Here is a 53,414-nt window from a genome sequence, read left to right as displayed (position 1 = left end):
GAAGGCGTACGCACGTATCTCGGCATGTATCAGTACGCGCGCAACCTCGAGCTCCTCTACGAGACCCCTGCCGAGCTTCCCATCGACGTGGCCCCTCCAAAGCACAACCTGCAGGCGATGCTGCGACGCGTCGCTCGCAGTGGCAGGACCGTGCTCACCGAGGAGGAGTCGAAGCGCTTCATCACCACTTACGGCTTCCCGGTCATCGCGCAGGTCCTCACCGACAACCTCGAAGAGGCACTTGCGGCGGCGAAGAAGATCGGCTATCCGGTGGTGCTCAAGATCGTCTCGCACGACATCACCCACAAGAGCGCCGCCGGCGGTGTGGAGGTGGGCGTCTGCTCTCCCGCCGATCTCGAGTCGGCGTACTCGCGAATGATGAAGCGGGTCAAGAAGCGTGCACCCAAAGCCGTCATCGAGGGCGTAGCGGTGCAGCAGATGGTCCGCGAGGTCGACTACGAGTTGATCCTCGGGATGAAGCGGGATCAGCAGTTCGGCTCGGTGCTCGTGTTCGGCGCCGGAGGGGTTGGCGCCGAAGGACTCGCCGACTTCGCCGTGGGCCTGCCACCGCTCAACCAGACGCTCGCACGCCGCATGATGGAGGAGACCCGCATCTTCAAGACGCTCGTGTCGCCTCGCAAGGGCGTTGTGGCGCCACGCGTTGAAGAACTCGAAGAGCTGCTGACGATGCTCTCGAACATAGTCGTCGACTTCCCCGAGATATCCGAGATCGACATCAATCCGATTGTCATCGCGGGGGGCAAGGCGCAGGCGGTCGACGCACGCATCGTCGTCGATCAGTGTGTGCTCGATGGCAAACCCAAGTTCCCGCACCTCGTCATCACGCCGTATCCCACACGCTACGTCACGCCGTGGAGACTTTCGGACGGCACAGATGTCATCTTGCGGCCGATACGGCCCGAGGACGAGCCGATGGAAGCGGAACTGCTCGCCACCACGTCCGAGGAGACGCTGCGGGGCCGCTTCCTCGGCAACCTCGTCAACGTATCCCACGAGATGCTCGTGCGGTTCACCAACATCGATTACGACCGTGAGATGGCGATCGTTGCCGAGTACACCAAGGGCAAGAAGAAGCGGATCATCGGAGTGGCTCGGCTGATGGGCGAGGCGGATCGTGGCCGCGGTGAGTTCGCGGTGCTCGTGCACGATGAGTTCCAGGGTCGCGGGCTCGGGTTCAAGCTGACCGACGTCATCATCGGCATCGCTCAGGAGAAGGGTCTGCGAGAGATCAGCGGATTCATCGACTCGAACAACCGCCGCATGCTGCGCGTCGTATCCGAGCTCGGGTTCGTCGAGGAAGGCACACTCGACTGCGTGACCTCTGTCAGGCTCACGCTCGAGTAGACCCGCTCACCCACGCGGTCTCACTCGGGCTACCATGGAGTCACGCAGTGTCGTCCCTCCCGAGCGAGGATCCGGTATGCACTCCGATGAGGTCTACATGGCGTTGGCGCTCGCGCAGGCACGCGCGGCCGGCGAGATCGGCGAGGTGCCGATCGGCGCTGTCGTCGTCTGTGACGGCGCTGTCGTCGCTAGTGGCATGAATCGCCGTGAGGTCGACCACGACCCCGCAGGCCACGCTGAGTTCCTCGCGATTCGCGATGCCGCCTCAAAGCTCGGCCGCTGGCGCCTCTCGGACTGCACCGTCTACGTGACGCTCGAGCCGTGCCCGATGTGCGCGGGGCTCATGCATCAGGCCCGCATCGCGCGCTGCGTGTACGCGGCGCCCGACCCCAAGGCCGGTGCGCTCGGCACTCTGTACGACCTGTCGAGCGACGAGCGCCTCAACCATCGCTTCGAGGTGAGCACGGGAGTTCTCGCCGATGAGTCCGCAGAGCTTCTGCGCGACTTCTTCCGGCGACTGAGGGAGGAGCGGCAGTGATGTCCTTCGTCGAGCGTTTCGCCGGCGCGCGTGGGCGCCGCTCGGCTGCTGCGCGGTTTGCGATGCTGGCACGTGCCGGGTTACTCGCAGCCGTCCTCGCTGTCGCGGCCGTCTCGCCGACCGCGGCCCTCGCCAAGGACTTCTCGATCGGGTCGATCTCCATCGAGTCGACCGTCGCGCCCAACGGCGACCTGGCCGTCGTCGAGCATCGTGAGGTCACGTTCGATGGCCAGTTCAGCTGGGTCGAGTGGGACCTGCGCGAGACCGGTTCACAGGGCATCGAGGTCGTGGGCGTGACGGCGATCCGCAACGGCATCGAGCAGGATCTCGAGCTCGTCGACGGCACGGCGTTCGGAACCGGCACGTACTCGGTTGTCGACGACGGTGGCGGCGTGACGGCGCACGTGGCGTTCTCAGCGCTCGACGAGACCATCGAGTACCGCATCGAGTACGTGGCCCGCGGCGCGGCGAAGCGCTACGCCGACACCGGCGAGCTGTACTGGCAGTTCGTGGGCGACCGGACGTCGCTTTCCGCCGGGCCGGTGAACGTGACGATCGCGCCCCCCGCAGCCGTGAGCAAAGAGCAGGTCCGAGCCTGGGCGCACGGACCGCTGACGGGCACCGTCGACATCGCAGCCGATGGTGCGGTCACGCTTGCAGTGCCCGAGCTGCCGGCGAACACGTTCGTCGAGGCACGCGTGCTGTATCCCGCCGAGGCGCTTGCGGCCGCAGCGGTCATCGACGAACCGCGCCTGCAGGCGGTGCTCAACGAGGAAGCGAAGTGGGCCAACGACGCCAACTACACGCGAATCAAGGCGCGCGTTCAGGTGTGGCTGGCGATCGGCATCCCCGCGCTTCTGTCGCTCGGCGGCGTGATCTTCGCGCTGTGGGCGTTCCTCGCGCATGGCAAGGAGTACCGCTCGTCGTTCGCCGGCGAGTACCTCCGAGAGGATCCGCGCCCGGATCTCTCGCCCGGTGTCATCGGCTCGCTGTGGCGGTTCGGTACGCCAAACGCCTCGGATGTGGCTGCCACACTCATGGACCTCGCCGATAAGAAGGTCGTCTCGCTGAAGCAGATCGTGGTTCAGACCGATGGATTCCTCGGAATGGGGGCCAAGGAGGAGCCGAGCTTCGAGCTGGGACTCAATCCAACGCCACCCGACGGCGTCGTCCAGCCCACCGACAAGCTCCTGCTCGACCTGCTCTTCGAGACCATCGGAGCGGGCGGGATCGTCACGCTCGACGAGATCAAGAGCTACGCGAAGGACAACCCCAAGTCCTACACCGATGACCTCAAGGCCTGGTATGACGCGTGTGAAGCGCAAGCCGATACGCTCGGGATGTTCGAGGGGAACAGCTGGTCGTGGCGCGTGGGCATCGCGTTTCTTGCCGGCACCGTGGGCGTGGTCGGGTTCTTCGCAACTGTGATCGGCGAGAGTGTCGTGCCGGTCTGCGTGGCGGTTCCCGGGACCGCGATCATCGCACTCATCGCAACCAAGATGACGCGACGCAGCCGCGCGGGTAACGACCTCTACGCGCAGTACAAGGCGGTCGAGAAGTACCTCAAGGACTTCGGTCGGCTCGACGAAGTACCGCCCGCGTCCATCGTGTTGTGGAACCGCTTCCTCGTGCTCGCCGTGACGTTCGGCATCGCAACTCAGGTGATAGAGCAGATGCGGGTCAAGATGCCCACGCTCGTCTCCGATCCCGCGTTCCAGACAACCTACTGGTGGGTGTATGCGGGCAGCGGCTACGGCTCGCCGGTCTCATCGCTTGCGGGCGGGTTCGCCAGTGCGTCGAGCATCGCCAGCAGCGAGATGTCGTCGTCGAGCGGCGGCGGCGGCGGGTTCTCGGGTGGCGGCGGAGGCGGAGGCGGAGGCGGCGGGTTCTCGGCAGGCTAGGAGCCGCTCGAAGTCAGCGTCTTCTCGGCCGCGGTCAAGGTGCGCTTGCCGGCGGCAGCCGACTCCATGTCGGCCCACGGATCGACGCCGGCGGCGATGCGCTCGAGGACGCGTGCGGTGGTGATCGCGCGGATGTCGAGGTCGTCGGTGAGCTCGGCCCATGCCAACGGCGCCGAGCACGACGGACCCGACAGGTTGCGAGTCGAGTACGGCGCGACCGCGCTCGCACCTTCGGCGTTGCGAAGGTAGTCGAGGAAGATGCGGCCGTCGCGTGCGCTCTTGGCCATCTTGCCCACGAGCAGATCCGGGTTCGCGACGACGAGCCTGTCGACGATGGCTTTGGCGAGCGCCCGTATACGCACGAACTCCCACACCGGCTCGATGGGGATCGTGACGTGCAGCCCCTAGCTGCCGGTCGACTTCACGTAGACCGCGAAACCGAGCGCGTCACACTGCGTGCGAACGATGCGTGCGGCTTCGCAGATCTGCGGCCAGGTCACGCCGGGACCGGGGTCGAGGTCGAAGACGATGCGGTCGGGGCGCGTCAGCCCATCGACGTGGGAGAGCCAGGTGTGGATCTCGAGCGCACCCATCTGCGCGAGCGCGACGAGCCCCTCTGCCGTGTCGACGACGAGCAGCTCGTCGGGATTGGGGTGGCCGGTGAGCGTGTGCGATACGGTGCGGATGCTGGGTGACAGGCCTGCGTCCGGATGCCGCTGGTAGAAGCAGGCGCGCCCATGGCCGACGGGACAGCGCACGAGCGTCAGCGGCCTGCCGGCGATGTGCGGCAGCATCGTCGGCGCGGCAGCGGCGTAGTACTCGGCGAGCGCGAGCTTCGAGAAGTCGGAGTCGGGGAAGAGCGGCTTATCCGGGTTGGTCAGCTTCACGCCGAGCAGCTCGGTCGGCTTGCCGTAGCTCTCGCGCTTCGAGCGGGGTGCGGGCTTTGCGGCGTCGGAGCCGGGAACGGTTGCACCTGCGGTCGCTCCGGCAGCGATGGGTGCGACGTCGTCCGCGTCGGCGCTGGGCTGCTCGCGAACCACCTCGGCGGCGGGCTTGTCCTCGCGTACGCCGAGAAACACCGGCTGGCGCAAGACGCCCTCACTCGTCCACTCGCGAAACGCCGCCTCGATGACGAGCGTCGGCTCGACCCAGTGCACGACGTGGCCCGACACGCGAGGCACCGCCGAGAACGGCGAGTCTTCGCGCCCGAGCCCGCCGAGCCGCTCGGTGAGCGCCGCCAGCGTGGCATCGTCGAATCCGCTGCCGACGCGTCCTGCGTACACCAGCTCGCCGCCCTCGTACGCACCGACCAGCAGGGAGCCCAGCGCGCCGCGCGATCCCTGCCCCTCGGTGTAGCCGCCCACGACGAGTTCCTGAGTGTGGCGGCACTTCACCTTCTGCCAATCGCGGCCGCGTCCGGCAACGTAGCGGCTGTCGGCCCGCTTGCAGACGACACCCTCGAGTCCCGCCGAGCACGCGTGGGCGTACAGCTCGCGCGCGCTGCTGTCGATATGGTCGGCGTAGCGCAGTCGCGAGGTCGGGCCCTCATCGGCGAGCAGCGTCCGCAGCAGCTCCTTGCGCTGAGCGAGCGGCATGTCACGCAGGTCGTGCCCGTTGAGGACCAGCAGGTCGAAGGCGGCGAAGGCGATCTTCTCGGGATGTGCGCCGAGTGCGCGCTGCAGCAGTTCGAAGCGCGAGACGCCGTCCTTGTCGAAGACCACGGCCTCGCCGTCGAGCACCGCCGAGACGGCCGGCAGACCCTCGACCGCGCGACACAGCGGCGCGAAGCGGTCCGACCAGTCGGCGTGGTTGCGCGTGAACGCCCGCCCGCGCCCATTCTCCAGCGCGAGCACGAGCCGGTACCCGTCGTACTTCGCCTCCGCGATCCACCCGTCGCCCTCAGGCGCCGTCTCGACCAGCGTCGCAAGTTCGACGTCGATAGGGAGGGGCAGCGCATCGAGGGGTTTGGGGGGTCGCGAGGGGTTTGGCTTGGATGGGTTGGCTGCTGCGCGGGGACGCCGGGCCCGACTCGGCGGAATGCTCGCAGGCTCATCAGCTTCGGGAGCGCGAGCGGCCGACGCCGGGACCCGTTCCGGCGTGTCCGACCCCGCAGCCGCGCCCTCACCATGCGCGACCTCGTCGATCGACCGCCCGCTGATCGCACTGTCGGGCATCTCGGCGACGACGTCGAACTCCTCGTGCGGGCGGACGAACTCATCCTTCTCCTTGATGAGCAGCCAGTTCTCGCGCTTCTCGCCCGGCCGCGGACGCATGCGCACGAGCACCCATCGGCCGGTCAGCTTCTCACCCGCGAGTTCGAACTTCAGGTCGCCCTTCTCCAGCGCGGCATGCGGCTCGTGCACCGGCGTCCATGTGCCGTGATCCCACACGATCACGGTGCCGCCGCCGTACTCGCCGACAGGGATGGTGCCTTCGAAGCCACCGTACTCGAGCGGATGATCCTCGACGTGAACCGCGAGCCGCTTCTCGTGCGAGTCGTACGACGGTCCTTTGGGAATCGCCCACGACAGCAGCACACCGTCGAGCTCGAGGCGGAAGTCGTAGTGCAGCGCCCTCGCCGCGTGCTTCTGCACGACGAACTTCAGCGCGGGCGCGTCGGGAGCCGGCTCGGCGCCCGAGGGCTCGGGCGTGGCCGAGAAGTCGCGCTTGCGCCGATACTCCTCGAGCGGCACGGGGCAGCCGTCCTACTCGGCGACGGCGCGTGAGCCGCCACGCGCCACACGCGCGTCTTCGACGCTTCGCTTGAGCAGCTCCATGATGTCGACGACCTCACCCATGGGCTCGGGTTCGGGCTCGTCAACCGTCACGGTCTCGCCCTCGGACTTGCGTCTGATGAGGTCGAGCAGGTCGTCGTGGTAGGTATCGTGGTAGGCTGCCGGATCCCAGTCGCTCTCGATCGTTGCGACCAGCTGACGCGCGAGTGCAAGCTCGGCATCGGTCACGCCGAGTTCGGCCAGATCGCTGCCGGGCAGGTCGAGCGCAGCACTCTCACGGAGCTCGTACGGATAGCGCAGGACCTCGAGCAGGATCGCATCGCCTTCAGGGATGAGCGCGCAGAGCCGTTGGCGCGAGCGGATCACGATCTGCGCCACGGCGATTCGCCCCGACGCCCGCAGCGCTTCGCGCAACAGCGCGTACGCCTTGTTGCCGGCCTGCTCGGGCGCGAGAAAGTACGGCGTGTCGAGGAACTCCGGCGCGACGTCACTCGCGCATACCGCGCCAAGCACGTCGATCGTGCGCGTGGCCTTCACGTTGGCCGAGGCGATCTCGGCGTCGGTGAGAGTCACCCGGCGGCCGTCCTCGAACTCGTAGCCCTTGACGATGACCTCCCAGGGAACCTCCTCGCCGGTAGCTTCGTTCACGCGCTTGTTGCGCACCGGCGAGAGGTCACGCGAGTCGATGAGGTGAAACGAGAGTTCGCGTGGCGCGACCGCCGAGAACAGCCCGACGGGAATCGTCACGAGCCCGAACGAGATGGTCCCTTTCCAGATGGCCCGAGGCATCGTCGATCAGCGCCCGAGACCGAGCCACGTGCCCGCGTAGTACCCCACCACCGCGACCACGCTGTTGAGCGTCGTTCCCCAGATCATGTCGATGACGGTGATGCCCACCGGCCAGTTGGCGATCGTCGATAGGTTGGTGAGGTCGTAGGTCGCGTACGCCACGAACCCGAAGAGAGCACCGCGCCACAGTGCGCCAAGTACCGCGCCCTCACGGATACCCGGGATGACGGCGAGTGCGATGAGGCCGACGAGATACACGAGGTAGAAGGCCGCTGCTACCCCCACGTCAGGCTTGGGCTTGAGAAGTGATCCGAGAGCAGGCTGGTAGAGGCGGGGTACCGCCGTGGAGAGCCATATGAAGTCCATCGCGAAGAACGCGACGGTACAGGCCAGATAGAGTCCTGCGAGCTTGCCGATCGACATGGGTCCTCCCAAGTGACTCCTGCGGACAGAACCTACCGGTGAAACGGGCTAGGCGTTGTCGATTGCGTCTTTCAGCGCTGCGGCGTCCGCGTCGACCATCTGCTTCGCGAACTTCTTGGCCTTCTTCATGAGGCGCTCGGCGCCCGCGTCGAATGTCGCATCCGCGATGAGGATCACGCCGGCCTGTCCCGGTTCGAGCGTATCGGCAAGGTCCTTGACGGCACCCCGGCCGATGTTCTTGACCACGTTGCCGATTCCGGCCCCGATTGCCGCACCGGCGGCTGCGGAAACCAGGATGGACGGCGGGAAGATCAGACCGAACACGGCGCCTGCGATGACGCCGGCCTTCGCTCCGGTACCGCGCTGCGTGGCGTCGGTGTTGAGGACCTTGACCTTGCCCTCCGCGGTCTTCTCGAAGACGGCCGACTCGTACGTGCCAATCCACTTCTCGTGGTGAGCTGCCTTGATCATCTCGAAGTCGCCCATCGCCTCCGTGGCGTCGCCGTAGAGCCCTGCATACACGATGAGTCCGTTCACGTCAGTCATGATTGTTCTCCTTAGAGTGTCGCGTGACGACGATGCGCCACGCTCAAGCGGCTAGTTGCCGGAATCGTTCGAGTAGTCCGGCTCGGGGATGAAGACGGACAGCAGGAAGCTCACGACGCTGATCACGATTCCGCCCCAAAACGCGGGCCAGAAGCCCTCGATCGACAGTCCCACGCCCGGAATCACGTTCGCCCAACTCGACGCGAGCATGAGTGTCCCCGCGTTGATCACGAGGATGAACAAGCCAAGCGTCGCGACGATCAGACCGCACGAGAGGAACTGCAGGATCGGACGGATGATCGCGTTAACGAAGCCGAGGAACACGGCGACGACCGCGAGCGTCAGCAAGGTGCTGCTTCCGGCCGCTACGTCGATACCCGGGACGAGCAACACGGCGGCCGCTACCGCGGCAGCCGTCACAACCCAGCGAGCCAAGAGCCTGATCCACATCGCCTATCGTCTCCTTGTGGTCGAATCGATCCTTCGTGAAGTGCATCCCCATTGCTGCAGCGGGCGAACCCACCATGTGTTCGTGTTGCCCACGTCGGGAATAGTACAGTGAACGACGGGTGACTGCCGCCCTGAAGACTGACGAGGATAGGGGAGCCATGAGCAGCGATCATGACAACCAGGAGACCATCAAGGTCGAGCCGGCCGTTGAGCCCGATGACATGGATGCGTTGCGTGCCGAGGTCGAGCGCCTGCGCGCCGAGAACGAGGCGCTGACGGCTCGCCCGGCCGCGAAGGACGGCTCGCACATGGGCCGTCGTATCGCGTCGGTTGTGTTTGTCCTGCTCGGCGTGTTGATGTTCGGCATGGCGGTCAGCGCCGTGTGGCTGAACCGGACCGTCATGGACGAGGATCGATGGGTCGCGACGGTCGCGCCGCTCGCGCAGGACGTCTCGATTCAGAACTACGTTGCTGCGAAGGCCTCTGAGACGATCATCAGCAGCGTCGATATCCAGGGCTACGTGGGCAAAGCGCTGCAACCGCTTCCGGAGCAGGCGCAGATCCTCGCGCTTCCGATCACGGGAGCCATCAACAACCTCATCACGGAGTCAGCCACCAAGGTCGTACGCTCCGAGCAGTTCTACACGCTATGGGTCCAGATGAACCGCTACGCGCACAAAGCGTTTATCGCGGCGATCAGCGACAAGTCGACCGGAATCATTCAGAAGTCCGGTGGAACCATCACGCTTGAGACCGCAGTTCTGGTTGATGCCGTGAAGACCGCGCTTGTTGCAAAGGGTCTCGGCTTCGTCAGCAACATCAACATCCCGCTGAAGAACCAGAGCATCGTGCTCGTGGACTCACCGGAGCTCGTGCAGCTCGGCATCTTGATTCGCTTCATGAACACGACCGCCCTGATCCTGCCGCTGCTCGCGCTTGGGCTGATGGCCGGTGGTGTCGCGATCGCCGTCGACAGACGCAAGGCTGTTCTGTGGGTCGGCATCGGGATCACCGCGGCGATGGTCATCCCGCTTGAAGCCATCTACTTCGCAGCCGTGCCGTTCGCCAAGACCGCGTACCAGCTCGGTGGCATGCCGCAAGCAGCAGCTCAGGCCGCCTACACGATCGTCTTCCGCAACCTGATCTCAGCACACCAGTTGTTCGCGTTTGTCGGTCTGGTGTTCGTCGCCGGCGCAATCCTGGCTGGCCCCAACCGCTTCGCGACGCAGTTGCGCAACGGGTTCCAGCACGGTCTGGCGAGCATTGGCCCGGACTGGGACTTCGGTCCCGTTGGCGAGTGGATCGATGTGCACGCGAGTGGCATGCGCGTCGCCGGAATCATCGGCGCGGTGGTCATTCTGCTCGTGTCACCGGCCCGCTCCATCGCGACGATCGTGTGGCTCGTGGTCGCGGTCATCGTATGGGTGGCGCTCATCGCGCTGTTCGGGCGGCCGCGTCCCACGGCTCGTACCGAAGAGCCTGCTGACGCCGAGTCGCCCTCGGCCGCATAGCGCGACTCGCTTCGCGTTGCCGCTGCCTGCCGAGGTCGCTATACTCGCGGTTGCACTTCTCGGCGGGCGCGCTCGTCGAGGGGTAACGTGGAGAGTTGTCCGAGTGGTTTAAGGAGCACGACTGGAAATCGTGTATGCGGCGTTAAACCGTATCCAGGGTTCGAATCCCTGACTCTCCGCCATCTGCGCTCACAGAAGCGGCCGGTAATCATCCGGTCGCTTCTTGCGTTCCGTGGCACGCGGCGGCTGATACACTCGATTCACCGCCGAGAGGAGCTCGCCGTCGTGAAGCCAGCCATCCGTGCCGCACGTGCGTGCGCTGCCGCGAGTCTTGTGTTCTGCGCGTTTGGTGCGTGGATGGCCTCTGCGTGCGGCGGGACCGCCTCGGCGTCGCCGATGCCCCGGGGGCCAGGCGTCGCGGTGGCATCCGAACTCGCCCCGGCGACGCAGCTCGCCACGCCCACGGTACCCGTATCCGTGACGGTCTCGCGCTCGTTTATCGTGACGGGCGCGGTCTCATCCGCCGAGGCCACAGGCGTGACGTTGACGTGCTACCGACGCGTGGGGGACGCATGGGTACCTGAGGAGCCCGTCTCGGCAACCGTTGCGACCGCAGACGCAGGCGCGTACTACTCGGCGCCGCTCGCTCTGCGGACCGCTGGCTCGTGGGTCGTCGTTGCGTCGGCCGCAGCTGTCCCCGAGCCGTCAGCCTCCCCGACGAGCAGCGTGATTCGCGTCTCCACTCGAGCCGATGCGATCGTATGGAATCGCGATGGTGTCCTCACGACACCCGAGCGTATGGCCTATCGGCTCGATGCTCGCCAGATGATCGTCTCCACCGGCGCGACGCTGAAGTCCAAGGCGGGCACGACGACCGTGTACGAGTACCGTGACGGCGACTGGGTCGCGCTCCTGTCGACTCCCAGCCGATTCGGGCGCAACGGGCTGTGCTCGGGCATCAAGCGCAGGCGTGGCAACGGCACGACGCCCACCGGTATCTGGCTGATGCCGGACTACGTGTTCGGGCAGTATCCCAAGAAGCTCGGCGGCACTCGTTTGAAGTACCGAAACATCACGAGCCGGTCGTGGTGGTCCTCGGAGCGAGGCGCCTACTACAACACCTGGGTCAGCCGAGCTCGGCGGGTCGACGGCGAGCACCTCATCGACTACAAGACCGCCTATGAGTACGCGCTGTCGACGGGCTACAACGCCAAGCCCAACGCTAGCGTGTACGGGCGTGGGGCGGGCATCTTCCTGCACGTCTGGAGCGGACCCACGACGTCGGGATGCGTGTCAGTCTCGCGTGCGACCATGCAGCGTGTGTTCAGAATGCTCGATCCCGAGAAGCGACGCGTCTACGCGATCGGGACACTCGGTACGAGCGTCACCAACATAGAGCGGTACTGACGTGACGCGCCCCAGGCACTCGGAGGTGTTCGTGTTCAGGGGTCCATCGACCACGCGTTCGCTTCGCATCGCGGTTCTTGGGGCGCTGCTCGCGCTCGCGCTACTTGGCAGTGGATGTTCCGAGCAGTTGTTCCGCCCGCGGGCCGCTGCGCCTACGGGCTTCGTATCAGCTACGGTTGACCGAGTGGTCGACGGTGACACCGCGGTGTTCGAGGTCAAGAACGTGGGTCTCGAGAAGGTGCGCTTCATCGGCGTCGATACGCCGGAGAGTACGACGCAGCACGAGCCTTTCGGCGAGGAGGCGGCGGCGTATACGCGTGGCGTCTTGTCGGAGGGACGCGAGGTCTATCTCGAGTTCGACCAGGGCCAGCGCGACCGCTACGGGCGCCTGCTCGCCTACGTCTGGCTGGAGGCACCGGCGGCCACGTCGGATGCGGAGACGCGAGCGAAGATGCTCAACGCCAAACTCGCGCTCGACGGCTATGCGCAACAGATGACGATCTCGCCCAATGTGAAGTACGCAGACCGATTCCGCACGTACGCCGCCGAGGCCCGCGAGGCGCGTCGGGGTCTGTGGGCCGAAAGCGCGCCCAAATAGCGGAGGATCCGAGCCCGGCTAGTCCTTGGGTGGGCGGTGCATGATGTCGACGATCGCGCGCAGCTTGCTGTCTTTGCCCTTGCGCTCGGCGGCAAGCTGCTCGCGCTTCTTGGGGTCGAGCATGTCGGCCACGCGGGCCGCGAGGTCCTTGGGCGTGAACGGCTTGGTCATGTAATCGGTGATCCCCGCTGATGTCGCCTTGAGCTGCTGCTCGAAGTCGCCGACGGCCGAGAGGTGGATGACCGGGATGTCGGCGGTCTCGGGGTTCTCGAGCAGTTGCTTGCGCGCCTCGCGCCCGTCCATGTGCGGCATCATGATGTCGAGCAGGATGAGATCGGGCTTGTGGATCTTGGCCTCGGTCAGGCATTCGCGCCCATCGTAGGCGGGGAAGACGGTGTAGCCACGCGCTTCAAGCGTCGTGGTGACCAGCTTCACGATCGAGGGTTCGTCGTCGACGACCAGGATCTTGGCAGACATGTTCGGTGCCCCTTCCTTAAGACTCGGACTGCGTGGTGAAGAACTCCTCGACTGTCGCGACGAGGTCTTTCGGGGTGAACGGCTTGCAGATGTAGTCGACGGCTCCGGCATCGAGGCCGGTCTGCTGCTCACTGGCTTGCGCCTTGGCCGTCAGCATGAAGATCGGGATGTTGGCGGTCGCCGGGTCGGCCTTGATGCGCCGGCATGCTTCATAGCCATCGAGCGCCGGCATCATCACGTCGAGGAGGATGAGGTCCGGCAGCTCGGCTGCGGCCACGCTGACGGCGGAGAGTCCGTCGGAGGCCTCAAGCACCTCGAACCCGTGCGACCGCAGCGAGAACGCGATGAGCTTCAAGATGTGCGGCTCGTCATCGACGGCGAGGATGCGTTTCACTGGTGCACCTCCGCGTTGCGGCCCACGAGCACGGCTTCGACCTCGCGGGCGAGCCCATCGAGGGTGATCGGCTTGTTGAGCAGGTGGGTCGCCAGATCGAGCAGACGAACGCGCTCCGGATCGATGCGATGCGCCGTCATGACCACCACGGGTACGTGGGCCCATTCAGGCGTCGTCTTCACGCGCTGGATGAGGTCGTAGCCGTCCATCTTGGGCATCTTGAGGTCCGTGACGATGATGTCGGGTATCCGCTGCTCCAGCGACGCGATCGCCTCGGTGCCGTCGTAGGCTGCGGCGACCGCGAAACCCTTGCGCCGCAGCGTCTCGGAGAGCAACTGCACGATCGAGTGATCGTCGTCGACGACGAGTGCCACAGGGGAGTCCACGGCGCCCACTATCTCGTCGATCATCGACAGCAGCCTGCTCTTGTCAATCGGCTTCTCGAGGTAGTTCGCGGCGCCCATACGGCAGCTCTTGCCCTCGTCACACACGATGGACAACACCACGACCGGGATGTTCGCGGTCTCGGGGGCTTCCTTGAGGCGGTGCAGCAGGTCGAACCCGTCACCCTCGTCCAAGATCACGTCGAGCGTGATCGCCTTGGGCTTGTAGCGCAGCGCCGCCACGAGTGCCTCATCGGCGGTGTGCGCCTTGATGACGTCGTAGCCGCGCCGCTCCAGATACGTGCCGATGAGGTCCGCGACTTCGGCGTCCCGATCCACCACGAGGATCGTGCCGGTGACCGGGCCGTCGGGGGCCTCAAGCAGCGGGATGCGCACCATCTCGACCGGGGCCACCGGCAAGGTGAACCAGAACGTCGAGCCCATACCCAGCTCGCTCTCGACGCCGATCTCCCCGCCGAGCAGCTCGATGATCGTCTTGCAGATCGACAACCCCAGGCCGGTGCCGCCGATCTCGCGCGTCATCGCCGAGTCGACGCGGAAGAACTTCGTGAACATGCGCGGGAGGTCTTCCTCGCTGATGCCCAGTCCGCGATCGGACACGCCGATCCACACGAACTCGCCCTTCTTGCGCACTCCCACGTTGACGTCACCGCCCGCAGGCGAGTACTTGAGCGCGTTGCTGATCAGGTTGATGAGCACCTGCCCGATCCGGTCACGGTCGGCTGCGACGGCCGGCAGGCCCTGCTCGATGTTGGTGTTGACCGTGCGCCCGGTCTGCGTCAAGACGCCGCGGAACGTGTCCACGGCACCCTCGACGGCGTCGGAGGCGCTCATCGGCTCGATTCGCAGATGTACACGGCCCGATTCGATGCGCGAGATGTCGAGCATCTCGTTGATGAGCTCGACGAGACGGTCGGAGTTCTCCTTTACGATCCCGAGGAAGTCGCGCTGGATCTCGTTGATCTCGCCGGCATCGCCATCGAGGATGAGGTCGACGTAGCCTTTGATGGAGGTGAGAGGCGTGCGCAGCTCGTGGCTCACGGTCGAGACGAACTCGTTCTTCATGTCCGCGATCTCGCGCTCGTGGGTGATGTCGTGCAGCGCAAGGGTTCGACCCACAAGCGCACCGTCGCCGTCGAACACCGAGTCGAGCCGGGCGGTGACGACCAGCGGCGTCGCACGGTCGTCGAGCTGCAGTTCGACGGCACGGCCCTCGGCGCTTTCGAGCTCGGCCGCGGCCTCCGTGCCGAGCATCGCTGCAAGCGGCTTGTCCGACCCGAGGATCTTGTTCTCTTCGACGTCGAGCATCGAGCAAGCCGCCGGGTTGATTCGTGCGATGTGACCGTCGGGATCGAATGCGAGCAGCCCCTCCTTCGCGAAGCAGAACAGCGCATCGTCGAGGTCGTGCGGGTCTATCGGCGAGTGATCGGTACTCATCGCGCGCTCCAGGCTCTTGGGCAGTGAGGACAGCGGCACACCGCGCCACGGTGCGGCGTACACCGTCCCTTTCGGCATCTCGGGCGCGTTCCCTGCCCGCGCGCGCGGCGTCGTTCCCCTTATCGCCTGCTACGATGCGTGTTCAGTGGCATCGTGCGTGGCGAGTCCGGGGAGGGCGGCCAGATGGCGAAGCGTCAACCGGGGCAGCCCGACCGGCCGATGAACCCGGACGCCGATGGCGCCCGAATCTTCGGTATCGGCTGTCTGGTGCTGTTCGCTTTGTTCCTGTTGCTCAGCGTATCCGTCTGGTGGTTCTGGATGCGCTAGCACGGTGGGGGGATTGGGACCAGCGTGATGCCGTGCATGCATGGTGAGTACATGAGAGGGCGGGGAGCTGCATGAGGGTCGTTCTCGTAGTACTGCTGGCCGCGAGCGTCGCCGTGGTGGCGGGATGTGGGTCAGGCGCTTCGACCATGCCGAGCCAGTCGCAAGACTCGACGCAGACGCAACCCAGCGAGCAGGCGCAGGTCGATTCACCGGTCGCCGAGAAGATCGCCGATCCGATCACCATCACGCCGAAGCCCAAGCCCGTCCCCCCGTCGGTTGCCGAAGGTGGCATCAGTAAGGTCGAAGCGCAGGCGCTCGGCGGCGAGATGCTCGTCGCCCACCGCAAGAAGACGATGGGCGATGCGTACGGCACGTCGAGCGAGGAGTATTCGCTGGTCAATCAGGTCGCCTTCCAGGGCGAGTGGCTACTCACCTACTCGCGCATGACCGTGAACAACGAGCCGAGCGAAGCCTACGCCGTCACCATTGCCATCGATGCGAAGAACGGAAAGCAGCTTCGCCTCACAGAGGCGCCGTAGCGCTCCCTCGCGGCGCGGGCCGCATGTACTAGCCGGCGACCTTGTGCCCGCCGATCCAGGTCTGCGCCACGATCGAAGCGCCGGGGCGGTAGGCGAGGTGCAGGTGGCTGGGAGCGTCGAGAATCGCGAAGTCGGCGCGGCTGCCGGGAGCGAGCCGACCGATGTCGTCTCGGCGAAGCGCCGCCGCACCTCCAGAGGTTGCGGCGAGCAGCGCTTCGTCCGGCGTCATGTGCATCTCACGCACGGCGAGCGCGATCACGAACGGCATCGACGTCACGTAGCTGCTACCCGGGTTGCAGTCGGTCGCAAGCGCCACGGTGACGCCCGCATCGAGTAGGCGCCGAGCATCCGGGTAGGGGGAACGCGTGCTGAACTCGGCACCGGGGAGCAGCGTCGCGACCACGCCTGCATCGCGCATCGCGATCACGTCATCGTCGGTGAGGTAGGTGCAGTGATCCACGCTGGCCGCCGAGAACTCCGCAGCGATCTGTGCGCCGGGACCGTGCACGAGCTGGTTGCCGTGTAGTCGTGGGAGCAGGCCGGCCGCGACTCCTGCACGCACGACCCCGCGGGTCTCCTCGGCGCCAAAAGCGCCCTCGTCGCAGAAGACGTCGATCCAGCGCGCGAGTGGCGCGCACGCAGCGAGCATCTCGCCGCAGACGAGCGAGACGTAGCCCGCGCGGTCATCGGCGAACTCGGGTGGCACGACGTGCGCGCCGAGGAAGGTTGTCTCGTCGGTGAACTCTCGGCTGATGCGCAGCAGCCGCGCCTCGGTGGCGACGTCGAGGCCGTAGCCGCTCTTGGCTTCGACCGTGGTCGTGCCGCTCGCGTGCATCTGCACGAGGCGCGCTGATGCTGTCGCACGCAGCTCGTCGTCGCTTGCGGCGCGCGTTGCTGCGACGGTCGTCGCGATGCCGCCGCCCGTGTAGCGCTCGCCGGCCATGCGGGCGGCGAACTCGGCCGAGCGCTCGCCCGCGAAGACGAGATGCGTGTGCGAGTCGACGAAGCCGGGCACGACGGCGCGGCCACCCACGTCGACGCGCACATCGGCGTCGGGTGCCTGCTCGGACGGACCGATCCAAGCGATGCGATCGCCCTCAACGACGAGCGCCGCGTCCCGCAGCACGCCGAGCGCCGAGCCGTCGCCCTCGCGCGCGTCGCACGTGACGAGTTCGCCGATGTGGTCGAAGAGCGTCGCCTGCCTCACGCGGAGTCTCCCTCGCGCATCGGGATGCGGACGCCGCGTTCGTCGGCGACCTCTGTTGCGCGGTCGTAGCCGGCGTCGACGTGGCGGATCACGCCCATGCCCGGATCGTTGGTGAGCACGCGCGAGATCTTCTCGGCGGCGAGTTCGGTGCCATCGGCGACGGTGACCTGACCGGCATGGATCGAGCGGCCGATCCCCACGCCGCCACCGTGGTGGATGCTGACCCACGTCGCGCCGGATGCGGTGTTGACGAGCGCGTTGAGCAGCGGCCAGTCGGCGATTGCGTCGGAGCCGTCGAGCATCGCCTCGGTCTCGCGGTAGGGGCTGGCGACGCTGCCGCAGTCGAGGTGGTCGCGGCCGATGACGATCGGCGCCGAGATGGTGCCGTCGGCGACCAGCTCGTTGAAGCGCACGCCGGCCTTGTCGCGCTCGCCGTAGCCGAGCCAGCAGATCCGCGCCGGGAGTCCCTGGAACGCGATCTTCTCGGAGGCCTGACGGATCCAGCGGTGGAGCGGATCGTTGTCGGGGAAGAGCTCGAGGACCGCCTTGTCGGTCGCGGCGATGTCGGCCGGGTCGCCCGAGAGCGCGGCCCAGCGGAACGGGCCCTTGCCCTCGCAGAACAGCGGCCGGATGTAGGCGGGCACGAAGCCGGGGAACTCCCACGCGCGCTTGAAGCCGCCGAGCTCGGCCTCGGCGCGGATCGAGTTGCCGTAGTCGAAGACCTCGGCACCGGCGTCCATGAAGCCGACCATCGCCTCGACGTGGCGCGCCATCGACTCGCGGGCGCGGTCGGTGAAGCCATCCGGGTCGCGGTCCGCGTAGTCCTGCCACTCGTTGAGTGCGATGCCCAGCGGCAGGTAGGCGAGCGGGTCGTGTGCCGAGGTCTGGTCGGTGACGATGTCGACCTCAATGCCGCGGCGCAGCAGCTCGGGTAGCACGTACGCGCAGTTGTTGCGCAGGCCCACCGACAGGGGACGTCGCTCGGCCTTGGCCGCCAGCACGCGCTTGATGGCGTCGTCGATGTTGTCGGTCCACTCGTCGAGGTAGCGCTCCTGGACGCGGCGCTCGAGGCGCGCGGGATCGACGTCGACGATGAGCGCCGCGCCGCCGTTCATGGTGACCGCGAGCGGCTGCGCGCCGCCCATGCCGCCGCACCCACCGGTGACCGTCAGCGTGCCGGCAAGCGTGCCGCCGAAGCGCTTCTCGGCGATGGCTGCGAACGTCTCATAGGTGCCCTGGACGATGCCCTGCGTGCCGATGTAGATCCAGCTACCGGCGGTCATCTGCCCGTACATCGTCAGCCCGAGATGCTCGAGCCGGCGAAACTCCGGCCACGTCGCCCAGTCGCCGACGAGGTTGCTGTTCGCGATGAGCACGCGCGGCGCCCACTCGTGGGTGCGCATGACGCCCACGGGCGTGCCGCTTTGCACGAGCATCGTTTCGTCGGCTTTGAGCGTCTTGAGGGTGCGGATGAGCGCGTCGTAGGACGCCCAGTTGCGGGCCGCTCGGCCGGTGCCGCCGTAGACGACGAGGTCGTCGGGTCGCTCGGCGACCTCCGGGTCGAGGTTGTTCATGAGCATCCGCATGGGCGCTTCGGTCTGCCAGCTGAGTGCCGATAGCTCGGTGCCGCGGGGTGATCTGACGGGGCGGGCTCCAGCGGTCATGTCGATCTCCTGATGATCGGGGCTATTCGAGTTCGCCGAGAACCGACTCGGCGGCGGCGAGCACACTGCCGTCGACGACGAGGCGGTAGGCGAGTTCCATCTCGGGTGCGAGGAAGCGGTCGGGGCCGACTCCTGCAACGTGTTCGCGCAGCATCGCGCGGACAGCTTCGGTACCGGCGGCTGGCGTGAGCGGCGCACGCAGGTCGAGCGCACGCGCAGCCGTGAGCAGCTCGATGGAGAGCACGTGCGCGAGGCCGTCGACGCTCTTGCGCAACTTGCGCGCCGCACTCCATCCCATCGAGACGTGGTCTTCCTGCATCGCCGAGGAAGGGATGGAGTCCACGCTCGCCGGCGCGGCCAGGCGTTTGAGTTCGCTCACGATGCCGGCCTGCGTGTACTGCGCGATCATGTGGCCCGAGTCGACGCCGGGGTTCTCGGCGAGGAACGGCGGCAGGCCGTGGCTGCGCGCGGTGTCGAGCATCCGGTCGGTGCGGCGCTCGGAGATCGACGCGAGGTCCGCGGTCACGATCGCGAGGAAGTCGAGGACGTAGGCGACGGGCGCCCCGTGGAAGTTGCCGTTGGATTCGACGCGGCCGTCGTCGAGCACGACCGGGTTGTCGATCGCGCTTGCGAGCTCGCGCTCGGCGACGTTGGCGGCGTACTCGACGGTGTCGCGCACGGCCCCCGCTACCTGCGGCGCACAGCGCAGCGAGTACGCGTCCTGCACCTTCGCGTCGTCTTCGCGGTGCGAGTGGGCGATGGGGGAGCCGACAAGCAGGCGGCGGATGTTGCGCGCGCTTGCTCCCTGACCCGGATGCGGCCGAAGCGCCTGCAGCTCCGGCGCCATGACCGCGTCGGTGCCCATGAGGCCTTCGATGCTCATCGAGGCGGTGATGTCGGCGACCTTGGCAAGCATGCGCAGGTCGGTGATGGCCATGCACAGCATGCCGAGCATGCCGTCGGTTCCGTTGATGAGCGCGAGCCCCTCTTTCTCCGCGAGCTCGAACGGGGTCAGGCCGGCGGAGGCGAGCGCGTCGGCGGCGGAGACGACCGCGCCGCTTGCGTCGAAGACGTCGCCTTCGCCCATGAGCGCGAGCGCGCAGTGCGCGAGGGGAGCCAGATCGCCCGAGCAGCCGAGCGACCCGTACTCAGGCACGCACGGCGTGACGCCGGCGTTGAGGCAGTCTGCATAAGCCGCAGCGGTAGAGGAACGAACGCCCGTGTGGCCGGTTGCGAGCGTGGAGAGGCGCAGCAGCATGAGCGCTCGGACGACTTCGGTCTCGACGCACGGACCCGCGCCCGCGGCATGCGAGCGCACGAGCGAGCGCTGCAACTGCGCGCGCAGCTCCGGCTCGATGTACTTGGTCGCGAGCGCGCCGAACCCGGTCGAGACGCCGTAGACCGCGCGCCCCGAGCACGCGAGCTGCTCGATATGAGCGCGTGCAGCCTCGATCGCGGCGAGCGACTCCGGCGGAATCGCGACGCTCGCACCTTCGCGTGCGACCGCGACGACGTCGGCGATGGAGAGCGGTCCGGTCGAGACCGTGACGGGTGCGGGCATCGGTGCTTCCTCCGGTTGACGTTGGCGCCCGTTGGCGCCGCTCGGGAATCAAGAATACTCTTGGGGTTGTCCGCCCTTGGTGGATGGCTTTGTGAGTCTAGTTGTGTGCGGTGGGACTACACCACTCCAGCGTGCTAGCGCACGCCACCGATGAGCCAGTGAGGATCAGATGGCCGAGACGCCCCTCCACACCGACCCGCTGTGGCCACGTGCCGCAAGCTGGCTCGTACCTGCCGAGCCGGGTGACACGAGCGTCGCCGACATCGGCATTCTCGGAATACCCGCGTATCGCACGTCGATAACGCCCACGGGCGCTCATGCCACGCCCGCCGCGGTTCGCGAGGCGTTGCGGTTCTACTCGACCTACTCGGCGAGCCGGGGCGTGGACGTCGCCGAACTGGTCGCGCTCGACTTCGGTGACGTGGCCGAGCCGGACGGGGCGGTAGGGCAGACCCGCGTGCAGCAGGCGGTCGGCGAGGCGGTGAAGCGCTCGCGGCTGCTTTTGGTGGTGGGCGGCGACAACTCGCTCACTCAGGGCGCAGTGCTGGGTGTCGCTGCGGGCGGAAGCCTGGCAGATGTCGGGCTCATCACCATCGATGCGCATCACGACCTGCGCGATGGCGTCTCGAACGGCTCGCCGGTGCGCCAGCTGCTCGAGGCGGGGCTGCCGGGAGGTAACGTGGTGCAGATCGGCATCGGCGACTTCTCGAACTCGGCAGCGTACGCGAAGCGCGCGAGCGACACAGGGATCACGGTCGTGCCGCGCTCGGCACTTCGCGGCGCGGATCTGGTAGGCGTGTGCGAGGCGGCCCTCGCGGTCGCGGGAGCAGGCGGGCGACGGGTGTTCGTCGACGTCGACGTCGACGTGTGCGACCGGGCCGAGGTGCCGGGCTGCCCGTCGGCGGCGCCCGGCGGCATCTCGGCGGATGAGTTGCGGGTGCTCGTCGGCTGCCTGGCGAGCGACTCACGCGTGGTCGGCTTCGACCTCACCGAGATTGATGCGACCATCGATGCTGCAGACGGTCGCACCGTGCGGCTTGCAGCGCTGCTGCTGCTCGAAGCGGCTGCGGGATTCGCGGTGCGCGAGAAGGGCTGATGCGGCTGGAGTGCGGGGCGCATTGCCCGCCTCGCATGCTACCAAAGGGTTCGTCGTGCGGGCGGCAGCGACGATCGCGTACCGCTTGACCGTCACGCGCGACTGGAAGCGAAGGAAGACGTCCGTGTCAGAGGCATCGCCACGCTCAAGGGACCCGGTACTGGATGCGCTCCGGGGTGTCGCGATCATTCTCGTCGTGCTTGGTCACTCGATGGCCTTGAGTTCTTCTACTGCGACCGGAGTGAGCGGACTTGCGTTTCGAGCACTCTCCTCGGTGCATTTGCCACTATTCGTGCTGATCAGCGGATACCTGTCGCCGCGCAATAGGCGCCATCGAGTGCGTTGGCAGTTGCTGCTCGTCCCGTACTTCGCTTGGGCTGCGCTGACGTATCTCGCTGACTCGGGTTCGGCAGGGATCGTCCTCTGGCTCGGGCGTGCGGCGGTCAATCCCTACCACGGGGGGCTGCTGTGGTTTCTGTATGCGCTTCTGGGTATCGAACTCGTCGCCGGACTCTTGCGGAGGATTCCACTCGCGTTGGCGGTGGGAATCTCCTTGATCTTCTATCTGCTGCCGCCACTGACCCCGTTCTTCGGAGTCCTCTACATTCAGAGCCTTCTGGTCTACTTCGTGATCGGCCAGGCATTGGCCGAAGCACCGGGAGGGCTTGCCGAAGGGACTGTGCTGCGGATGATGCCCGCACTTGGCTTCGCGGGGGCTGCAGCGGTGGCATCCCGTGCGTGGATGGCGACTCGCACGGGCGTCGCTCCGGATGGGATTCCTGTGAGCGAAGCGACTGTCTTAGCAGCGTTCCGCCAGTTGGTCGTCGGTCTGAGCTCAGTAGCGATTGCTCTGACGTTCGCCGCGGTCGCCTATTTGATCCTGAGTCGCTTTCGCTCACGGTTGTCATGGATCGCCTGGGTAGGCACGATCACACTGGGCATCTACGCAGTCCACGGGCGATTCCTCGTTGCGCGCGGGGGTCCGCTCGGGACGTTTGTGATCGCACTTCTCGCCAGCATCGCTGTGACGATGCTCCTGAACATTCTCGGAGTGACTCGGCTCCTTTTCCTCGGGCGGACTGCGCGTTTGCCCGGTCCTCCGATCGGCGGCTCGGGGTATCGTCGGAAGGCCTCGGACGCTCCTGGTGACGCTGATTCGTGATGCAGAGCAGACGAGCCGCCCGATTCGACGTCGGTCGCATTGCCCGCCTCGCATGCGGTCGCTATACTCCGTTACTGCCGCTCCCGCACTGTCGGGAGCGCTGCAACCTCGCGGAGAGGTGGCAGAGTGGTTGAATGCGGCAGTCTCGAAAACTGTTTAGCGGGTATCCCCCGTTACGAGGGTTCGAATCCCTCCCTCTCCGCCACATGAACATGACGACGCCTGCTCCTCGGATTCGAGGAGCAGGCGTCTGGCATTCCGATCGTCAGCGGTCCTGCGACGCGAACGGGTGCTACTCGGTTTCAGCGGGTATCGCGACAATACCGCGGTCGTTGCGAACGATGCTCACGAGCACGGCGATGCCCAACAAGAGCGTAATCCCAGCCGAGGGCAGTGCCCAAAGCTGTGCCCATTGGTACGATGCTTGGCCTGAAGTGAAGGTAGAGATGTCCCACACCCCGTGCGCCACCATTGCGGGCCAGATCGCACCCCACTGACGACGCCATACGTACAGCAGCAGACCGCTGAACGCAGCCAGCACCAGTTGGAGAGCGCCTGCGGCACCCGTTCCCAGAAAGAGATTCGGCAGGTGAAATATGCCGAAGGCTGCGGCAGTCCAGATCGCTGCCGCTATCTCCGACCGACCCCCCGCTCGCATGCCGCGCAGGAAGATGCCGCGGAACGTCAGCTCCTCGGCAAAGCCGACGAGCACACCGGCTGCGAGGATTGTCGCGAGAAGCGCCAGCGGTATCTCGCTCCATTTCGTACTCACGAAACGGATCGCGGTCAACACGACGAATGCGACGAGCGCGATCTTCATCGTGATCGTGGTCGAGAGCCGGATCGGATCGCGCCACAGGTAGTCCCACCGCGAGAGAAGAGCGAAAGCGAGCATGAACACGCTACCGACGGCAAGCGGGATGAGGGCGGTTCGGACTCCGTTGCTCGCGGAGGCAAACCACTGTGTGTACGGGATGCCCGGGAGCGCGGCCATCCCGTAGAAGGCTACCTCGTAGATCGCCCACGCGACCAGGGCAGCGAGCACCGACGGTCGGAGCAGTGGTGGCCGGCTGTCTGTTCGTTCCGCGTTCATCGGCGTGCTCCTTAGTCTGATGTCCAGGGTTCTCTTGCGAGACCCTACTACACACGCTTTAGAGATGATTACCCGAGGTCAAGAGCGGTCAATCGCCAGGAGGCAAGGCCGAGCAGCAAGATGGTGGGCGGGCCGGTGGCAGGGGGAGAATTCGATGTCTACCGGCATCCGAACGAGCAGCTGTGAAGCTCGGCCCCAAAGTACTAGCGCTGTTCACGGAATGCATCGACGGTCCAAAGCATTGCGGCCGCGAATGCCAGATCCACGCCATCAGCCACATCCATCGCGTAACGGTCTCGGACAGTCATCCACTTCTGGCTGATCGCAAGCGCCACGCGTCCGTCAGCTGTGGTTACGCTGTAGTCCTTCTCGATCAGGTTGCCTTCGAGAACCCACAGAGCGCCGTCGGGTAGAGCGATCTCGATGCGGCTCTTGAGAGGGGAGATCTTCGCCTTGAGCGACGCGAGCTCAGTACCCTTCGCGTCCATTATGGTCATCCGCTTTGGTATTCCAAGCAGTTTGCCCTCGACCCGCATGATCACCGTGCCGGCAGCGTCCTGGACCTCCGCCGTGGGCTTCATGCCGAGCTTGCCATCAATGAAGAGTACTCGCTGCTCATCCTCGCCAACGATCTCGAAGTCACGACCCACACCGAACTTGCTTACAACGAAGAACCTTCGCATGCCCTCCGGTGCTGCCTCCATCGTGGACCACCCCTCTCTTGTTGAACGCCAACCCGCGCGGTCTATGCAGTTCTCCATGCTGGAATCACGAATCGCCAACGGCAGCGCCGTTGGAACGAACCCCTTCGGGGGGTCTCAGGGTTCTATCCGGAGAGCGATAGAACCAACCCGGAACGAGAGCCCCTTCCCGGTGCCAAGCAGGCACTTCATCCTCGCAAGAAAAGCGGTGAGTTCGCTGCGCCTAGAATATGGTACTAATCCACACTCATTTCTTACCCCTAAGAAGGCGGCCCCAGTCACGCAATGGTGACCAGGGCCGCCGTTCGCTCAGTGCCGCCAGCTACTTCCCGCTGGACACCACAAGCACGACCTGGCTGTTCTTCGGTGCGTCCTCGCTGGCGAGCGGTGTTTGGTACACGACCTCGTCGGCGGGTGCTCCCGTGCCGTCGGTCTTGTATGACACCAGCTTGAGGCCTGCGGCCGTGAGCTCGGCGGTCGCATCGGCGACCGACATGCCCACTACGTCCGGCACCGAGACGGTATCTCCACCGGAGGGAACCGGGCCAGCCGAGACGAGCACCATGATCTGGGTGCCGGCCGCGACCGACGCACCTGCTGACGGCGACTGGCCGATGACGTCGCCCTTCGGTACCGACGCGCTGTAGGACTCGACGGCCTTGGCCTTGAGGCCGTTGTCCGCGATCTCCGCCTTCGCATCCGCCGACGACATGCCGACGACATTCGGGACGCTGACGTTCGTCTGCTTGGCGCCGGTTGAGACCACGATGCCTACTTCAGTGTCAGCAGGTACCTGCTGGCCGGCCTTCGGGCTCTGCGATATCACGGTGCCCTTGGCCACACTGTCACTTGCCGCTTCCGTCGTGCTCACCTTGAGTTCGGCTCGGCCGAGTGTCTGTAAAGCGCTGTCTCGGGTGGATCCAACGACGTTGGGAACCTCGACCAGATCGCTCTTGACGGCGACAACGAGGTTGACCCTCGAGCCCTTGGCGACCTCGGCGTCCTTTGCCGGGTCTTGTGACATGACCGAGCCGGCGGCCGCTGTGGTGCTTTGGCTCTCGGTGATCCTGCCGGCGGTAAGGCCGATCTCTGTCAGCGCTGCCTCGGCATCCGCTTGCACCATTCCTACGACGTCGGGAACGACTACAACCTCGTCGGTCGCAGGCGGCTGATTGAAGAAGAACATGGCTGCCACTGCGATGAGCAACACGGCGAGCGCAGCCATGAGCCAGAGCCACAGCTTGCTCTTGGGGGCCGGCACGACACTGCGCTCTTCGGGAACCTGCGCCATGACCACGCCGGTGGGAACCGTCGGGCTGAAGGCGGCTAAGACGCTATGCGACAGTCGGCTCTGCTCCAGCGTCGCCTGAGCCGCCGCTTCGGTCTGCCCCACGACGTTGGGGACGCCCATGAGCGACGTGCCTTCGGCCGGGGCACCCGACGACACCATGAGGGCGGCGGTTGTGCCGGGCGCAGCGAGCTCACGCGATCGTGGCCACTGGGCGATCACCTTGCCGCGCGCGTAGGTCTCGTTCGCCTGCGTGAATATCTGCGCATTCATTCCCACCTGCTGAAGCGCCGTGAGCGCATCGGCTTGAGCCTCGCCCACGACATCGGGCACGGTCGCATCCGCCGAGGAGGCCGGAGCCATACCCTTCGAGACGATTAGAACTATTGGCGATCCAACCGGAACCAGCGTGCGCTGAACGGTTCCCGCCGCGGAATCTCGAGACATCTGTTCCCTCTCTCTCGGGGGCTATCAGAGAAATATTCCCGTTCTACCGATGCGAATCCCTCGGCTAACCCCAGAATAGCCAATGCGACACCCGCTGCCCTCGTGCTGCGCTAGAATCCGATGACCTCACCCGCTCCGACCACAAGGCGTCTTCGTGTCCTCATCGCAACAGCAGCGCTCAGTCTTGCCGCTGCTCCTCCTCGGAGGGGCGGTCCTGTTCTGGGGTACAAGCTTCGTCGCGATCAAGACCGCGCTCGATGCGTTCTCGCCAATGACCGTCATCTGGCTGCGCATGGTGATCGCCTCCATCGCTTTCGCACCGTTCTGGGGCCGCATCCCCAGACCTGAGTACCGACGCGGTGACTGGAAGATCCTCCTGCTGGCGGCGATGTGCATACCCTGCTTGTACTACCTGTTCGAGGGCTTCGCGGTGCAGTTCACCACGTCGAGCCAGGCGGGCGTGATCTCTGCGATCGTGCCGCTGCTCGTCGCAGGAGGGGCCTGGCTGTTCCTGCATGAGCGGCTGACGTGGCGCGGGGGCGTGGGCATCGCGCTCTCGCTCGCTGGAGTTGCGATGCTCTCCTTCGGAGGCACGGTGCAGGAGAGCGCCTCGAACCCGCTGCTTGGCAATACGCTCGAGCTGCTCGCCATGGTCTCGGCGGCAGGCTCGATGCTGGCCACGAAGCATCTGAGCATGCGCTATAACCCGTGGCTCATCACCGGCGTGCAGGCGGCCGTTGGCACGGTCTTCTTCGCGCCGATGGCGCTCGCGTCCGGTCCGGCGTCATGGCTCAACGCGCCGCCGGTGGCCTGGGCGTGCGTCGCGTACCTCGGCCTTGCCGTCAGCCTCGCGGCGTTCGGGTTCTACAACACGGCGCTGAAGCTCATGCCCGCGAGCCGAGCGTCGCTCGCCATCAACCTCATTCCGGCCGTGGCCCTGCTGGCGGGTTGGGCTGTACGCGGCGAGTCGCTCTCACTCATGCAGCTTGCCGCATGCGTACTCATCGTGGGCGCGGTCGTGTTCGCCGAGTCGGGCGACGACCCGGTTCCCGTCGAGGAGCCGCTGGGCTGATTCGTGCGCGGCTTCTGCGATACTCGGTAGGCTAGGAGCGAGTCTCGGTGCGCCCAACTCTCACGGTGAGCGGGGCGGTGGGCCGACCGGGCAGATGAGCCAACAGGCCGAGAGGGTCGCATTCTCGGAGGAGTCCAGAGCGTGAGCAGTACCCACCAGCCACACGACGAATCGCACGTAGCACCGAGTGCGCCAATCGCGTCCGTGTTCGCCATCGTCGTCACAGTGGCGGCCGTCGTGCTGCTGGGCCTACGGCTTCGCTACGGCGTCGACATTCGCGATGAGTCGTACTACGCAGCGGTGTCGTACCGCTTTGCGCTGGGCATGCGACCTCTCCTCGACGACCTGAGCGCCCATCAGTTCGCCAGCTATCTGGTCACACCTCTCGTGAGCGCGTGGATGGCCGTCTTTGGCGGGCTCGACGGGATCATGATTGCGCTTCGGTTCGCCTACTTTGGTGCAGCCCTGGGCGCAGCCGGTCTCGCGTTCGTGTTGCTGCGGCGGATCGTCGATTGGCGCCTCGCGCTCCTGGCCACCGCTTGTTCGCTCGGTTTCGTCCCGTACATGTGGTTCACGCTGAGCTACAACACGATCACGCTCATCGCGCTGTCTGTGGCGACATCGCTGGCGGGACTGGCACTGACGGCGCGACGCGACGCATGGTGGCTGTTCGTGCTGTCGGGTTGCGCACTCGGTCTGGCGGTTGCCGCCTATCCGCCGCACATCATCACCGCGGCCGTGGCGATTGTGCTTCTCGGAGTGCTGTCGCGGTCCTGGCGCGTGAGCGCGGCGGCGTGCGGAGGGGCGGTGCTCGTGCTGCTCGCCTTCGTATGGTCGCTCGCCGGCACATTCTCGGGACTCGCGGACATCATCGCTTACAACCGGTTCGCGTCGCCCTGGGCGGGCTACCTCGATCTGCTCCCGAAAGCCCTAATCCTCGCCCGAGGCGCTGTGGGGGCCACCTACCTTGCGCCGGCCACGTACCTGATTCTGGTGATGGTCGCGTTTCGGCTGCTTCGTCTTCGCGTCCCGCTGGCGATCACCGCGCTGCTGCCGGTCGCGGTGCTCGCCGCGATCCACGTTGACTACGCTGGGCTCCGCACGCTCAACGCGGCTTCGTTGCTACTGCTCGCAGCGATCGCGTCCGGATACCCGGGCGTCGGCGGTGCCCACCGACGGGCACTCACGTTCTCGTTCGGAGTTGCGGCCTGTGCCTCGCTGCTGATGGCCTACACCAGCAACACGGGCTTCACGGCGTTCGGGGTGGGTGCGGCGGCAGTATCGGCTCCTGCGATGGCGGTGCTTCTCGGCAACGCCTTCGACGAACTCGGCGCACGGACCGGGCAAGCCAAAGCGCTGTCAGCCACCGTGGCGATCGGGGCGGTGTCGACCGCGGTCATCGTGGCGCTGTGCTGGTCCTACGCGCAGCGCGAACCGGGCTACCCGTGGCAGCTGAGGACGCCTGCGACGGGAGTCAACGCCGGGCTGCTCACCTCGGAGGCCAACGCCGAGCAGCTCCGGCGGATCGACCGACTGCTGTCGGCAACGACGAGCGCATCCGACCGGCTGTATGTCTACAACCGCGAGCCTGGCATTCACCTCTACACCGCCGCCCGGCCGGTGGCTCCGTTCATGTTCTACGGTGCCGAGGGCGGGTCGGAGCCGCTGTCGCGATTCGTCATCGGGTGGTTGGGGCGGCCGGGGCATCAGCCGACAGTCGTGCTGGTCGACGCAGACGCATGGGAGAGGCGAGCAACCAACCCGCGCGACTACATCATCGAGTACGTCGACCGGGAGTTCACGCCCGTCGCAACAGGAACCGACTACGTCATCCTCAAGCCTCGCTAGCGTCGGTCCGCTACTTCTTATGCGTTCGGATCCTCGCGATCTCCTCGACATGCCCGTAAAGATGCAGCCCCTTCGACACGCCGATGAGGCTGCCTGAGCCGACACCGATCTCGCTGGCCATCCACTGCTTCAGCAGCTCGAGTCCGGCCATGTTCACGGGGAAGCCGCCCCACGCGTCCCAGCTGCGGAAGTAGACGATGAGGTGCAGCTTGCCGTAGCGCACCCGGCAGTCGATCAAGCGCATGCAGGGCGGGTCGTAGCCGATGCCCTGATTGTCGTGCACCGCGATGTCTTCGGGACGGCCGATCTCGATGGTGGCCTGGTTCGTGTTGCCGCCCGAGTCGCGCAGCATCCGTACCGCCCAGTCGATCTGCGGCAGCGTCAGGCCGAGTAGGTCGTCGGTGACCGGCCACATGATGCGCTGGCCGTAGGTGTACTCCTCGTTGGCCTGCAACTTGTCGTTGAGCAGGTAGCCGGGGAAGTACTCACACTTCACGTAGTCCTCATCGGCGAGGGGAGGGATGCCCAGACCGTCGGGGATGATGGGCAGCAGCGGGCCGTTGCCCGGATCCTTGATGTGGACGGTCGCGAAGTCGAGCTCGATGCGGTCGGTACCTTCGTAGCTGCCGCGTTCGACTTCGTAGCGGTAGCCGTGCGTCATGATCGCGTCGATGACCTGGAACCATGCGTCATCGAGATCGCGCGCGGTGATCTGGACGGGCAGAAGCTCGTTTTGCTCCATGTTCGACCTCCCCAAGTCGCCTGCCGCCGACACTACCAGATGTGTGCTCGAGACAGTGCCCGTTGGCTGGGTCCGAAATCGCATGGTATGTCCTCAGCGCTCAACCGATCGGCTGGGCGTGACGATACACGTCGTAGAGCTGCCGCAGTGCGATGGGGCGCGCAGCGGCTACCCATAGGTGGACAAGGGAGGCGTCCGATGTTTTGTCGGCATCGCGTGGCAACGTATCTTGTGCTGGTTGGCCTGCTCGTCGCAACGGCGACAGCCGCGTCTGCTGCGGTGACGCCCAGCGTCAAGAGCACCGCCCAGCTCACGTCAGTCCGCCACGCCGCAATGCACGGTTCCGCGCAGGACATCGACGTCTCCGATACGGGCGTCGTCGCATATCGGGTCGGCACTTCGATCGTGTGGTACGACCCGGCGATGGATGCCACCACCACGATCACGGGTACCTGCGATTCAGCGTTATCGCCTGCGATCCACGGCAACACGATCGTCTACGTTGGCGTGCATAACGATCACGACAACAACCCCGCGACCAGCTCGGCGTGGGCGATTCATGCCTACAACATCAAGACCGGAAGCGACGCTGTCATCTCGCCCTACCGCATCGGAAATGACAGTGATCTGGGGCAGCCCGATGTCTGGGGTGACCGCGTCGTGTGGGCCTCACGAATCGCCACGGCCCAGCCCGAGATATGGGAACGCGACTTGGGTACCAGCACCGCAGCGCGCGTCATCGTGTCCAACGACGACATCGCCGACTCTCTCGGCAGGACGAACGTACCCGCCGGCGCCCGGTTGGCGCCGCGCGTCCATGGAACAGCTCTCGCGTTCCTCGGGGTGCCAACGATTGAGGGAGCGGGCCGTATCGACATGTACACATGGCTCCCCGATGCCGAGACCCCATATGGCAGAGGGCCGGTCGAGACGCGGACATCACTCGAGGACTTCGACGGTCAGTACCTGCTTGTATCGGTTCCGAGTGCTCCGGCGCTCGAACGCTACGAGGAGCGAACGAATCGCTCCGTCGCGCTGTCCGGCGTATCGCACGGGGCGCTGGCCGGCCCAAACATCCTAGTGCTGTCCCCGTTCTCGCTCTACAACCCGGGCGCAGGTACGTACTCAGCGATAGGGCTTGGCAGCTACGCCTCGGTCACGGCGGTCGCGTACTCCGGCGGGCGGCTCGCCGTCGCGGCGCCTAGTACCGGCGGCAACGACCTCCTCGTGGGCCGCGTGCTTGCACCAGCGGTGACGCTTGCCGCAGTCCCCACGGCGAACTACGGCGCCGCGGTCGTACTCCAAGGCGTTGTCACGGACGAGGAACTGCCGGTCGCGGGGGGCGTCGTCACATTCGAGGCGTCGCATGACGGCGGCTCGAACTGGACGTCGATAACCGGTACGGCGACACCGACAAGCGCGTCTGGCGCGTATTCGTGGACAAGCCCGCAGCTTACGGTCTCGGCACGTTATCGCGCCGTCTACAGGGGCGCGGCCGGACCGATTCCCACCGCCGCCCGGCACGTATCGGGTATGAGCGCCCCGATTGCCGTCAATGTGCGCCAGGGGTTCTCGAAGCCGACGGTCTCCGCCACGCGGATCGCGCGCAACAAGTACGTCACCGTCGCAGGCTCCCACCAGATGCTCCGCGGCGCCGAGACGTATCGCATCGAGCGACTGCGCTACGAGCGCGGCAGATACCGCTCGAAAGGTTTCACCTCCGTCACGCTCGATCCGCTTCGTTGGCGCTACTCGCGCCGCATCAAACTCACCCAGACCGGTAAGTGGAAGTTCCGCGCGGTCTCTGCAGCCAGCACGTGGCACGCCTCGACGCAGGGCCCGCTCTCGAACACAGTGACGGTGCACTGACGCGTCGCCCGGTCGTAAGGCGGGCTCAGGCGGTAACGCCTACCAGATGTGTGCTCGGTCCTCGGCCGGCAATGCCATCCGCGACCCGGGCTTGATCGAGAACGCCTCGAGGAACGCCGGTGTGTTGCGCAGGGGCGCGTTGACTCGGTAGCGCGCTGGCGAGTGCGGATCGACGTTGACGAGCAGGCGCGCGTACTCGGCGGTGTAGTTCGTGCGCCAGACCGTGGCCCATGACAGGAAGAAGCGCTGGAGAGGCGTGAAACCATCGATCGGCTCAGCCGTCAGCCCGCCGGCTTCACGAAGTGCAGCGAGTGAGACGGATAGACCGCCCAGATCAGCGATGTTCTCGCCAAGCGTGAGCCGCCCATTGAGGTGCAGCTCGTCGGCGACCTCGTACTCATCGGCCTGGGCGACGAGCACGGCGGCGCGGCGATCGAACTCGGTTCGGTCGGTCTCGCTCCACCAGTCCCTCAGCGAGCCGTTCTCGTCGAAGTGGCTGCCCTGATCGTCGAAGCCGTGGGTGATCTCGTGCCCGATAACGGCCCCGATCGCACCGTAGTTCACCGCGTCGTCGGCGTCGGCATGGAAGAACGGCGGCTGCAGAATGCCGGCAGGGAACACGATCTCGTTGAGGAGCGGGTGATAGTAGGCGTTGATCTGATGAGCGGGCATGGCCCACTCCGCTGAATCGACCGGCTCCTCGAGTCGGTCCATCTCCCGCTCGAACTCGAACCGCGAAGCGGCCAGTCGGTTCGCCGCGTAGGAGTCGCGCGTGATCGAGAGCCTGGAGTAGTCGCGCCAGGTATCGGGATAGCCGATCTTGTACGAGAATCCTGCGAGCTTGGCGAGCGCCCGCTCCTTGGTCGTCGCGCTCATCCACTCCGCGCCCCGAATCGCTCCGCCCATCGCCGAGAACAGGTGCTCCACCATCGCCTCGCACCGGTGCTTCGCATCCTCCGAGAACGCCTCTGCCACGTAGAGCTGGGCGACCTGCTCGCCGATATCGGCACCAGCGGCATCGAGCACGCGCTTCCACCGAGGTCGCTGCTCCTGCTGCCCACCGAGAGTGCGCCCGTAGAAGTCGAACGCCTCATCGACGAAGGCCGCACTCAGTGTTCCCGCGCACGCGCGCACGAGATTCCATCGCAGGTAGTCTCGCAGCGTCTCGACGGGAGTCTCGGCGAGTGTGGGCTCAAGCGCCTCGAAGAATCCCGGGTTGTCGACGCAGACGGTTGGCAGGGTGTTGCCGAGCTCAGCCGTGAAGCCCGAGAGCCCGAAGCCCGGCATGAACCCGTCGAGCGCCGATGCGTCGACGCGGTTGAGCGTCAGCGTCACGTCACGCATCTTCTCGGCGGGGTAGGACGCTTCGGCCAGGCGCGTCTCGAACGCGACGATCCGAGCCGCGATCTGCGCGGCGCTCGCCTCGTCTTCCCCGAGGTTCACGAACTGCCGCTCGATATGTGCGGCGTATGCGGCGCGAAGGGCCGACGAGCGCTCGTCGTCGCGAAGGTAGTAGTCCCGTTCCGGCAGGCCAAGACCGCCCTGGCCGAGGTAGACCAGGTAGGACATGGAGTTCTCGAAGTCAGGGGCCACGCCCGCCGAGAAGAACGCGCTGATGCCGGTCTTGGCGAGGTCCCGCGTGACGACACGAACCGCCGACAGATCGTGTGCTGCGCCGATGCGGGCAAGCCACGGCTCAAGCGGTGTTACGCCGGCCCGCTCGATAGCGCTCTCGTCCATTGCAGCGGCGTAGTAGTCGCCCACCATGCGGCTTGCCGAGTCGCTCGCATCCGCGGCCTCCGCCACACGCTTGAAGATCTCGTGTTGAAGCTCCTGGTTGCGTTCGCTGACCTCGTGGAATGCACCGTAAGCGCCGTACTCGGCGGGCACCGGATGGGCGTCGAGCCAGCCGCCGTTGACGTGGCGGAAGAAGTCATCGGCGGCGGGGACTGCGGGGTCGAAGTTGGCTGGGTCGATGGGTCGCGAATTCGGGGTCACCAGAAAGCTCCGATCAGTCGTCACGACAATGAGCACATCCGAGAAGAGTGTAGCCGCCATCACCCGATGAGAGATGGCAAGCGATGGTAGTGAGCGGGTGATGTTGCCGATGGTTAGCGTAAGCGAAATTCGGGGTATCCAACCAACTATCGCGATGCCGGTCGCGTCCATACCGAGGGGAATTGGGGCCCTCGGCTCTGTCGGCATCCGCGCGATGGTGTGTGGGATGGGGTGCCGCGTGAGGCAGAGTGCCAGGACAATCAGGGGGGCTGGGCGCTACATCGCCGTTGCGGTGATAGCGGGCGTGCTGCTGATTGCGGCCGGATTCCACTCCATGAATCTCGCGAGCGGCCCCCGCGCGCGGTCGGTTGATCAGCCGGGTCTGGGCGGTCGAGAGAGCGCGAGCACAGTCGAGCTCGCCGCGACCGTGCCCGACACACAGCCGGTGCGGTCTCTCGTTGACCGGCTCACGCCGCGCCTCTTGGCCAGTCAGCCGATTCAGGCGGTCGCACTTCCCGCTCACTCGACTGCGGCCACGGCGAACCTGACGGCATGGAAACTATCGAGCGCGCGTGTGCGCGCGAAGGGAACGACCGCTGATTCCTCGGAGGGGGAGCTTGTCCACGACCGGGTGTTTGAAGCGGTCGCTACCTCCGAGCAAGGCGAGACGGCTCGCTTCACGGTCAGCCTCTCCCAGTTCACCGCTTCTGACGATGCGCCTGTAGGGACCACGCCCGGCACGTACTACCTCCGGGGGTCGTGGCGTTTGGTGCCAGGCACCGACGCGAATGGCGGGCCGCCCGCACTCAAGGGGACGCTCTCGGCGTACTCCACGCACGAGATGCTCGCTTCGGAAGACACGGTTCAAGCCGATCTTGCGCTGCTTGGCGCCTACGCACCTGGCGCCATCACCGCCCGCACGGGGGTCTACTCGGGAACCGCAGCGTTCGAGGGGACGCTGTGGCTTCCGATCGCACAGTAAGCAAGCCCGCACCGGCACCACGGAAGGGGAGGGACCGACATGACCACCTACAGTCGATCAAGGGGCAAGAGGCGTGTCTTGCGTCGCGCGACGTCCCTTGCGCTGGTGTTCGCGCTGGTATTCAGCGTGACGCCGGCATTCGCGGATGTCCCGTCGAAGACGCCGCCCAGTCCCAGCAGAAGTGCGATGCCGATGCCCGGCACGCAGGAGCAGGAGCTGGGCAACATCACATTCCCGGCCCCGTACAACGTGTTCGAGTTCGCGGTCACCTGCCTCGCGTGCCACGGTGGCTCGGTTGACCAGAACGTCGGGCACGGCGGCAACTGGGCCGGGACCAACATGGCTTCGGCGGCCCGAGATCCGATCTTCCGGGCCAATGAGCTCATCGTCAACGACGCCGTTCCCGGTGCCGGTAACCTGTGTTTCCGGTGTCACAGCCCCAACGGGTGGCAGTCGGGCCGCTTCAACCCCAAGCTCAATGGTGACGCGCAAGGCGGCACCATGATGCACAGCATCCTGCTCTCCACCGACGACGAGGGGATCTTGTGCGAGGCGTGCCATCGCGTTATCGGCGGCGCCACTATGAACACGGTCCCCGGCTCGTCGTTCCCGTCGACAGATGCCGCGTTCAATCTGCTGGGTGGCGTCTACGACTGGCCGCACAGTGGCACCCCGTACCCGCAGGGCCCATCGGCCGGCGATCCTCTCGGCGATGCGACGCTGCAGTACATGGACGGCATGACGTACGGTGGCCCGCGCGGCGGCTCGGTTGAGACGACCTACGGCGAGGCGCCGAATGCCGGAACGAGCTACACCGGCCAGATCTACTCCGTGTACCCCGCGGGTTGGCCGGCTGCAGCCAAGATGCTGACTGACAGCAAGCGAATCGCTCTTGGCCTGCCCAAGTACAACTCGCTCGGCCAGGAGTACGCGTATAACCCCGATGGCTCGATCGCTCCGGTGTTCGAGGAGCCGGCAGACGTTCCGCGCAACGAGTTGGGTCAGAAGGATTACAACGCGCAGTCGATCTCCATCGAACACCCGACCGTGAAGGCCGACTACCAGTCCTCAAGCGAGTTCTGTGGCGCATGCCATGAACTCACCGTGCCGATCGGTACGGGCATGCCCGAGCAGCGCACGTACACCGAGTGGAAGTACAGCGACTGGGGCAAGGACCTGAACAGCGACGGCACCGTCGGCAAGACCGACGCCTCGCTCGCGGTGGTCGGTGGCGACAAGCGCTGCCAGGACTGCCACATGCCCAAGATGAAGCACGAGTACAGTGACGCCGCACCGGTGGCGCTGAACCCGGACCCGCTCTTCACGGGCTACTTCCCGTACGGAAAGGACCGCAACCCCGACGGTGGTACCGCATTCCATAAGTTCGCAGGCGCCAACATGCACCTACCGCAGATGATGAAGGTGCTCTACCCCGAGGTCGATCTCGAGGTCGTCGGCGCCCCGACGGGCGGCGACACACGCCTGTTCCCGGGCATGATGTCGGATCGTTCCAGCATGTGGGACCGCACCACGCGCAATACGCAGCTCTCCATGCGCGAAGCGGTCAGCATCGACGCGAGCATTCCGGTTGAGGTGTCGCCAGGCACCTATGAGGTCAAAGTCACGGTCACCAACAACACCGGCCACCGTGTGCCGAGCGGCTATCCCGACGGTCGTCGGATGTGGGTCTATCTCAACGTGATCGACACCGAGGGCGTGTCGAAGTTCGAGTCCGGCGAGTACAACGATTCCACGGCGGTCCTTGTCGACAGCCGCGCCACTTCAACGACGATCACCTCGGCTGATGAAGCCATGATCTATGAGAAGGTCACCGGTTCCGATGTGGATCTCGATGGCGAGTACATCGAGTCACCCGACCTGCTCAACCCCGTGGTCGTGTTCGACAACCGCATCCCACCGTCGGGCTTCGAGTCGGCAGCCTATGAGGCCGCTGGCGTGAAGTTCATCAACTACACCGACGAGCTCGTGAAGACGGGCGTGACTCCCTACACCGACATGACGCGTTTCGCATCCAATGTCGACACGCTCACGTATCGCTTCACCTCCACGCCAGGGCAGCAGCTCGCTGCTGTCGCGAAGATGCAGTACCAGTCCCAGACCCGTGAGTTCATGGAGATGCTCAAGGACGATCAGCCGGCTTCGTCACCGAGGCCGCAGGGTCCGCCGAGTCTCCTCTCGGGCAACTACCCCAACATTCCCAACTACCTGTCCGAGAACCCTGCCCTCGACTTCGCGAACACGACGGATCTCGACGGCGCTGCACTCGAGGACAACTGGGGCGGGCTCGCCTACGCGGCGTGGCTCAAGACAGGTATGGGCGCACCGTACACGTTCGATGTCGCTCGTAGTGGGGTCATCACCCCGCCGACTCCGCCCGAGATAACCGTGAGCAGCCCTCCGGGGAACCTCATTCTCGGCCAGACGATCGGCAACCCGTTCGCTTTGCAGCTCGACTGGAACCCGGTCGAAGGCGCTGACGGCTACGAGGTCTGGGTGCGCTACGGGGTGAGTGAGGACACCGCTTCGTGGGATCGAATCGCGCTCGTCGACGGTGCTGTCAACACATTCACGCATGAGGCGCTCAACGTGGCCAAGACCTACGGCTACAAGGTGGCGGCGTACAACTCCGCGGGCTCGACGCTCTCCAACGTCGTTGACGCGCAGACGCCGGTCGACCTGCCCATGACGCCGATGAACCCCAAGGTCTTTGGCACGACCTCGCGTACGGTCACGCTGACCTGGGACGATATCGCGGATAACGAGACCGGCTTCCTCATCGAGCGGCAGACGGTCAATGCCGACGGCTCACTCACCGCGTGGGCTCCCGTCGGTGTCCCAACGAGTGCAGAGTGCGGTCTGTTGACCACGTGGGGCGCGGCGTCGTGGACCGACACGAGTGCCGATCCGTCCAGCATGTACAACTACCGCATCGCGTCGTACAACGTCGCCGGCGCGTCCGGTTGGGCAACGCCGATCGTGATGGCTCAGACGCCGATCGATCCGCCGAGCGCGCCGGGCGCCCTGACCGCGACGCCTGTCGGCTTCACGCAGGTCAACCTTGCGTGGGGCGCGGCCACCGGCTCTCCTGCCGGCTACAACGTCTACCGGTCGACGACGGTTGGCCAGCTTGGCCCCAAGCTGCGGACGGTTGCCGGTGAGAGCTTCATCGACACCAATGTCGCCGGGGCGACGCACTACATCTACACCGTGTTCGCGTACAACGCGGGCGGTGAGTCGGCGACCGGAGCTTCCGCCGAAGCCACCACCCCAGCCCGTTCCGGCACCGTGACCGGAGTAATCACGAACAATGCGGTCCCAATCAATCGGGCCGTGGTGACCGCGTTCAATGCGACCACCGACACCTCGGTCAAGGGCGTGTTCACTGATGCGACCGGCCGCTACACCATGACCGGGCTTGCACCTGGCACGTACCACCTGCGATTCACCAACATCACTCCGTCGAGCCTGCAGCAGTACTACGACCACGCGTCGACGATCACGAGTGCCTCGGTGGTCACCGTGACGCAAGACTCGACACTCACGGTCTCGAGCGATCTGGCGCCGCCGGCCCCGCCGGCATCGACGACGATCACCGGCACCGTGACTGCGAACGGCACCCCGCAAAACAGGGTGGTCGTCACTGCATTCACCAGTGGGGGCTCGTATGTGAAGAGCGTCTTCACGAACGCCTCGGGGCAGTTCTCGATGACGTTGGCCTCCGGTGGCTCCTATAAGCTGCGTGCGACGGGCACCACTCCGTCGTCGCTGACCCAGTACTACCAGCGCAAGAGCAACATCACGCTCGCCGATGTGGTCACCGTTACGAATGGTGGCAGCCTCGGACTGACGTGGAGCCTGACCCCGTAGCGGGTCCGGTCAAGGACGAAGTATGGCGGGGCCCGGCGCGATGTCGGGCCCCGTCTGCGTACTCGGCGGAGCCTGAAGTGTGATGGATATCACACACGCTGCTGGTATGATGCCGCCAGGCTCCGACCAGGAGCGATCATCGACGTAACGCCACGCCCTTTACTCGCGACCGTTCAGCTTCAGGAGACACCGCGCATGAAGCACCGCTTCACCATGCTCCTCATGTGTGCGCTCGTCGCGACGGCGCTTCTGCCCTCCGCTGCGTTTGGCTGGGGCAACGGTGGCGAAGACAGTCTCGATGACCGGCGATGGGGCGCCCACGACTGGGCGGTGTGGCAGGCCTACGTCGCCGCCGGCAGCCCCGCGTGGTTCGACGTCGACGAGGCGATTCTGGCGAGCAACGATCCGGACTACGACGAGTCCGATCGAACCGACCACGGTTTCCAGACCGATCGCGGCATCGGCGGCGCGCCCTATCAGGTCGGCGAGCTGTATACCGCCGCGATCAAGGCCTACGAGGCCGGCGACACCACGCGCGCGAGCGCGATCATGGGCAGGCTCTCTCACTACTACGCGGACGTGTGCCAGCCCTTCCACACCACGTCGCCCGTCTCCACGTTCAGCTACATGCACACGCCGTACGAAGAGATCGAGTCGCTGGCGCACCTGAAGAGCCAGACGGCGATGCTGGTGCCGCGTGCCAGGCGCAAGCCGACCGACGTGCGGCTCATGACAATCAAGTCCGCCGAGGTCGTCCATGCTCAACTGCCGACGATCGTGAACAACTGGAAGCACGGTGGTATCGGCAACTCACAGATACAGGCCGTGACCCGCGTATGTCTGAGCCAGGCGGTGAACGGGCTGGCCGATATGATCGCCGCCGTTCCATCCGGTGCGGGGCAGGCCAGTGCGGCTGCCGAGTGGTCGGAGTTCGTGACGTACCGCCAGTACGCGGGGCAACACCGCAACGCTCGGATCGACGCGCGCGTCGTTGATGCTGCGGGCAACCCGCTGCGCGCGGTGAAGGTCGTCTTCATCTGGCAGTTCGCGAACGGCGCCCGCAAAGACACCAGGTTCACCGACTCCGACGGCCGAGTGCACAGCGTCCAGGACACCGGCAGCCAGCCGCTCTTCACGCAGTTCTGGGTGAGCGCGAACACCAGATCCGCCGAGCAGACGGTGACATCTCCGAGTCGCTGGTTTGTCACCACCCCGGTCCTTCGCGACGGGCTTGGCGGGTTCAAGACGACGCTCTCCAATCGCAAGCCCAAGCGCAACACCAACGTCACCGCTCGCGCGAGGTGCGTGAGCTCCTCCGGGCGCCGGGTCAAGGGCCTCCGCGTCCGGTTCGTGTGGAGCTTCCCAGCCGGGGATCTCGTTGAGTACGCCTACACTGCTTCCGATGGGATCGCGCGTTCCACTGTCAATGTGGGCGCGGCACCAAAGGGCAAGAGCATCTATGTCGCGGCGAGCACCACCGCCGGCGGGGTCATCAGGCGCTCGCGCCTCAACTTCTACCCGCAGTAGCGAGGCTGGCGAGCGCGAGTCGTCACAGTTCGGTCTAGTCGCAGTTCATCCCGATGTCGTGCATGACCGTCTGAGTCGCGAGTGCGCCGTCCCACAGGATGCGCGTGGTCGACGCCGTCGTCGGCAGCTGCTCGCCACTCTCTGTGAACAGACGCATCACGCCGGCGGGGTGCCTCACGCCGGTGTCGAGCACGGTTCTTCGTGCCTGTTCCACGTTGTCCCGCTCGCTCTCGCAGATGAAGTCCCGCATCATGCGTCCGACGAGATCTGTGTTGCTCGAAACGCCTAGTGCGGTTGCCAGCGCTTCGTTCGCATACTGGATGGTGCCGTCGATCGCCTCGACGACCACGCCGCTTGTGAGGTTGGCAAGCAGCGAGCGGTATCGGTCCTCGCTCTCGGCGAGTTGGCGCACCGTCCACTCGCGCTCTGAGACGTCAGTGACGAATGAGAGCATCGCGGGCTGACTATCGAGGAACATCGGGATCGAGGAGACCTGGCCTGCCGCGAACTCCCCCGTGTGCTTCCGAAGCTCATACGTGACAGGGGCGGGGCTATCGCCGGTGGCCACTCGCGCGAGGTCCGCCAGCGCCTTGGCCAGCTGCGGTGCCTGAATGAAGTCGAGCAGACTGCTTCCGACGATCTCGGCTTCGCTCTCGGACCCGTACATAGCCACGAGCGGCGGGTTCACCCAGAGGATCTTGCCCGTGAACGGACTCGCGATGACGATGGGTACGGGGACGTGCTGCAGGATCTTCAGGAGCTTGTCTTCTGGTCTCTTGGCCATGTGTGCCTCGTCTGTGAGCGACCGCTTCTGATTCAGTATCCTCGTATTCGCGCGACGTCTGGCCGGACTCGACCGCGAAACCTGCCGTTCGTCGGCGATATCTGCCGCTGGTCGCAGCGGAGTCGCTGGCCTGCGCCGCGCCCAAGCGACCACTTATCCTCAAACTCACACCGTTGGAGACATCCGTTGTGTGAATTAGTGCTGATTCGAGCACATTGACTACCTCCGATGCGCATACACCCTACGAAGGGAAAAGCGGAACGAAGTCACGCGCGACATCGTAAGGGGACGATGCCGCTTTCGTTCTGCCCGCTTGGTGTATGCCAGACACCTGCCTCTGCGCGTGCCGGGCTGCACCAGCCTCAACGGAGGAGTGGTCATGGTGCGGAGAAGCATTTGGCATCGCACGCGCAGTGCTCTGAGTGCGACGGCGGTGGCATCACCGCGACGCAGGAAGGCGCTGCTCTTCGGAGCGATGCTGGCAATCGCGATCACCGCACTAGGGGTGACGATTGCGCTGGCGGCACCGTCGTACACAATCAACTACTACGCTGATCCTATCGGCGGCTACATCTCGGGGGAGAGTCCACAGACCCTCAGCGGCGAGGACGTCGGAAGCCCGGTCGAGGCGATTCCTTACGCCGACTACGTCTTCGTCCAGTGGGATGACGGGACCACGGCAAATCCGCGCCAAGACAGTGGCTTGACGGGCGACATGGACGTGACGGCTCAGTTCGAATGGGTCGATCCGGGTGGCGGAGATCCCGGTGGCGGGGATCCGCCCATCCAGTACGCGCTCACGTACTTTGCCGGTGACGGGGGGACCATCTCAGGCGAAGCGCTGCAGTTCGTCGATGAAGGCTCGAGCGGCTCGACGGTCGAGGCCGTCCCCGATCCGGGCTTCGTCTTCGCTCGGTGGTCGGACGAGTTCGAGAACAACCCCCGTACGGACGTCGACGTGTGGTCAGACATCACGGCGACGGCTATCTTCGAGGCCGATCCCACCTACATCCAGAACCTGCGTTCCGAGTCCCACCCGAGCGAGTCGTTCTGGTCTCGCAATACGACGCCGACCTTCTCGTGGGACATGACTTCAGCTGCCCCCGGCTACTCGTGGGTGCTCAACCAAGATGGCGGAAGCGGGACTCTCGACTCCACGATCGACTCCCTCTCAGTGAGTTTCCCGACCCGAAGTGAAGTCGCGAGCTGGACCGACTACGGGTACCTCACACAGATGGAGTCCGGCGACCTGAACAACGACGGGCGTCCGGACTTCGTGGGAGTCATCCAGGAAGGTCAACGCAGGGTCGGCATCCTGTTCTCATCCGGCTCGGATTCCTTCGAGCCGATGCAGGCGATCCAGCTTTCAGGCACGACGGGATCGAACCCGCTCGGCGGCGTGGCCATCGGTGACGTCAACGAAGACGGATGGAACGACATCGCCGTATCGGACATGAACTCAGTACCGCCCCGCGTGGTGGTGCTGACGAGCGATCAGGACGGTACGTTCACCGAGGGCGCCGGGGTTTCGGTGCCGCTCTTCGATCAGCTTGGGCAGGTCGAACTGGTCGACATGGACAACGACGGCACGCTCGACATCGTCACGCAGGATCACGAGCGCGTGCATGTGTTCACGGGCAATGGTGACGCGACGTTCAATGCGCCGAGCAGCACCGACGCCCTCGGCTTCAACATCATGCGGTTCGACACCGGCGACATGAACGAGGACGGTCGCAAGGACATCGTCACGGCTGACTACAGCGGCAACTGCGTCCGAATCAGCCGCTGGAACGCCGACGGCACCTGGTCGACCGGCGGGGCAGTTCCTTCCGGCACCGGCACCAGCGACGTCGCAGTGCTCGACATCGATCGCGACGGCCATCTTGATGTCGTGAGCGCATGGGCCGGCGACGGCTCGTGGTCGTCCATGGGTGGCGCGCAGCGCTATCTGGGAGACGGCACCGGGTCGCTCGGCATGTGGTCGCAGTTCACCACATCCAGCAACTACCTCACGCGGATTTCCGTCTCGGACTTCAACCGCGACGGCTACTCAGACCTCGCGATTCTCGACTGGAACGTGATGACCAAGGGCGTGCATGTCTTCCTGAACAACGCCTCAGGCAGTTTCGGCCCAATCCACAGCGGCACGGGCGCCATCTCGGCGGCCGGCTTCGCTATCGCCGATACGAACGGTGACGGCATCGACGAGATCGTCTCCTCGATAATCGGTGAGCCGGACGCGGGGCTCGGCACCAATCGAGGCTACATCGAGATCGCGCGGCGCGGTCCGCTGGCCCTCACGGGGCCGGTCGGCGACGGCGTGCACTACTTCCATGTCCGCCAGATCGATTCGCTCGGTTCTGCGGGCGCCGAGGTGGACCGCGCGGTTCGCATCGACACGACCCCGCCAACGATGGAGCTAACCGGCGTCACCGACGGCGGGATCTACGCGTCGACTGAAGGCGCGGTCGCAAACCTCACGACGAGCGACGCAAACTCGGGTGTCGCGATGCTGGAGTGGATGCGGACGACAGACGTGCAGTGGAGTGGTGGAGAGAGCAGCTCGGTTTCCATCCCCATGCCGACTGACGATGGAGCGTATCAGTACGACTACCGGATGACCGACAACGCGGGAAACGTCGGGACAGGACACTTCCACGTGCGGATCGTCGGCGCTGTGACCAACTTCGCCTCTCCGACCAACCCCGATGAGGACCGCTGGTATCGATCCAACGACGTCAGGTTCACGTGGGATCTATCCGGAGGCGCGAACGCTGTCTCCTACGACCTCAACGACTCACCGGATGGCGGAGAGCTGAACGCCAGCCCCGACCCGCTTCCGCTCGGCTACACGCTCACGTCGATGAGCGCCGGTGCCGAGTTCCAGCATGGCGAGGTACAGCACGGCGACTTCAACAACGACGGCATCGGCGACATCGTCTACGACAGCGGCAGCGTCAAGACGATGCACGGCAGCGGTGACGGGACCTTCTATCTTGCGTACTCCGACTACAACGGGAACAGCGGGTCTCTGTGCGTCGGCGACTTCAACGAAGACGGAATCGATGACTTCTTGTATGGCGGCTTCGACACGTACTGGACCCTCTATCAGAACAACGGCAACGGTGCGTCCTATACGAAGAGGCAGATATTTGGCGCCCGGGTCATGCACGACGCGCAGGCCGCGGACTTCAACGGCGACGGGCACCTCGATTTCGTCGCAGCCGCAGGAAACAACGCCAAGTACGAGATCTTCTTCGGCAACGGCAACGGCACGTTCGACGAGGCCGTGGAGTATCAGGCGCCAGCGGCGGACTACAGGGCCCTCACGGGTGACTTCGAGGGTGACGGCGATCAGGACGTTTTCCTCGCGTCGCCGGACAATAGGAATGTCAGCCTGTTCCTTAACGACGGTACCGGCGTGTTCCCGACGTACGCATCCGCCGATGACGTCCCGGTGCAGGGCACCGTGGATGTGGTCGAGTGCTGGGCAGTCGGCGACCTGAATGGCGACGGCTACCTCGACGTCGCCTGCAACCGCAACAATGGCTCGGTCCTGCGGGTGCTTGAGGGCTCAGCGTCCGGGCTGGGGTCGGCGGCAACCGTCGGCGATGGGAACGGCAGTGTGAGCACCTTGGTGCTCGAGGACTTCAACAACGACGCTGCGCTCGACATCGGTATCACACAGGGGGGCTACTTCAAGGTCCTTGCGAACGACGGCCTCGGCAACTTCCCCGACGCTTGGGCTGGTCTGCGGCAGTGGTCCCTCACCGACAAGATCGTGGCAGCGTTCGACTGCAACAACGATGGGCGTACGGACGTGGTCGCGTCGCCGTGGTACTACGGCGGCTTCGCCTCGCTTCTGAGCGACGGCGCGAGAGTGGGCTTCACAGGAGTAGCCGACGGCGAGCACTACTTCCATGTCCGCGGTGTCCGCGGCGCGACGGCCGGTCCGGTCACGACCCATCGCGTTCGTGTCGACGCCAATGACCCGACGGTCACCATCAGCGGTGCCGTCGACGGCGAAGGCTTCCTGCCCGAGAGCGCTCCGACCCTTGCAGTGAGCGCACTCGACTCAGGCTCAGGCCTTCGCGACTTCAAGTGGCGCGCTGTGGGCGAGCCATGGGCAGACGAGGCTGACGCAGCGGTAGACATCACCGTTCCGAGCGAGCCGGGGTTCTACCGCTATGACTTCCAGGCACGCGACATCGCGGGCAACGTGCGGTCGTTCCGGTTCAGCGTGACCATCTTCGGCGAAATCTCCGGCGCGAACGTCGATGGGCTCGCACCTGACCAGTGGACGTGGAACACGAACCTCGTCGGCTATTGGGACAATCTCCTCGGTGCTCACGCTTACTCGCACGAGGTCAGTTCCGACCCGGCCACCGACACGCTCGATACCACTGCCGACCCGACCGATCGCTACCTCATTGAGGCAGGCACCATCGCGGCCACCGGCAACCCGGCCAAGTTCCTGCTCGTCGACGTGAGCAACGACGGCGTTGACGACATAGTCACCGCCGACTCGGCCGAGAACCGTATCGGCGTGCAGATCGGCAACGGTGACGCGAGCTTTGGAGCAGAGCAGCTTTACTCGGCGGCCGACACCGGATTCGATGCGATGTCGCTGCTCACGTCGGGCGACTTCAACGATGACGGTTGGACCGACGTTGCGAGTGCCGGGACGGAAGAGTCGCCTGACCTGCTCGTGTTCCTCAACGACGGGGCGGGCGGGTTAGCGTCGGGCGTTCACTATCTCGCGGGCAGCTCATACTCCGTAGACATCAAGTGCGCGGACTTCACCACGGACGGCACCCCTGATCTGCTGCTCGTCAGCCTTGACGGCGGCTACACGATCCTGTCTGGCGCGGGGGATGGCACCTTCGGCCCCGCCGAGTACCACGCTATTGCTGCCACTGGCGGCGTCTGCGGCGCTACCTTCGGTGACTACAACGGCGACGGCTTGCCGGACTTCGCAATCGGCTGCGGTGACTACCGCGTGCGGATCTATCTCAACGCCGGCGGCACCTTTGAACTTTCAAACGAGATCGTTCTCTACGACTACCTGACCCGAGGAATGGTGTCGGGCGATATCGACGGGGACGACAAGGACGACATCTTCGTGTGGTCGACGACCGGCTTCTACTACCTGCCGCCTTACGTGATTGCCAGTGGTTCAGGGTTTAGCTCGCTGCATCCGATAAACATGGCTTCCGACCCCGGGCTCACTGACGCGAAGATCGCCGATGTCAACGGTGACGGCGCCAATGAGATCGTCTACGTGAACTCGGTGTACGGCAGTGTCCGCGTCGTCGCTGGAAACCCGAGCAGTGGTTTCGAATTCGCGGACACCCTCTGGACGCCGCAAGCTTCGCAGATCGCAGTAAGCGACCTCGACGGCAATGCGACCGTCGAGCTGATGATCTCGAACGCCTCAACGTCTGAACTCTACTGGTACAAGATGGACAATCCGCTGCACTACTTCGGCTCCGCCCCCGACGGTACCAACTACTTCAAGGTACGCGCGGTAGGATCCAACGACTCTGGTGGACCCGTAACGGTCGTGCCCTTCCACGTCGATACCGCGTACCCGACGGTATCGCTCGAGGGCATGGCTGACGGCGGCACCTACATCGCCGCAGAAGGGGCCCTGGGCCGAATCGTGGCCACGGATCCCAATGCGCCGGACTGCTCCGGTATCGCGTCGGTCAGCTACGAACTCGTGGGCGGACCTGACGGCGAAATCACCGTGGAAGGCGACACGGCTACGGTGCTGCTGCCGACGACGCCTGGTTCCTATACCTACAACTGGGGGGCGACTGACAACGCCGGCCTCACAACGGGCGGCATGACAACGTTCCTGCTCGTCGATTCGGCTACCGGGCTGAAGTCCCTGACGCACCCTGATCCCAACACCTGGTACAACAGCAACCGACCCGGCTTCGCCTGGGACCAGATCCCCGGGATGGACTTCTCCTTCGAGATCACCACAGCGGCCGGATCCACGCCTGATCTCATCGGCGATGCGTTTACGCGCGGGATTCTTTCGCAGCCCAGCCTGCTCCCCGGCCATCAGTACGCCGCCGACACCGAGTTCGCAGACATCAACAACGACGGACATCTCGACCTGCTGTGGCTCAACTCCGGCACCGACTGCATGTACCTTCGCCTCAACAACGGCTCCGGTGGCTTCGATGCCGAGCAGGAGTTCGATATCGGCACCAGCGTGACCGGCCTCGCGGTGGCCGATGTCGACAAGGACGGCAACCTCGACGTGCTGGTCTCGCTCTCAAACCAAGACGCCATAGGAATCTTCGAGGGTGACGGCCTGGGCGGCTTCACTCGTCGCGATGACGCTGATACAGGCTACGGCCCCAGGCAGATCGGCGCCGGCGATTTCGACGACGACGGTAACCTCGATCTCGTGGTCGGCACCGACGGCGAGTACTACGTTGGCGTCATGTATGGCGACGGCGCGTTCGGCTTCACCGCATACAACCGTGAAGACGCCTATGACGTGATTGCCCTCGACAACGGCTCCATGGGTGGTGTGACCGTCGGCGACTTCGACAACGACGGAGCGACGGACTTCGCCGCCAGCATTTGGGAAGGCATCGAAATTCGTCGGAACCAGGGCGACAGTTCGTTCGCGCAGTCGGTCATGTACGACTACGAGAACTACGCCTACAACCTCGTCTCGAGCGATCTGAACGACGACGGAACGACTGATATCGTCGCGACGGACAGCAACAGCAACAAGCTCACCGTGTACTTCAACAGCGAGCTCGAGCCCGGCATGTTCAACGGCGACGATATCCGGCAGTTTGCGGCCCATTCTGACGGCGACGTCGATGTCGCGCTCGGTGACGTCAACGGCGACGGCCAGCCCGACATCGTGACCTCGAACAACAACAACGCTGTGGTCTCCGTGTACGCCAACAACGGCGGCGACTTCTCGGACAGGACCGATTTCGACTCGGCCGGCTTCTCCGGCAACGGGGTGGCCGTCGGCGACTTCAGCGGCGACGGCTATGCGGACGTCGCTGGCGATTACGAGCACTACAACGACAACACCGGTGACTGGGAGTTCGGCATCCTCACGATGCGCGGCGGCAAGGCGCTCTCGACGATGCTCGCGAGGCCGGTCACCACGATGGACTTCGAACTGGGCAGCAGCGCCCGGTACATGACGACGGGTGACTTCAATAGTGACGGCTTCGAAGATGTGGCCTTCACCAACACGTACGACGACAGGATCTCGGTCCGCATCAACGACGGCGCGGGTCATTTCGACACCTATCAGCCCGACATCGCATCTATGCCGTACCCATCGGGCATCGTTGCGGCCGACTTCAACAAGGACGGCAGCGTCGACCTTGCGGTAGGCAGCAACACCGAGGGTATCGTCGGGCTCTACGTCGGGGACGGCGAGGGCGGCTTCGTGCTGGACGATACGGTCACCGGTCTACCGTCTGTCATGGAGATGAAGACAGGCGACTTCAACGGCGACACCTGGCCGGATCTTGTCATGGCCGGTGACGCAGGTTGGGAGTTCGCGACCCTCGTCAACGATGGCGCCGGTTGGTTCGGCGCGCCGAACTCCATCCCGCTGACCTACCTCGGCTCTGGTCGCGTCACGGTCGCCGACTTCGACGACGACGGACGCGATGATGTGGCAGCGACCTACGACGGCTTCGACTCCATGTACAACTCCTGGGGCACCGGCGTGTGCGTGGCGATGTCGACCGCTGAGCCGGGGACGTACGACACGTCCGAGTACTACGTGCCGAGGTCCGCTGACATCGCGTCGGCCGACCTCAACGGCGACGGTCAGATCGACATTGTGACCGACACCGACGACGGCACCGAAGCCGGGTTGCTGTGGAACAACGGCGAAGGATTCGATGAAGACGTCTACACGCAGCCGTTCGATGACGCGTGGGGCCTTGCTGTAGACGACATCAACGGGGATGGTCGCAACGACCTTGTGCATACCTCGTCGTACTCGAGTTTCATCTTGACCCAGCGCAACACGGGATCGACCCCCGTGTTCGATGAGGGCGAGCGAATCGCCAACACCACCAACAACAACTACGACATCGCAACCGCTGACTTCAACCACGACGGCTACGTAGACGTGGCGAATGTCGGCGCCGGCTGGGACGATGCCACCTCGCGAAACGTGAGCAGGCTGAACGTGTACTACGGCCAGGCGCCCGCGTCACTCGCGGAGTTCGGTCCGTTGGACGACGGCATCTACAACTTCAACATTCGGCCGGTCTTGGGTGGTGTGGGCGGCACTACGACATCCATGCAGGTCAAGATCGACTCCGGCGGACCCACGGTCGAGATGTCCGGTGTCACCGATGGCGGCGCCTACAGCACCGCACAGCAGGCGGTCATCACCGCCAGCGACAGCGGGGCCGGCGTGGACCGCATCGAGTGGCGTGTCGGCACGGGAGCGTGGACACAGGTCGAGGGTGACACCGCCACGATCGACATCCTGACCGCCCTCTCGGGCAGCTTCACCTATCAGTACCGCGCCTATGACCTTGCGGGCAACGCGAGCGACACCGGCAGCTTCACCGTCACGATCATCGGGCCAATCACCGGGCTCGTCTCCTCGAGTCATCCCGACCCGGGTGCGTGGTACAACAACCAGTGGCCGCAGTTCCAGTGGACGGCGATCACGGGTGCGCAGTACTCGTACTCGATCGATCAGAATCCGGCCGGTGAGCCCGATCTCGCCGGCGATGACATCGAGGGACCGACCCTGTTCGGCGCCGCACACACCTACGAAGTGGGCGACACTCCGCGTCGCGTCACGTACGGTGATTTCAACGAGGACGGCGCCCTGGACCTGGTCGTGGTGAATCGCGGCAGTTCGTCGGTGAGCGTACTGCTCAACGACGGCGACGGTTCGTTTGAGACGACACCGGCCGCCGAGTACTTCGTTGGCGACTCGCCCACAGAGGCCGTTGCAGACGACCTCGATGGCGACGGGCATCTCGATCTCGCGGTGACGAACAAGTACGACGATACCGTCGGTGGCGATCCAGGCAGCATCAGCGTGTTGCCGGGCATTGGAGACGGCACGTTTGGCAGCGAGACACGCTTCGATTGTGTGGCGCACCCGTATGGGATCACCAGCGGCGACTTCGACCGCAACGGGTCGATCGATCTCGCGATCGCCCCGAACGACGAGCCCACATTCACGGTGCTGCTCAACGACGGAAACGGCGACTTCTCTAACCGCAGTGACAAGACGCCGCCGAGCGACGCATCGGTCTACTGTGCGATCGGCACCGGCGACTTCGATGCTGATGGCCAGACCGATATCGCGTTCTCGACGAGAGGCAACGGCCTGTGCGTCGCACTCGGCGATGGCAACGGCGGATTCGACCAGGCGAACATGTCGTTCGTTGGTGTGCCGAACGGGTATGCCGAGGATCTGCGTGTCGGCGACATGAACGCCGACGGTCATCCCGATATCGTCATGACCGACTACGACGGCCAGATTGCGGTCTGCGTGAACAACGGTACGGGCGAGTTCACCGAAGGCGGCACGAGCTGGTACTCGATGCGCTACTCGTCGGAGGCGCTCACGCTTGGCGACGTGAACGGCGACGGATACCCCGACGCCATCACCGCGGCAAATGACGAGGAAGATGCGGATGTTCAGGTCTTCCTCGGCAACGGCGACGGCACACTCGCCGACCCTCAGACCGTCTACGGCAACAGTGGCGGACGCGGCGTTGTCGCAGCCGATCTTGACGGCGACGGCGTGGACGACCTCGCAGCATCCACCAGCAACAACGAACTCGCCATCCTGCTCTCGTCCGAGCATGCGGCTGAGGCTTGGGTGGGCCAGCTCACAGACGGTACCTGGTACTTCCATGTCCGCCAGGTCAGCATGGAGCAGGGCGGCCCTGTCTCGACGGTGCCTGTCAGGATCGACGGCACCTCTCCGACCATCGAGCTTGGTGGAGTGGTGGACGGTGGCGTCTATGCTTCCGGCTCGGCGCCTCAGGTCTCGCTTGTGGCGACAGATCCCAACGCTCCGGAGTGCTCGGGCGTCGTCCGTATCGGGTACACGCCGATCGACGGCGATGAGGTGATGGTGGACGGATCGTCCGCCACGTTCGATCTGCCAACCGCTCCCGGCGTCTACACGTACCGCTACTACGCGTGGGACGCTGTGTTCAACAGTTCCGGCTGGGACCGGATGTTCACAGTCACCATCGTGGGCGACATCACCGGGCTGACGTCCTCGACCCACCCCGATCAAGGCCAGTCCTACGAGACCACGATCGCGCGGCTGAACTGGAATCTGGCCAGCGGCGGCTCGTATAGCTACTCGGTCGACCAAGACCAGAACGGCACTCCGGATCTGACGACTGACACCATCAACGTGCCGATGCCGTTGGTGGACAGCGCGTCGTACTCGGCTGCAGATCTGTACTCGTGGGTCTCGGCCGTTGGCAGCGGCGACTTCAACGAGGACGGCCACGAGGACGTGGCCACGGGATACAACGGCAGCACGGGCGGCATCGGCATCAAGCTGAACCAGGGCGATGGTACATTCAGCGCCTCGTCCCCTGAGCATCTCTACACGACCAACACCGTGCCGCGTGAACTCCATGTTGTCGACCTGAACGAGGACGGCCATCTCGACCTTGTCTTCTACAACTATGGGTTGACCTACGCCGGAATCATGTTCGGCAACGGTGATGGCAGCTTCCAGGCGATGCAGACGCTCGCTGTGGGCAATACGTACGGCCTTGCGCTCGGCGACTTCAACAACGACACGCATCTTGATCTCGCGTTCAGCGACAGCTACGCCTTGAGCGTGGGCGTCTACCTCGGCAACGGTGACGGCACCTTCGGTACCCTCGAGCGGCCTACGCTGCCGGCCGGGCGCGTCAGCGCTGACAAGCTCGGATGTGCGGACCTCGACAAGGACGGTCGCGATGAGCTGCTCGTCGGTGCGCTCGACGACACGGTCTGGAACAACCACCTGCTCGTGCTCGACGGGGCTGCGGACGGCATGTTCACGGGCGCTACGCCAGTGGACTACACGCTCACGAACGGCGGGGACTTCATCGCAAGCGATTTCAATGACGATGGCAACCTAGACGTTGCGGCGGGTTCAGGTTCAAAGGTCGACGTGTTCCTCGGCGACGGAACGAATGGGCTGTTGCTTTCGCAGACGGTGAGTACCGGAAACAGCGAGTTTGTCCTTGGTGATTTCAACGGCGACCACACGACCGACATCGTGACCTCCGGTGGCATGGCAAGCACGATCGTGGTGAACTACGGCACCGGCGACGGCACCTTCGCGCCCGGCGCCACTGCAGCCGGTTACGCGTCATGGACCGACATCGCTGCATCCGACTTCAACGGAGACGGGCTGAGCGACGTCGTCGTGCCCGGGAGCGGCGACACGATGATGTGCTTGTTCGGCTCGGACAAGACCTACAACGCCGAGATCGGCCCGCTGGAGGCCGCCACCTGGTACTTCCACATTCGTCAGGTCGGTGGAGCGTCCGGCAGTGAACTGGGCGGCACCACGGCGACGTATCGGATCAATATCGGCGCCGGCGTAGTCACTCGCTCACTGGCGTTCCTTGCCGGCAACGGCGGCTCGCTCGACGGCACGGTGACCCAGTCGGTGATTGATGGCTCCGACGCTACAGCAGTCACCGCCAACCCGGCGGTCGGCCACCACTTCGTGAACTGGACCGGCACGGGTTCCTTCGAGACGACGACGGCCAACCCGCTCGTCGTGGGTCCGGTCACCGAGGACGGCACCATCACGGCCAACTTCGAGATCAACACCCAGACTCTGACCTATCTGGCAGGGGAGCACGGTCTCATCGACGACGGAAAGGGCACGACTACCGCATGGAGCCCGACGCTCGACTACGGCACAGACGGACCTGAGGTCGGCGCAGTGGCCGACCCCGGCTACCGCTTCGTCAAGTGGTCCGATGAGTCGACGGCGAACCCGCGCATCGACACCAACGTGACGGCCGATGCGACCTACACCGCGACCTTCGAGATCGACCTCGCATCGAACCCCGATACCTTCACCGCGCAGGCCAATGAGGTCACCACCGTGACGGCGCCGGGCGTGCTGGCAAACGACTCGGCCGTCACGAGTGTCGAGATCGTCGCTGACGCTGGCCACGGCCACGTGACGCTTGCGGCCGATGGTGGCTTCACCTACACGCCGGACACGAACTACGTCGGTACCGACACGTTCACCTACCGTGCTACGGATGGCAGTGAGTGGACATCGCCGGCGACAGTCACTCTTCTTGTCGCCCCGCGCACCCTCGAGACCATCGAGGGCACGATCACGGCCGGCGGCATCGGGCTGAACCACATCGTGGTCACCGCCTTCGATTCCACGACCGACCTGTGGGAGGCAAGCGTCTTCACCGACGCCAACGGCCACTACGCGATGCGCGTGCTCAACGGCTATCACCACATCAGGTTCACGCGTGCAGCCGATGGTGTGCTCGCTGAAGGCCTCGAGCAGTACTACCAGCACGTCAAGAAGATCGTGGACGCGCAGGTCGTGCGCAACCACGTCGGCGAGCGACTGGTGCTCTCAGACGACCTGACGCCGCTGGTCGACC

The 53,414-nt window shown here is 65.2% G+C and carries 34 protein-coding genes, 2 tRNA genes and 1 pseudogene; 19 read left to right on the top strand and 18 right to left on the bottom strand.

Going from position 1 to position 53,414, the window contains the following annotated elements; translation table 11 throughout:
* The 3 genes and pseudogenes from HGB10_05275 to HGB10_05265 form a co-directional block, all read left to right on the top strand.
* Positions 1 to 1,365: GNAT family N-acetyltransferase (locus HGB10_05275; protein ID NTU71211.1), on the top strand; the 1,365-nt coding region annotated here is incomplete at its 5' end.
* A gap of 76 nt (positions 1,366 to 1,441) precedes the next feature.
* Positions 1,442 to 1,903: a nucleoside deaminase gene (locus HGB10_05270; protein NTU71210.1), complete on the top strand. Its 462-nt coding sequence runs from the start codon at positions 1,442 to 1,444 to the stop codon at positions 1,901 to 1,903.
* Positions 1,903 to 3,579 (top strand): annotated as a pseudogene (locus HGB10_05265) (DUF2207 domain-containing protein). Before HGB10_05270 ends, HGB10_05265 begins: the two are co-directional and overlap by 1 nt.
* Before the next feature lie 221 nt (positions 3,580 to 3,800).
* On the opposite strand, the gene HGB10_05260 reads toward HGB10_05265, so the two are convergent.
* The 6 genes from HGB10_05260 to HGB10_05235 are packed head-to-tail and all read right to left on the bottom strand — an operon-like array spanning position 3,801 to position 8,741.
* Positions 3,801 to 4,166, bottom strand: coding sequence for a hypothetical protein (locus tag HGB10_05260; protein ID NTU71209.1), 366 nt, complete (start codon positions 4,164 to 4,166; stop codon positions 3,801 to 3,803).
* Between the two features lie 42 nt (positions 4,167 to 4,208).
* A complete protein-coding gene (gene ligD / locus HGB10_05255; GenBank protein ID NTU71208.1) occupies positions 4,209 to 6,497 on the bottom strand; it encodes a DNA ligase D in 2,289 nt (762 codons plus the stop codon).
* A gap of 12 nt (positions 6,498 to 6,509) precedes the next feature.
* Positions 6,510 to 7,328, bottom strand: a complete 819-nt coding sequence (locus HGB10_05250) for a Ku protein (GenBank protein ID NTU71207.1) — start codon at positions 7,326 to 7,328, stop codon at positions 6,510 to 6,512.
* 6 nt (positions 7,329 to 7,334) lie between these two features.
* Positions 7,335 to 7,751, bottom strand: a complete 417-nt coding sequence (locus tag HGB10_05245; GenBank protein ID NTU71206.1) for a DUF2177 family protein — start codon at positions 7,749 to 7,751, stop codon at positions 7,335 to 7,337.
* A gap of 48 nt (positions 7,752 to 7,799) precedes the next feature.
* Positions 7,800 to 8,297 carry a DUF1269 domain-containing protein gene (locus HGB10_05240; protein NTU71205.1) on the bottom strand — a complete coding sequence of 166 codons (498 nt, stop codon included), beginning with the start codon at positions 8,295 to 8,297 and terminating at the stop codon, positions 7,800 to 7,802.
* Between the two features lie 51 nt (positions 8,298 to 8,348).
* Entirely contained in the window at positions 8,349 to 8,741 is a 393-nt protein-coding gene (locus HGB10_05235; GenBank protein NTU71204.1) for a phage holin family protein, read from the bottom strand.
* Between the two features lie 164 nt (positions 8,742 to 8,905).
* Between HGB10_05235 and HGB10_05230 the strand changes: the two genes are divergently transcribed.
* The 4 genes from HGB10_05230 (at position 8,906) to HGB10_05215 (ending at position 12,263) form a co-directional block, all read left to right on the top strand.
* A complete protein-coding gene (locus tag HGB10_05230) occupies positions 8,906 to 10,258 on the top strand; it encodes a hypothetical protein (GenBank protein ID NTU71203.1) in 1,353 nt (450 codons plus the stop codon).
* An 89-nt stretch (positions 10,259 to 10,347) separates the two neighbouring features.
* A tRNA-Ser gene (locus HGB10_05225) sits at positions 10,348 to 10,440 on the top strand.
* Positions 10,441 to 10,543: 103 nt separating this feature from the next.
* On the top strand, positions 10,544 to 11,665 hold the full coding sequence (locus tag HGB10_05220; GenBank protein ID NTU71202.1) for a hypothetical protein: 1,122 nt from the start codon (positions 10,544 to 10,546) through the stop codon (positions 11,663 to 11,665).
* A gap of 67 nt (positions 11,666 to 11,732) precedes the next feature.
* A complete protein-coding gene (locus HGB10_05215; GenBank protein ID NTU71201.1) occupies positions 11,733 to 12,263 on the top strand; it encodes a thermonuclease family protein in 531 nt (176 codons plus the stop codon).
* A gap of 18 nt (positions 12,264 to 12,281) precedes the next feature.
* Here HGB10_05215 and HGB10_05210 read toward each other — a convergent pair whose 3' ends face one another.
* The 3 genes from HGB10_05210 to HGB10_05200 are packed head-to-tail and all read right to left on the bottom strand — an operon-like array spanning position 12,282 to position 15,053.
* Positions 12,282 to 12,740, bottom strand: coding sequence for a response regulator (locus tag HGB10_05210; protein ID NTU71200.1), 459 nt, complete (start codon positions 12,738 to 12,740; stop codon positions 12,282 to 12,284).
* A gap of 16 nt (positions 12,741 to 12,756) precedes the next feature.
* On the bottom strand, positions 12,757 to 13,134 hold the full coding sequence (locus HGB10_05205) for a response regulator (protein NTU71199.1): 378 nt from the start codon (positions 13,132 to 13,134) through the stop codon (positions 12,757 to 12,759).
* A complete protein-coding gene (locus HGB10_05200) occupies positions 13,131 to 15,053 on the bottom strand; it encodes a response regulator (GenBank protein ID NTU71198.1) in 1,923 nt (640 codons plus the stop codon). Before HGB10_05200 ends, HGB10_05205 begins: the two co-directional genes overlap by 4 nt.
* 105 nt (positions 15,054 to 15,158) lie before the next feature.
* On the opposite strand from HGB10_05200, the gene HGB10_05195 reads away from it, so the two are divergent.
* Both HGB10_05195 and HGB10_05190 read left to right on the top strand, forming a co-directional pair.
* Entirely contained in the window at positions 15,159 to 15,302 is a 144-nt protein-coding gene (locus HGB10_05195) for a hypothetical protein (protein NTU71197.1), read from the top strand.
* A gap of 71 nt (positions 15,303 to 15,373) precedes the next feature.
* Positions 15,374 to 15,841, top strand: a complete 468-nt coding sequence (locus HGB10_05190) for a hypothetical protein (protein NTU71196.1) — start codon at positions 15,374 to 15,376, stop codon at positions 15,839 to 15,841.
* A 28-nt stretch (positions 15,842 to 15,869) separates the two neighbouring features.
* Here the strand turns inward: HGB10_05190 and HGB10_05185 are convergent, their stop codons facing one another.
* Genes HGB10_05185 through hutH form a run of 3 tightly spaced genes read right to left on the bottom strand, consistent with a single transcriptional unit; the run spans position 15,870 to position 20,273 of the window.
* Positions 15,870 to 17,048 (bottom strand): imidazolonepropionase, encoded by a 1,179-nt coding sequence (locus tag HGB10_05185; protein NTU71195.1) that lies wholly within the window; start codon positions 17,046 to 17,048, stop codon positions 15,870 to 15,872.
* A complete protein-coding gene (locus tag HGB10_05180) occupies positions 17,045 to 18,712 on the bottom strand; it encodes a urocanate hydratase (GenBank protein ID NTU71194.1) in 1,668 nt (555 codons plus the stop codon). Before HGB10_05180 ends, HGB10_05185 begins: the two co-directional genes overlap by 4 nt.
* A gap of 22 nt (positions 18,713 to 18,734) precedes the next feature.
* A complete protein-coding gene (hutH, locus tag HGB10_05175) occupies positions 18,735 to 20,273 on the bottom strand; it encodes a histidine ammonia-lyase (GenBank protein ID NTU71193.1) in 1,539 nt (512 codons plus the stop codon).
* A 169-nt stretch (positions 20,274 to 20,442) separates the two neighbouring features.
* Between hutH and HGB10_05170 the strand changes: the two genes are divergently transcribed.
* The 3 genes from HGB10_05170 to HGB10_05160 all read left to right on the top strand — a co-directional run bounded on the left by HGB10_05170 (position 20,443) and on the right by HGB10_05160 (position 22,736).
* Positions 20,443 to 21,369: a formimidoylglutamase gene (locus tag HGB10_05170; GenBank protein NTU71192.1), complete on the top strand. Its 927-nt coding sequence runs from the start codon at positions 20,443 to 20,445 to the stop codon at positions 21,367 to 21,369.
* A 124-nt stretch (positions 21,370 to 21,493) separates the two neighbouring features.
* Positions 21,494 to 22,531, top strand: coding sequence for an acyltransferase (locus tag HGB10_05165; GenBank protein NTU71191.1), 1,038 nt, complete (start codon positions 21,494 to 21,496; stop codon positions 22,529 to 22,531).
* A 112-nt stretch (positions 22,532 to 22,643) separates the two neighbouring features.
* Positions 22,644 to 22,736, top strand: a tRNA-Ser gene (locus HGB10_05160).
* Positions 22,737 to 22,823: 87 nt separating this feature from the next.
* Here the strand turns inward: HGB10_05160 and HGB10_05155 are convergent.
* The 3 genes from HGB10_05155 to HGB10_05145 form a co-directional block, all read right to left on the bottom strand.
* Positions 22,824 to 23,624, bottom strand: a complete 801-nt coding sequence (locus HGB10_05155; GenBank protein ID NTU71190.1) for a CPBP family intramembrane metalloprotease — start codon at positions 23,622 to 23,624, stop codon at positions 22,824 to 22,826.
* A gap of 203 nt (positions 23,625 to 23,827) precedes the next feature.
* A complete protein-coding gene (locus HGB10_05150) occupies positions 23,828 to 24,328 on the bottom strand; it encodes a hypothetical protein (GenBank protein ID NTU71189.1) in 501 nt (166 codons plus the stop codon).
* Positions 24,329 to 24,647: 319 nt separating this feature from the next.
* Positions 24,648 to 26,060, bottom strand: coding sequence for a PASTA domain-containing protein (locus HGB10_05145; GenBank protein ID NTU71188.1), 1,413 nt, complete (start codon positions 26,058 to 26,060; stop codon positions 24,648 to 24,650).
* Between the two features lie 154 nt (positions 26,061 to 26,214).
* Here HGB10_05145 and HGB10_05140 point away from each other — a divergent pair, with 154 nt between their 5' ends.
* Positions 26,215 to 27,132: an EamA family transporter gene (locus tag HGB10_05140; GenBank protein ID NTU71187.1), complete on the top strand. Its 918-nt coding sequence runs from the start codon at positions 26,215 to 26,217 to the stop codon at positions 27,130 to 27,132.
* Between the two features lie 141 nt (positions 27,133 to 27,273).
* Positions 27,274 to 28,980 (top strand): hypothetical protein, encoded by a 1,707-nt coding sequence (locus HGB10_05135; GenBank protein NTU71186.1) that lies wholly within the window; start codon positions 27,274 to 27,276, stop codon positions 28,978 to 28,980.
* Positions 28,981 to 28,990: 10 nt separating this feature from the next.
* On the opposite strand, the gene HGB10_05130 is transcribed toward HGB10_05135, so the two are convergent.
* On the bottom strand, positions 28,991 to 29,722 hold the full coding sequence (locus HGB10_05130) for a thymidylate synthase (GenBank protein NTU71185.1): 732 nt from the start codon (positions 29,720 to 29,722) through the stop codon (positions 28,991 to 28,993).
* A 198-nt stretch (positions 29,723 to 29,920) separates the two neighbouring features.
* On the opposite strand from HGB10_05130, the gene HGB10_05125 reads away from it, so the two are divergent.
* Positions 29,921 to 31,591 (top strand): hypothetical protein, encoded by a 1,671-nt coding sequence (locus HGB10_05125; GenBank protein ID NTU71184.1) that lies wholly within the window; start codon positions 29,921 to 29,923, stop codon positions 31,589 to 31,591.
* Positions 31,592 to 31,630: 39 nt separating this feature from the next.
* Here HGB10_05125 and HGB10_05120 read toward each other — a convergent pair whose 3' ends face one another.
* The gene (locus HGB10_05120) at positions 31,631 to 33,589 is read right to left on the bottom strand and encodes a M13 family metallopeptidase (GenBank protein ID NTU71183.1); all 1,959 of its coding nucleotides are present in this window, start codon (positions 33,587 to 33,589) and stop codon (positions 31,631 to 31,633) included.
* Positions 33,590 to 33,827: 238 nt separating this feature from the next.
* Between HGB10_05120 and HGB10_05115 the strand changes: the two genes are divergently transcribed.
* The 3 genes from HGB10_05115 to HGB10_05105 all read left to right on the top strand — a co-directional run bounded on the left by HGB10_05115 (position 33,828) and on the right by HGB10_05105 (position 39,986).
* Positions 33,828 to 34,571: a hypothetical protein gene (locus HGB10_05115; protein ID NTU71182.1), complete on the top strand. Its 744-nt coding sequence runs from the start codon at positions 33,828 to 33,830 to the stop codon at positions 34,569 to 34,571.
* Positions 34,572 to 34,610: 39 nt separating this feature from the next.
* On the top strand, positions 34,611 to 38,459 hold the full coding sequence (locus HGB10_05110) for a hypothetical protein (protein NTU71181.1): 3,849 nt from the start codon (positions 34,611 to 34,613) through the stop codon (positions 38,457 to 38,459).
* A gap of 195 nt (positions 38,460 to 38,654) precedes the next feature.
* Entirely contained in the window at positions 38,655 to 39,986 is a 1,332-nt protein-coding gene (locus HGB10_05105; protein NTU71180.1) for a hypothetical protein, read from the top strand.
* 34 nt (positions 39,987 to 40,020) lie between these two features.
* On the opposite strand, the gene HGB10_05100 is transcribed toward HGB10_05105, so the two are convergent.
* Positions 40,021 to 40,770: a PAS domain S-box protein gene (locus HGB10_05100; GenBank protein ID NTU71179.1), complete on the bottom strand. Its 750-nt coding sequence runs from the start codon at positions 40,768 to 40,770 to the stop codon at positions 40,021 to 40,023.
* A gap of 379 nt (positions 40,771 to 41,149) precedes the next feature.
* Here HGB10_05100 and HGB10_05095 point away from each other — a divergent pair.
* On the top strand, positions 41,150 to 53,414 hold a 12,265-nt coding region (locus HGB10_05095; GenBank protein NTU71178.1), incomplete at its 3' end, for a cadherin-like domain-containing protein.

The organism is Coriobacteriia bacterium, from assembly GCA_013334745.1.
Lineage (GTDB): Bacteria > Actinomycetota > Coriobacteriia > Anaerosomatales > JAAXUF01 > JAAXWY01.
Note: the sequence above shows the minus strand (reverse complement) of the source record. Positions and strands in the feature narration are given on the sequence as shown.

Excerpts from the sequence above, each read along its gene's own strand:
- HGB10_05270 (NTU71210.1), top strand. The coding sequence starts at position 1,442 with ATGCACTCCGATGAGGTCTACATGGCGTTGGCGCTCGCGCAGGCACGC.
- HGB10_05250 (NTU71207.1), bottom strand. The coding sequence starts at position 7,328 with ATGCCTCGGGCCATCTGGAAAGGGACCATCTCGTTCGGGCTCGTGACG.
- HGB10_05245 (NTU71206.1), bottom strand. The coding sequence starts at position 7,751 with ATGTCGATCGGCAAGCTCGCAGGACTCTATCTGGCCTGTACCGTCGCG.
- HGB10_05240 (NTU71205.1), bottom strand. The coding sequence starts at position 8,297 with ATGACTGACGTGAACGGACTCATCGTGTATGCAGGGCTCTACGGCGAC.
- HGB10_05230 (NTU71203.1), top strand. The coding sequence starts at position 8,906 with ATGAGCAGCGATCATGACAACCAGGAGACCATCAAGGTCGAGCCGGCC.
- HGB10_05210 (NTU71200.1), bottom strand. The coding sequence starts at position 12,740 with ATGTCTGCCAAGATCCTGGTCGTCGACGACGAACCCTCGATCGTGAAG.
- HGB10_05200 (NTU71198.1), bottom strand. The coding sequence starts at position 15,053 with ATGCCGAAAGGGACGGTGTACGCCGCACCGTGGCGCGGTGTGCCGCTG.
- HGB10_05195 (NTU71197.1), top strand. The coding sequence starts at position 15,159 with ATGGCGAAGCGTCAACCGGGGCAGCCCGACCGGCCGATGAACCCGGAC.
- HGB10_05190 (NTU71196.1), top strand. The coding sequence starts at position 15,374 with ATGAGGGTCGTTCTCGTAGTACTGCTGGCCGCGAGCGTCGCCGTGGTG.
- HGB10_05180 (NTU71194.1), bottom strand. The coding sequence starts at position 18,712 with ATGACCGCTGGAGCCCGCCCCGTCAGATCACCCCGCGGCACCGAGCTA.
- hutH (NTU71193.1), bottom strand. The coding sequence starts at position 20,273 with ATGCCCGCACCCGTCACGGTCTCGACCGGACCGCTCTCCATCGCCGAC.
- HGB10_05170 (NTU71192.1), top strand. The coding sequence starts at position 20,443 with ATGGCCGAGACGCCCCTCCACACCGACCCGCTGTGGCCACGTGCCGCA.
- HGB10_05155 (NTU71190.1), bottom strand. The coding sequence starts at position 23,624 with ATGAACGCGGAACGAACAGACAGCCGGCCACCACTGCTCCGACCGTCG.
- HGB10_05150 (NTU71189.1), bottom strand. The coding sequence starts at position 24,328 with ATGGAGGCAGCACCGGAGGGCATGCGAAGGTTCTTCGTTGTAAGCAAG.
- HGB10_05145 (NTU71188.1), bottom strand. The coding sequence starts at position 26,060 with ATGTCTCGAGATTCCGCGGCGGGAACCGTTCAGCGCACGCTGGTTCCG.
- HGB10_05130 (NTU71185.1), bottom strand. The coding sequence starts at position 29,722 with ATGGAGCAAAACGAGCTTCTGCCCGTCCAGATCACCGCGCGCGATCTC.
- HGB10_05125 (NTU71184.1), top strand. The coding sequence starts at position 29,921 with ATGTTTTGTCGGCATCGCGTGGCAACGTATCTTGTGCTGGTTGGCCTG.
- HGB10_05110 (NTU71181.1), top strand. The coding sequence starts at position 34,611 with ATGACCACCTACAGTCGATCAAGGGGCAAGAGGCGTGTCTTGCGTCGC.
- HGB10_05105 (NTU71180.1), top strand. The coding sequence starts at position 38,655 with ATGAAGCACCGCTTCACCATGCTCCTCATGTGTGCGCTCGTCGCGACG.
- HGB10_05100 (NTU71179.1), bottom strand. The coding sequence starts at position 40,770 with ATGGCCAAGAGACCAGAAGACAAGCTCCTGAAGATCCTGCAGCACGTC.